The 57,671-nt window shown below is 35.6% G+C and carries 46 protein-coding genes (1 of these 46 running past the window's edge); 21 read left to right on the forward strand and 25 right to left on the reverse strand.

Annotated features, from left to right (window positions below; translation table 11 throughout):
• The first annotated feature begins 39 nt into the window (after positions 1–39).
• Positions 40–1,752, forward strand: coding sequence for a diflavin flavoprotein (locus IQ247_RS06675; RefSeq protein WP_193918283.1), 1,713 nt, complete (start codon positions 40–42; stop codon positions 1,750–1,752).
• A 128-nt stretch (positions 1,753–1,880) separates the two neighbouring features.
• Here IQ247_RS06675 and IQ247_RS06680 read toward each other — a convergent pair whose 3' ends face one another.
• Both IQ247_RS06680 and IQ247_RS06685 read right to left on the reverse strand, forming a co-directional pair.
• The gene (locus IQ247_RS06680; RefSeq protein ID WP_193918285.1) at positions 1,881–2,585 is read right to left on the reverse strand and encodes a response regulator transcription factor; all 705 of its coding nucleotides are present in this window, start codon (positions 2,583–2,585) and stop codon (positions 1,881–1,883) included.
• A 264-nt stretch (positions 2,586–2,849) separates the two neighbouring features.
• Complete coding sequence (locus tag IQ247_RS06685; RefSeq protein WP_193918287.1) at positions 2,850–3,089, reverse strand: hypothetical protein; 240 nt, start codon at positions 3,087–3,089, stop codon at positions 2,850–2,852.
• Positions 3,090–3,495: 406 nt separating this feature from the next.
• Between IQ247_RS06685 and IQ247_RS06690 the strand changes: the two genes are divergently transcribed.
• The 4 genes from IQ247_RS06690 (at position 3,496) to IQ247_RS06705 (ending at position 9,949) form a co-directional block, all read left to right on the forward strand.
• Positions 3,496–4,029, forward strand: a complete 534-nt coding sequence (locus IQ247_RS06690) for a universal stress protein (protein WP_193918290.1) — start codon at positions 3,496–3,498, stop codon at positions 4,027–4,029.
• Between the two features lie 507 nt (positions 4,030–4,536).
• The gene (locus IQ247_RS06695; protein ID WP_193918292.1) at positions 4,537–7,710 is read left to right on the forward strand and encodes a PAS domain S-box protein; all 3,174 of its coding nucleotides are present in this window, start codon (positions 4,537–4,539) and stop codon (positions 7,708–7,710) included.
• A 510-nt stretch (positions 7,711–8,220) separates the two neighbouring features.
• Positions 8,221–9,030: a hypothetical protein gene (locus tag IQ247_RS06700; RefSeq protein ID WP_193918295.1), complete on the forward strand. Its 810-nt coding sequence runs from the start codon at positions 8,221–8,223 to the stop codon at positions 9,028–9,030.
• Positions 9,031–9,388: 358 nt separating this feature from the next.
• Entirely contained in the window at positions 9,389–9,949 is a 561-nt protein-coding gene (locus IQ247_RS06705; protein ID WP_193918297.1) for a DUF3611 family protein, read from the forward strand.
• A 121-nt stretch (positions 9,950–10,070) separates the two neighbouring features.
• On the opposite strand, the gene IQ247_RS06710 is transcribed toward IQ247_RS06705, so the two are convergent.
• The 3 genes from IQ247_RS06710 to IQ247_RS06720 all read right to left on the reverse strand — a co-directional run bounded on the left by IQ247_RS06710 (position 10,071) and on the right by IQ247_RS06720 (position 14,950).
• Positions 10,071–11,198, reverse strand: a complete 1,128-nt coding sequence (locus tag IQ247_RS06710; RefSeq protein ID WP_193918298.1) for an FAD-dependent oxidoreductase — start codon at positions 11,196–11,198, stop codon at positions 10,071–10,073.
• 9 nt (positions 11,199–11,207) lie between these two features.
• Entirely contained in the window at positions 11,208–12,257 is a 1,050-nt protein-coding gene (gene tbcS / locus IQ247_RS06715; protein ID WP_193918301.1) for a tetraprenyl-beta-curcumene synthase, read from the reverse strand.
• Between the two features lie 671 nt (positions 12,258–12,928).
• Positions 12,929–14,950, reverse strand: coding sequence for a serine hydrolase (locus IQ247_RS06720; RefSeq protein WP_193918303.1), 2,022 nt, complete (start codon positions 14,948–14,950; stop codon positions 12,929–12,931).
• 261 nt (positions 14,951–15,211) lie between these two features.
• On the opposite strand from IQ247_RS06720, the gene IQ247_RS06725 reads away from it, so the two are divergent.
• Positions 15,212–16,327, forward strand: coding sequence for an AI-2E family transporter (locus IQ247_RS06725; RefSeq protein WP_193918305.1), 1,116 nt, complete (start codon positions 15,212–15,214; stop codon positions 16,325–16,327).
• 101 nt (positions 16,328–16,428) lie between these two features.
• Positions 16,429–16,863, forward strand: a complete 435-nt coding sequence (locus tag IQ247_RS06730) for an FxLYD domain-containing protein (RefSeq protein ID WP_193918308.1) — start codon at positions 16,429–16,431, stop codon at positions 16,861–16,863.
• Positions 16,864–17,046: 183 nt separating this feature from the next.
• On the opposite strand, the gene IQ247_RS06735 is transcribed toward IQ247_RS06730, so the two are convergent.
• The 3 genes from IQ247_RS06735 to upp form a co-directional block, all read right to left on the reverse strand.
• A complete protein-coding gene (locus IQ247_RS06735; RefSeq protein WP_193918310.1) occupies positions 17,047–17,322 on the reverse strand; it encodes a YggT family protein in 276 nt (91 codons plus the stop codon).
• Positions 17,323–17,493: 171 nt separating this feature from the next.
• Positions 17,494–17,853: a ssl2009 family thylakoid membrane protein gene (locus tag IQ247_RS06740; RefSeq protein ID WP_193918313.1), complete on the reverse strand. Its 360-nt coding sequence runs from the start codon at positions 17,851–17,853 to the stop codon at positions 17,494–17,496.
• An 80-nt stretch (positions 17,854–17,933) separates the two neighbouring features.
• A complete protein-coding gene (upp, locus tag IQ247_RS06745; protein ID WP_193918316.1) occupies positions 17,934–18,584 on the reverse strand; it encodes a uracil phosphoribosyltransferase in 651 nt (216 codons plus the stop codon).
• A gap of 373 nt (positions 18,585–18,957) precedes the next feature.
• On the opposite strand from upp, the gene crtH reads away from it, so the two are divergent.
• The gene (gene crtH, locus IQ247_RS06750; RefSeq protein WP_193918318.1) at positions 18,958–20,445 is read left to right on the forward strand and encodes a carotenoid isomerase; all 1,488 of its coding nucleotides are present in this window, start codon (positions 18,958–18,960) and stop codon (positions 20,443–20,445) included.
• A gap of 652 nt (positions 20,446–21,097) precedes the next feature.
• A complete protein-coding gene (locus tag IQ247_RS06760; RefSeq protein ID WP_193918323.1) occupies positions 21,098–21,649 on the forward strand; it encodes a CAP domain-containing protein in 552 nt (183 codons plus the stop codon).
• A 64-nt stretch (positions 21,650–21,713) separates the two neighbouring features.
• Here IQ247_RS06760 and IQ247_RS06765 read toward each other — a convergent pair whose 3' ends face one another.
• The 9 genes from IQ247_RS06765 to IQ247_RS06805 all read right to left on the reverse strand — a co-directional run bounded on the left by IQ247_RS06765 (position 21,714) and on the right by IQ247_RS06805 (position 29,817).
• Positions 21,714–22,535 carry an energy-coupling factor ABC transporter ATP-binding protein gene (locus IQ247_RS06765; protein ID WP_193918325.1) on the reverse strand — a complete coding sequence of 274 codons (822 nt, stop codon included), beginning with the start codon at positions 22,533–22,535 and terminating at the stop codon, positions 21,714–21,716.
• Positions 22,516–23,322 (reverse strand): cobalt ECF transporter T component CbiQ, encoded by an 807-nt coding sequence (cbiQ, locus tag IQ247_RS06770; protein ID WP_193918328.1) that lies wholly within the window; start codon positions 23,320–23,322, stop codon positions 22,516–22,518. The genes IQ247_RS06765 and cbiQ overlap by 20 nt, the downstream gene beginning before the upstream one ends.
• A complete protein-coding gene (locus IQ247_RS06775; protein ID WP_193918331.1) occupies positions 23,319–23,630 on the reverse strand; it encodes an energy-coupling factor ABC transporter substrate-binding protein in 312 nt (103 codons plus the stop codon). The genes cbiQ and IQ247_RS06775 overlap by 4 nt, the downstream gene beginning before the upstream one ends.
• On the reverse strand, positions 23,608–24,399 hold the full coding sequence (locus tag IQ247_RS06780; RefSeq protein ID WP_193918334.1) for an energy-coupling factor ABC transporter permease: 792 nt from the start codon (positions 24,397–24,399) through the stop codon (positions 23,608–23,610). Before IQ247_RS06780 ends, IQ247_RS06775 begins: the two co-directional genes overlap by 23 nt.
• Before the next feature lie 283 nt (positions 24,400–24,682).
• Positions 24,683–25,333 (reverse strand): leucine-rich repeat domain-containing protein, encoded by a 651-nt coding sequence (locus tag IQ247_RS06785; protein ID WP_193918336.1) that lies wholly within the window; start codon positions 25,331–25,333, stop codon positions 24,683–24,685.
• A gap of 18 nt (positions 25,334–25,351) precedes the next feature.
• On the reverse strand, positions 25,352–25,999 hold the full coding sequence (locus IQ247_RS06790; protein ID WP_228059530.1) for a leucine-rich repeat domain-containing protein: 648 nt from the start codon (positions 25,997–25,999) through the stop codon (positions 25,352–25,354).
• 218 nt (positions 26,000–26,217) lie between these two features.
• On the reverse strand, positions 26,218–28,149 hold the full coding sequence (locus tag IQ247_RS06795) for an ABC-F family ATP-binding cassette domain-containing protein (protein ID WP_193918339.1): 1,932 nt from the start codon (positions 28,147–28,149) through the stop codon (positions 26,218–26,220).
• Positions 28,150–28,480: 331 nt separating this feature from the next.
• The gene (locus IQ247_RS06800) at positions 28,481–28,897 is read right to left on the reverse strand and encodes a DUF1824 family protein (protein ID WP_193918342.1); all 417 of its coding nucleotides are present in this window, start codon (positions 28,895–28,897) and stop codon (positions 28,481–28,483) included.
• A gap of 77 nt (positions 28,898–28,974) precedes the next feature.
• A complete protein-coding gene (locus IQ247_RS06805) occupies positions 28,975–29,817 on the reverse strand; it encodes a prohibitin family protein (protein WP_193918344.1) in 843 nt (280 codons plus the stop codon).
• A 135-nt stretch (positions 29,818–29,952) separates the two neighbouring features.
• On the opposite strand from IQ247_RS06805, the gene IQ247_RS06810 reads away from it, so the two are divergent.
• From IQ247_RS06810 to IQ247_RS06840, 7 genes are all read left to right on the forward strand, one after another.
• Positions 29,953–31,773 (forward strand): ABC transporter ATP-binding protein, encoded by a 1,821-nt coding sequence (locus tag IQ247_RS06810; RefSeq protein ID WP_193918346.1) that lies wholly within the window; start codon positions 29,953–29,955, stop codon positions 31,771–31,773.
• 121 nt (positions 31,774–31,894) lie between these two features.
• The gene (locus IQ247_RS06815; protein ID WP_193918349.1) at positions 31,895–32,791 is read left to right on the forward strand and encodes a hypothetical protein; all 897 of its coding nucleotides are present in this window, start codon (positions 31,895–31,897) and stop codon (positions 32,789–32,791) included.
• 79 nt (positions 32,792–32,870) lie between these two features.
• Complete coding sequence (ccmS, locus tag IQ247_RS06820) at positions 32,871–33,305, forward strand: beta-carboxysome assembly chaperone CcmS (protein ID WP_193918352.1); 435 nt, start codon at positions 32,871–32,873, stop codon at positions 33,303–33,305.
• Positions 33,306–33,624: 319 nt separating this feature from the next.
• A complete protein-coding gene (locus IQ247_RS06825; protein ID WP_193918354.1) occupies positions 33,625–34,317 on the forward strand; it encodes a helix-turn-helix domain-containing protein in 693 nt (230 codons plus the stop codon).
• A complete protein-coding gene (locus IQ247_RS06830; RefSeq protein ID WP_193918357.1) occupies positions 34,317–35,231 on the forward strand; it encodes a DUF1822 family protein in 915 nt (304 codons plus the stop codon). The genes IQ247_RS06825 and IQ247_RS06830 overlap by 1 nt, the downstream gene beginning before the upstream one ends.
• 25 nt (positions 35,232–35,256) lie before the next feature.
• Positions 35,257–37,503: a substrate-binding domain-containing protein gene (locus tag IQ247_RS06835; RefSeq protein WP_193918360.1), complete on the forward strand. Its 2,247-nt coding sequence runs from the start codon at positions 35,257–35,259 to the stop codon at positions 37,501–37,503.
• A gap of 658 nt (positions 37,504–38,161) precedes the next feature.
• Complete coding sequence (locus IQ247_RS06840) at positions 38,162–38,968, forward strand: SDR family NAD(P)-dependent oxidoreductase (RefSeq protein ID WP_193918362.1); 807 nt, start codon at positions 38,162–38,164, stop codon at positions 38,966–38,968.
• A 49-nt stretch (positions 38,969–39,017) separates the two neighbouring features.
• On the opposite strand, the gene IQ247_RS06845 is transcribed toward IQ247_RS06840, so the two are convergent.
• The 4 genes from IQ247_RS06845 to IQ247_RS06860 all read right to left on the reverse strand — a co-directional run bounded on the left by IQ247_RS06845 (position 39,018) and on the right by IQ247_RS06860 (position 43,409).
• The gene (locus IQ247_RS06845; RefSeq protein ID WP_193918365.1) at positions 39,018–39,665 is read right to left on the reverse strand and encodes a hypothetical protein; all 648 of its coding nucleotides are present in this window, start codon (positions 39,663–39,665) and stop codon (positions 39,018–39,020) included.
• Positions 39,666–39,926: 261 nt separating this feature from the next.
• A complete protein-coding gene (locus IQ247_RS06850) occupies positions 39,927–40,592 on the reverse strand; it encodes a response regulator (protein ID WP_193918368.1) in 666 nt (221 codons plus the stop codon).
• 241 nt (positions 40,593–40,833) lie between these two features.
• Entirely contained in the window at positions 40,834–41,310 is a 477-nt protein-coding gene (locus IQ247_RS06855) for an outer membrane beta-barrel protein (protein WP_193918370.1), read from the reverse strand.
• A 677-nt stretch (positions 41,311–41,987) separates the two neighbouring features.
• Positions 41,988–43,409, reverse strand: coding sequence for a calcium-binding protein (locus IQ247_RS06860; protein WP_193918373.1), 1,422 nt, complete (start codon positions 43,407–43,409; stop codon positions 41,988–41,990).
• A 680-nt stretch (positions 43,410–44,089) separates the two neighbouring features.
• On the opposite strand from IQ247_RS06860, the gene IQ247_RS06865 reads away from it, so the two are divergent.
• Positions 44,090–46,366 carry an ATP-binding protein gene (locus tag IQ247_RS06865; protein WP_228059531.1) on the forward strand — a complete coding sequence of 759 codons (2,277 nt, stop codon included), beginning with the start codon at positions 44,090–44,092 and terminating at the stop codon, positions 46,364–46,366.
• A gap of 64 nt (positions 46,367–46,430) precedes the next feature.
• Here IQ247_RS06865 and IQ247_RS06870 read toward each other — a convergent pair whose 3' ends face one another.
• Complete coding sequence (locus tag IQ247_RS06870) at positions 46,431–46,910, reverse strand: glycine-rich domain-containing protein (protein ID WP_193918378.1); 480 nt, start codon at positions 46,908–46,910, stop codon at positions 46,431–46,433.
• A 698-nt stretch (positions 46,911–47,608) separates the two neighbouring features.
• Here IQ247_RS06870 and IQ247_RS06875 point away from each other — a divergent pair.
• The 3 genes from IQ247_RS06875 (at position 47,609) to IQ247_RS06885 (ending at position 51,476) form a co-directional block, all read left to right on the forward strand.
• Positions 47,609–49,336 carry a VWA domain-containing protein gene (locus tag IQ247_RS06875; protein ID WP_193918380.1) on the forward strand — a complete coding sequence of 576 codons (1,728 nt, stop codon included), beginning with the start codon at positions 47,609–47,611 and terminating at the stop codon, positions 49,334–49,336.
• A gap of 208 nt (positions 49,337–49,544) precedes the next feature.
• Positions 49,545–50,270, forward strand: coding sequence for a hypothetical protein (locus IQ247_RS06880; RefSeq protein ID WP_193918383.1), 726 nt, complete (start codon positions 49,545–49,547; stop codon positions 50,268–50,270).
• 87 nt (positions 50,271–50,357) lie between these two features.
• On the forward strand, positions 50,358–51,476 hold the full coding sequence (locus IQ247_RS06885) for a substrate-binding domain-containing protein (RefSeq protein ID WP_193918386.1): 1,119 nt from the start codon (positions 50,358–50,360) through the stop codon (positions 51,474–51,476).
• 351 nt (positions 51,477–51,827) lie between these two features.
• Here IQ247_RS06885 and IQ247_RS06890 read toward each other — a convergent pair whose 3' ends face one another.
• Positions 51,828–53,204 (reverse strand): cytochrome P450, encoded by a 1,377-nt coding sequence (locus tag IQ247_RS06890; RefSeq protein ID WP_193918388.1) that lies wholly within the window; start codon positions 53,202–53,204, stop codon positions 51,828–51,830.
• Positions 53,205–53,803: 599 nt separating this feature from the next.
• On the opposite strand from IQ247_RS06890, the gene IQ247_RS06895 reads away from it, so the two are divergent.
• On the forward strand, positions 53,804–55,792 hold the full coding sequence (locus tag IQ247_RS06895) for a hypothetical protein (protein WP_193918391.1): 1,989 nt from the start codon (positions 53,804–53,806) through the stop codon (positions 55,790–55,792).
• A 305-nt stretch (positions 55,793–56,097) separates the two neighbouring features.
• Here IQ247_RS06895 and rpsD read toward each other — a convergent pair whose 3' ends face one another.
• Both rpsD and IQ247_RS06905 read right to left on the reverse strand, forming a co-directional pair.
• Entirely contained in the window at positions 56,098–56,706 is a 609-nt protein-coding gene (gene rpsD / locus IQ247_RS06900; protein ID WP_193918394.1) for a 30S ribosomal protein S4, read from the reverse strand.
• A gap of 450 nt (positions 56,707–57,156) precedes the next feature.
• On the reverse strand, positions 57,157–57,671 hold the 3' portion of the coding sequence (locus tag IQ247_RS06905) for a manganese catalase (protein ID WP_193918395.1). The gene runs 346 nt beyond the window's last position; only the last 515 of its 861 coding nucleotides appear in the window; its start codon lies beyond the right edge, outside the window — the gene reads right to left on this strand; the stop codon is at positions 57,157–57,159.

Here is a 57,671-nt window from a genome sequence, read left to right on the forward strand (position 1 = left end):
CTCTTCCCCCTCTACCCCCTCTTCCCCTCGCATTCAGCCATGATAGAAAACAAGCCTCGTGACGTTCAAATTCTCCCGATTGCTACAGATACTACTATATTGCGATCGCGCAGTTGGACGCGGTTACGATTTGAGATCGAATACGCTTTGAGTAAAGGTACCACTGCTAATTCTTATTTAATTCAAGCCGATAAAATTGCACTGATTGATCCTCCGGGAGAAACTTTTACAGAAAAATACTTAGACGCTTTGCAGCAAAGGTTTGATGTTACTCAGATTGATTATATAATTATCGGTCATGTCAATCCCAACCGTGCGGCGACTTTGAAGGCTTTACTTGCAATTGCCCCCCAAGTAAAATTTGTATGTTCTAATCCTGGTGCCATCAATTTACGTAAAGCTTTAGAAAACGAAGATTTACCAGTTATAGTCATGCGGGGAGAAGAAAGCCTTGATTTAGGCAAAGGACATAATTTAGAATTTATTCCTACTCCCAACCCTCGTTATCCCGATCATCTTTGCACCTACGATCCCCAAACAGAAATTCTCTACACGGATAAATTATTTGGCGCACATATTTGCGGAGACCAAGTTTTTGATGAAGGTTGGAAAATTTTTGTCGAAGATAGACGTTATTATTATGACTGCTTGATGGCACCCCACGCCCGTCAAGTGGAAACTGCTTTAGATAAGATTTCCGATTTTTCTTTGAGGATGTATGCGCCGAATCATGGACCATTAGTACGTTACGGCTTAATCGATCTAACAGAAGCTTATCGCCAGTGGAGCAAACAGCAAACTACTCAAGATACTAGCGTTGCATTAATTTATGCTTCTGCCTACGGAAATACCGCAACATTAGCCCAGGCGATCGCCAGGGGAATAACCAAAGCCGGAGTGGCAGTAGAATCAATTAATTGCGAAGCTGTTGAACCAGAAGAAATTAAAACAGCAGTAGAAAAAGCATCCGGTTTTATAATTGGTTCTCCGACTCTGGGAGGTCATGCACCGACGCAAATTCAAACAGCTTTAGGTATTATCCTTTCTACGGCTACTAAAAGTAAACTTGCTGGTGTATTTGGTTCCTTTGGTTGGAGTGGGGAAGCAGTTGACATTTTAGAAGGAAAACTCAAAGATGCTGGATTCCGTTTTGGTTTCGATCCAATTAGAGTTAAGTTCAAACCCGATGAAAAAACCCTGCAAATGTGCGAAGAAGCGGGAGTTGATTTCGCTCAAGCATTGAAAAAAACCAAAAAAGTCAGGACACCAACTCAACCTTCCACAACTGTGGAACAAGCGGTGGGAAGAATTATTGGTTCTTTGTGTGTTGTTACAGCTAAACAAGGAGATATTTCTAGTGCGATGTTAGCTTCCTGGGTATCCCAAGCTAGCTTTAATCCACCCGGCTTAACCATTGCTGTAGCTAAAGATAGAGCCTTAGAATCTTTGATGTATTCGGGTAATTCTTTTGTACTTAATGTATTAAAAGAAGGTGGTCATTTAGGATTGATGAAACACTTTCTCAAACCCTTCAGTCCTGGTGAAGATAGATTTGCAGGGGTTGAAACTGAAGAAGCTGGTAACGGTTCACCTGCTCTTACTGATGCTTTAGCATATGTAGAATGTTCCGTTAAATCACGTATGGAATGCGGCGACCATTGGTTAGTTTATGCCACCGTAGATAACGGTAAAGTATTGAATAATGAAGCTGTGACAGCAGTACATTATCGGAAAACGGGAACGCATTATTAAATTTTGGATTTTAGATTTTAGATTTTGGATTGTAATTACCATAATCATTCGTCGGGTTTTTAGGATGATTATGTGATGTGACAAACAATTTAAGTTAAAAACCCGACTTCTCACTCCACTAGATGAATTTAAAATAAAGCTTCTGGAGTTTTTTCTTCAATTGGTTGATTCAAACGATAACCAATACCGTAAACTGTTTCGATTGTATTACTAGGTACACCAGCAGCTTTCAATTTCATTCGCAATCCTTTGATATGAGTGCGAACTGCTTCTTCTGTGGGAGCATCTTCATAAGACCACAAATGATCTAAAATCATGTTGCAATTAAATACAATATGAGTATTTCGCAAAAAAAGCTCTAATAAAGCGTATTCTTTGGGAGTTAAAGAAATCAGTTTTTGATTATAAGTTACTTCATAACGTTTGGGGTCAAGTTGTAAATTACCCCACTTTAAAACAGGTAAAGATTTTATTTTTCCTCTACGTAAAAGCGCTCTAACACGAGCAGTTAGCTCTTCTTGATCGAAAGGTTTAACTATGTAGTCATCTGCTCCAGCATCCAAACCGATGGCTTTTTCATGAGGACAATTTAATGCTGTTAATAACATGATTGGGGTTTGCAAACCGTCAGAGCGTACCAATCGGCAAAGACTAATACCATCTAATTTTGGTAAACTAATGTCCAGGATGATTAAATCATAATCAAAAAGTTTGATGAATCCCCAAGCCTCTTCTCCATCAGAAGCAATTTCAATCACATAATTGCAATTGCTCAGAATCAGACTCAAGGCTTTTGCTACATATTGGTCATCTTCTACAATTAAGATTTTCATCCCCATAGCTTTTTCAGCATCAAAGCAGTAAAAGATTAATATGACAAAACTTAATCTACTTAATCTAAATCTTAGAATACTGACTCAATGATGCTTTGCTTTACTTAACAAATATCAATTATTATTTATATATTTTAAATTTTTGAAATTGGGAAAATTTTCATCTTGAATAGAACAGCATTAAACCACCCCCTAATAATTAGAGAGCGGCCAAAATAGAATTATCAAAAAATGTTTCACTGTGGTGTTTTGTTGATTTAACTATTAAACTTGCATGAGAGCAAGCTCTGATGAAATCATCGAAGATTTAGAAGAACTTAAACTAGATTTGTCTATTTTTTGATGCATTTTAGACAATCTATTCGATATTACTTCTGTAAAGGAATGTGAATTTGGCAAAGCACATACAGGCATTTCTTGCCAGCAAGTCGGACAAAACCAGTAAGTATGGTTATTACTAATGTGAGATAAAAGTGTATCGTTACAGCAAGGACAGAAATTCATGGTTGTTGTTTTCCTCGATTAATTATTGACGATTATTTCAGAAATGCAAAAGTGCGAAAAAATCAGCAGATAAATATTAATACTTTAATCATAGAAAAAAAATATGAGGAAGTTGTGAGTAATATCAAAGATTTTTTATGACGAAAATAAGCTGATGAGAGACAGTAAAGGGTTTGTTTGTAATTAGGATTTAAGGGCTTAATATAAATTAATAAATCTCCAAAAATACTTGTTTTTCCATGGAAAAGTAGTATTCAATACATTTTGATCCCTCATGCTCTAGATGGGCTAAACAAAATTTAATCCTCACAAAATCCTCATATTGTTCAACTATAAAAAAGATAGAGGCCAGGAAGAATTTAATGGTTACGAATTACTAATTATTCAATAAAGAAGGATTAATATCATGTTTAATAGAATCCTTGTTGCAATCGATAATTCAGTTCAGAGTCAGCAAGTGCTTGATGAAGCTGTATCTCTAGCAAAAGTAACAGATGGACACTTAATGTTGCTACACGTTTTATCTCCATTTGATGAGCAATATACTGACCCTTTGTTTTTACAGCCAACAATTCTTTATCCCCAATTACAGCCAAATAATAGTAAGTATGCCAACGACTGGGAAAACTTGAAAAATAAGAGATTAGAATGGTTGCGATCGCTGGGCGAAGAAGTGAGTAAATTAGGAGTTGAAACCGAATTTTCTCAAAATATTGGTGAACCATCTCAAATGATTTGCGATATGGCTCGAAATTGGGAAGCTGATGTAATTGTAATCGGTCGTCGCGGTCGTCGGGGAATCAGTGAACTTCTGTTGGGTAGTGTGAGTAATTATGTGCTTCATCATGCTCCTTGTTCGGTGTTAACAGTACAAGGAATAATTGATCATCCTGACGAAACACCTTCAACAGCAAAGGTGCAGGCTACAAGTAGAAGTTGAATAAACAAACATCTTGCTAAATTCCCCTCAAATATAAATTATCTAAATTTATCGATGTAGAGACACAATACCCAAAGTGTTTCTACATTTTTTAACTGTTAAGTTTTGAAAAATTGCTAGAATACTAAGGTGACTTGTTTCTAAAATTGAAATAGATAATTAATTAATTAAATAAACATCTCCGATAAAGACGCGATATATCGCGTCTCTACAAGGGTTTCGGTTAACACATATTTCATTTCCGGAGATGTCTAATAAATAAATAATTAATGTCAGTTGGTGTTGAAAATAGTGATTAGGATTGAGGAGTAGTTACTTGGGGAATAACAAGTAGTGGTAAGGCTTTGTAAACCTGTGCTATTTGTGTTTATTTTCACCGAGTTAGTTAATTAATTTGATTATATTCTAAAGCATTATTCTGTAAAACAGATTTTTTTCGCAAAAATTGAGTTAAATTGACGATATATATAACCTAATTGCCTTGATTGTTTACAAGGCATTTGTACTATGTCATATATTACCGAGTTTAATAATTTACTTACTTTAAATCGCGTTATTGATACTTATTGTTTAACAGTTACACCAGAAACATTGGTCAGCGATGCAATTAGTTTGATGTTGAATATCAGTTATGGAGATGAAGACAAGGCAAGCTGTGTTTTAATTGTTCAAGAATGTTGTTTGATGGGGATATTTACTCAAGCAGATGCACTCAGACTGGCTGCTTCTGGTAGAGATTTATCATCGATAAAAATAGGTGAGGTGATGAGACGAGAAATCATCAGCTTAAAAAAATCACCAAACCAAGATGTTTTTACAGTATTACGAGTAATGGGTGAGCATCGAATATCCCATTTACCTGTTGTGGATGAAAAAGATAATTTTATCGGAATTATTGAAGAAAAAAAATTATTACGAATGCTTGTAGATGAAGATGATGGTATTATCGACATTTTGCAAAAACAAGTTGAATTAGAAACAAAAATTAGCGAGCTAAACTATGCAAATGCTGATTGCAACCAGGCAATTATAGATATTTCAGCAGCAGAAGCGCAAATTAAATTCGATGCGAATATTTTAGCTCATGTCAGTGATGCAGTTATTGCTATTGATAACGAACAGAAAATTATTTATTTAAATAAACGAGCCGAAGAGCAATATAATATTAATGCTGCGGAATTTATTGGACAAAATTTATCATCCGTTTATGAATATAGTTGGCTAAATTTACAGGATAAGCAAACTGCTAAAGAAAGTTTATCAGCAACAGGTTGGTGGCAGGGAGAAAACATTCATATTAAAAAGAATGGAGAGCAAATTTACGTTGAGTTATCAGTTTGTTTTCTGAATAATAATAACGGCGAAAAGATTGGCTTATTAGCTGTAATTAGAGATATTACTCAACGCAAACAAGCCGAAGAAAAGTTACGTCAAACAGAAGCTTTGCTGCAAGAAGCGCAAAGAATTGCTAAAATTGGCAGTTGGTCATGGGATTTAACAACAGATGAAACTTGGTGGTCAGAAGAATTTTATCGATTTTTTAATCGCAATCAAGATAATATTAATCCTGATATTCAAGCTATCAATCAATTTATTTATGAAGAGGATAGAGAACGAGTAAATCAGCTAATTAAAAATGCTATCGAGCAAGGTATTCCTTATGAAACAGAATTTCGATTTATCCATTCTGATGGAACTCTTGGTTACGCATTTTCTTGTGGAAAAGTAGAACGAGATGAAACAGGAAAAATTGTGCGTTTTTATGGTATTTCTAAAGATATCAGCGAATATAAACAAGCAGAAGTAGCATTACGAGAAAGTGAAGAACGATTCCGTACAATGGCAGATACAGCCCCTGTATTGATTTGGATGGCTGGATGTGACAAATCTTGTAATTATTTTAATGCTAACTGGTTGGAATTTACCGGACGAACTTTAGAGGAAGAAATTGGTAACGGTTGGATAGAAGGAGTTCATCCCGATGATAGAGAAAGCTGTGTAGAAATTTATTTTAATGCTTTTGATGCTCGTCAAGGGTTTTCCATGGAATACCGTCTACAAAATCGAAATCACGAATATCGCTGGATTTTGGATAAGGGTAGTCCTAGATTTAATGCTGATGGAAGTTTTGCTGGCTATATTGGTTCTTGCATAGATATAACCGAGCGTAAACAAGCGGAAGAGAAAATTGCTGAGCAAGCAGCTTTACTTGATGTTGCGACAGATGCAATCTTATTAATCAGTTTAGAAGGAAAAATTTTATACTGCAACCAAGGTGCAGAGCGGATGTACGGTTGGACAGCAGAAGAAATTTTAGGAAAAAGTGCCAACGAGCTTTTGTATGAAGATTTTTCTTTAGAATTACTCGAAGCACTCCAAGGAGTAAAACGCAGTGGTTCTTGGCAAGGTGAGTTAAGAAAAATTACTAAACAAGGTAGAGAAATTACTGTTGCGAGCCGTTGGACTTCAGTGCGCGATCGAGCCGGCAACCCAAAATCAATTTTGAGCGTAGATACCGACATCACCGAGAAAAAACAGCTTGAAAACCAATTTCTCCGTGTTCAACGCTTAGAAAGTTTGGGTACATTAGCAAGCGGTATCGCTCACGATTTAAATAATATGCTCACACCAATTTTGGCGATCGCGCAGTTACTGCCGCTCAAACTTGGGAATGTAGATGAAACTTCCCAGGGAATGCTGGTAATGCTGGAAGCAAATGCCAAACGAGGGGCTAATTTAGTCAAGCAAGTGCTTTCATTTGCTCGTGGTGATGAAGGTAAGCATACTGTGGTACAAGTCAAGCATCTTTTGAAAGATATTGAAGACTTTGTAAGAGGAACATTTCCCAAAAACATTGAAATTGACAGAGATTTACCAGCAGAATTGTGGACAGTTTCAGCAGATACGACTCAACTGCATCAGGTGTTGATGAATTTAGTAGTAAATGCTCGCGATGCAATGCCAGATGGAGGGATTTTGACAATAGCAGCTCGGAACAAATTTGTCGATGAAAGCTATGCCAAAATGAATATTGAAGCAAAAGTAGGTGCTTATGTTGTAATTACCATTGCTGATACTGGAATTGGTATTTCTCCACAAATTATAGATAGAATTTTTGACCCATTTTTTACTACTAAAGAAATTGGTAAAGGTACAGGATTAGGTTTATCAACGGTATTGGGTATTGTCAAAAACCACGGTGGTTTTATTGAAGTATCGAGCAAAATAGGACAAGGTACTCAATTCAAAATTTATCTCCCAACCATAGAAGGAGATGTTTCATCAATACCAGAAAACAAGCAGTTACCCAGAGGAAATCAAGAATTAATTTTAGTTGTAGATGATGAAACTGGGATTTGTGAAATTATTAAATCCACCCTTGAGAGCTATAATTTTCGCGTAGTTACAGCCAAAGATGGTATTGAAGCAATTGCATTTTACGTACAGCATAAAAAAGAAATTAATGTTGTTTTAATGGATATAATGATGCCATCAATGGACGGTGTAACAGCTATCCGCACTTTGCAACAAATGAATCCCAAAATCAAAATTATTGCGATGAGTGGATTAGTTTCTACTGAAGCTTTAGCCCAAGCATCAGGTACTAGCATTCAAGGATTTTTAGCTAAACCTTTTGGTGCAGATGAATTATTAAGTATTTTAGAAAAAGTGACAGGGTAGCAATTGTAAAGACATTTTTATCAGCTTCTTCTGTATAAGAATTTCCAGTTGCAAATTATATCTTAAGAGGTATTTAAATAATGATTGAAATTATGTCTTTAAACTCTTGACAATTTTGCAAAAATAATATTTGAATAAACAGAAGTCTGTAAATTTTTAATTTTTCGCATTGTTTTAAATTGGTCTAAATAATAAAAATATATATCTCAACTTAAATTCTCATATTTTTTCTGTCTGAACTCTTTCTTGAGATAGAAGCGAATACTTTGTTTATGTTTTATTCTTGACAGAGTTAAATATCTGAAATTCTGCGACCTATAGCCTATCTAATAAAAAATTAGTAATTATATATAGCTGTAAATCCAAAGAAAAAATAGTGATAAGCAGTGTGAGGAGGATAGGTAAAATTTTAAATAATAATCCTTAACAGACATTTCAGATAATTAATTTGAGTAGTTTTTTCTAACTACGATTATTTAGTAGATACAAACATTTGGAGGACAGTTTTTCATGTTAAATAAATTTCGTTCAAAGGCTTTAGCTTTAGCATTAGCTGCTGTAATTCTTCCAGCTTGTGCAGAAACAGCAGACAACGTTACACAACAAGAAAGAGAAAATGTGACAGCTGAGGAAGTTGCTGATAACACCAATAAATATATCGGTCAAACTGTAACTATCAGAAGCAACGCTATAAATAAAATTAGTCCTGCGACATTTGCTGTTACTGATGATGACTTTTTTGGTGGTGATACCATTTTAGTCGTGAATGCAACGGGAGAAACTCAACCGCTTCCTGAAGGTACAGAATTGCAAATTACGGGTGAAGTTCAGAACTTTGCGACTGCTGATATTAATCAAAAGTATAAGTTAGAACTAGACTCGAAAGATTATCAAACATTTGAAGGTAAACCAGCAATGATTGCTCAGTCAATTGCGCCAGCACCAAAACCAGGTCAAATTACCACAAATCCCGACCAATATTACAATCAAGTGATTGCGGTACCTGGTGAAATCAAAGATGTAACTGGTAATAATGTATTTGTTCTTGAAGATCAGGCATTAATCGGTGCTAACGACTTATTAGTTTTAGTACCAAATGATCCAGATGTGGTTCCATATCAACAGAATGTTAAATTAGGTGAAACCGTTGTTGCTACAGGTACTTTGGAACAGTTTGTAATTGTTGATTTGGAGAGAGAATATAACTTTGCTTGGGATAATAATGTGCGGACACAATTGGAAGCAGACTACAAAGAAAAACCAGTTTTGATCGTAAAAACTATCTATCCTTCAGCATTACCTAATTCGTTAGAAAAGTAGGTTGATATTTCCACATAGTTGAACAGTCATATGTTTTGAGAAATGGGGGTTTTCATAAAAATGAAAATCTCCTCTTTTATATATACTTACAAAGCAAGTTAGAACTTCATCTTGTTGAACTAAGCAAAATTAATCTTAAATTGTGATACTATCTATCTTTTGAAAGAAGAATAACTTAAATAAGAATAGATAAACTAATACTAAATTTAGGGCGTTGCTGATTGAAAGTATGGAGTTTTCTCTAGAGCCGTAAAAATCTCAAAAATTGTTGTTAAATCATGCCGAAAATTAAAATTCATACTCCTATTTAGCAACGTCAAATTTAGTCTAGTTAGTTTATCACACAGCAAAAATATCCATGCAATCAAAAACATCTTTATCTTCCCCCAGCAAACAAGAATTTGCCGGAACCTTTCGTCTTCTTGGTAGAATTAGCTTTTGGATTCATTTAGTTTTAGGTGCTGTTGCTGGAATTATCTTGCTATTAGTTATGTTCAGCCGTAATTTTAGCGATATAAATAGTCCTTTTATTGGATTAGGAATATTTTTAGGAGTATGTGGTGTAATTGCGGTAGCTTTCCGAATATTTTGGGCTTATCGTTATACTCGTTTAGCCAAACGTTTACAGTTAGCTGATACTAATTTACACCCTAAGAAAGAAGATATTATTAGAGTTTTGCGTGTTGGTTTAATTATTAGTTTGATAGGAATTGGCTTAGGTTTTTTAGCCACTGAAGAAACTGTAATTGCCGTTTTAGCAAAAACTCTGGCTCAACCCCAGGGAGTAGCAGTTTATAATCCTGAAACAGTAGTACGTTCTGTTGATTTACTTCTGATACTTGCAGATGTGACTATTATTGGCGCTCATTTTTTGGGTAGTGTTAATTCTTTGGGATTAGTTGAATGGTTGGATAATTAATGGAAGTCAGTGATAGGGTAAGCGCATCTAAATTTTGTGCTTCAGGATACAGAATATTTTCCTAAAGTATAGAGTGATGTATGTAACTTGATTGAAATAATAGATTGAAGAGCAAATCGGGCTAATATCTAAGAGATGCTATAACCTCGTGATAAGGGACGACACCAGCGACTGCATGACTGATTTGTTGAGCAACGCGAGGGTTTTGTTTCATCAGCCAGATCAGTAGGTAATTCATAAATGACAATTTTCTGAACGCTTTGATGCGTAGACCCGCACGGAGATCGGCTTCAAAATGAGATTCGTAGAGATACTGCCAATTGTCTGCTGCGGCATCGGGACTGTTGCCCATGTTAATGGCTTGTGCAACATGGAAACCACTTTTGAGTGCATTCGCAATTCCCTCACCTGTTAACGGATCGGTTAGATTTGCTGCATCTCCAATCCTAAGAATTTTTCCATCAGCAACCTTATTTCCTTTCTTAGCAGTTGCCAGAGGGAATACCTTTGGAGGTTGTTGGCTCACCACCTTACTTTGCATCTGTCGTACAATTTCGTTGCTCTGGATAAATTGCTTAAAAAGTTGAATAATATTGGTGTTTATTTTCTGGTATTCATCTAACCAAACTCCAACCCCAACATTGAATTTAATAGAGTTCTGCTGCGTAGAAACTGGAAAAATCCAGCCATAGCCATTTACTCCCAAGCTGCGGTCAAAGTGAATTTGGGCTTCAGTTAACTCCTTTTCGGAGAAATCTTGCCGATTAAGAGTCCAATAAGCACGAATAGCGATCGCATTCACCTCGCCTGCATAAACGCCACGTGCATCAATAATAGTGTCAAATGCATCATACAACCCCTGATGATGCCAATTATTTTTGTTAATAGTCTGAGTCAGAAAATTACATCCTGCATCAATTGCTTTCTCATAAAGTAATTGATCGAACACAAGTCGAGGAATACAATAAGCTTCAAGTTTTGTCGTTTCACTATGATAAATTTGATTAGAAACTCCCAAAAAAAAACGGTGAATGGGGGCATAGTCCGAAGCCAATTTTCTGATATCCTGCGGGTAAATTCCCATCATCGATACTGCTTGGATGGATTCAATGCTAATACCATCGCCACATATTTTGTCTTTAGGAAAACATTTTTTGTCGAGTAGGGTAACATCATGCCCACTTCTTGCTAAGTGATATCCAGCTGAACATCCTGCTGGGCCTGCACCAACAACCGCAATTTTAGACATAGTTGAACCTCAATGAGACATAAGTAAACGACTCCGGAAGAAAAAGGATGCTGGATTACCACCCAAATGAATCAATTGTTTTGCTATATTCTGAACTTCCTGTTGCTTTTTGACTTTCTTGTTCGAGAGGTAAACTCCTAATAGCGCTTGATTGATCAATTGATGAAACCGAGTATGAGGTAATTGAGAAACGCTTCGCATTGCATTTTCAATAAAATACTCGAATCGTTCGACTATTTCATCGTTGTTTTTGTAATAAAAGCAAAAGTTTAAATCTCCATTAATGCGATCCTCCTCCTGGTCAATTAAATAATCTAGTAAGATATGTAATCCTTGAACCCACGGAAAGTAACTATTCTTAACCTGAAGAGTCAGCTCATCGGATAAATTCCGGTCGAATGCATAAGCCACCAAACAAAAAATTCCCAGGGTTGATCCAGCACAAGCAGAAAATTCATACCAGCGAAGCGGAGGAAGATTTTCCTGGTGCGAACAAAACCAAGTCTTTAATCGTGGAACCCGCTCATCAAGCTTGACATGCTTATGGACTTGCAAATCGCAGTAATAATTTGCTAGTTCATGCAGTGTCGGCGCAATTTTTGAATAATTCGATAGTTTACGCAATACTAACTGGCAAGTTCTAACCAATTTTTGTAGATAACCACCATCTGCTTGATCGCCCCGAGCCCAATAATAATTTGTGTCTTGTGAATCTAGCATAAGCGCATGAACCATCGATTCATGTAAGGCGCGGAAATCTTCGGGATCGAGCGAGTTACTGCGATCGCACAAATTATCTAAATAATCACTAATGGTTTGATAAGCAACGATAAATTCGACCGCTTCGTGCCAATGGCTCATGGCAAGTAATCCGTAGATTGAGCCACCTTCACAGTGAAATTGTTTGTCTTCAATACTTGTACAGGCTTGCTTGCGAAGTTCTAAATTTGGAATTTGCTGCGCTTGAATCTTCCAGTGATTTAAGTAATTCCGAACTGCTGGAAATACCTTGAAGTAAGTTTCTGACATCAACCCCCAGGGAGAAACTGGAATATCCATAAGTAGTTAGTTATAATAAATTTCTTATATAAATATTCTTGTATATTGGCATTTAATGCTAAATTTTATACTGCCAATTTAGTGTTATATTTATGTTTTCAAGGAAGCTTAAGTACTCTTCCATAGCTTCTCGCTCCTGGCAACAAATTTTAGGTTAAAATTTAATAATTGCGGTTACGAAAATAATATCCTATCCAATAATCACTACTTATAACTCTCTCTTTGGAGTTATGTAAATGTTTTACATAATCATACATAAGCTAGAATAGCTATAAGATTTTTTGTGGTAATCAAATCAGGGTAAGCGCATTTAATTTTGTAACTAAAAGTACAGATAGTTTTCCTGAAGTATGTATAGGTGTATACAATTTGAGCATGAAATGTGTTAAGTACTACGCTAATGAGCAAAGCATAAGAACGCATATTAGGGACAGTCTTATGTCATCACGATTTAAATCTCCTCGCATAAAAACTAAAAGCTCAAAGTAAATCAAAGTATGAGTCAAATTTGACCTCTATTCCCAACTTTGAATCTAAGTATTTTTTCACATCTCAATTCGGATTGCTATAAGAGCTTCAAGCTCGGAATTCCCAGTCGGAGAGAGACTGGGAACTAGTTATTTAATCAGTTATTTATAAATTGCACCGTAATACATCTTACATTAAAACTATTAAAATTTAAATCCTAAAAGATTCCAATAACCTAAGAAAAGAATAAAAAATAATCCAGCTAAAGTTATTAAAGAATAGTGTATTCTCGCAAATATTGACCAGTATTTATATTTCCAAATTACTATAGCAAAAGTTATTAATGCCACAGTTAAAGCAGTGGTAATTAATGGCAGTATTAATAAAGCAACTACTATAGTTGGTACGCCATAAACTAATTTCCAAAAACCGATAAGCCATAGCGATAAAGGTAAACCAATTAAGAAGATTAAATTTAAAGTAGCAGCGAAACCAGCTATCATCCAAGCACTATTAAATTGAGTTTCAAATTGAGCAGATTTACCTCGGAAATTGCGAATAATTGGACGTATCGGATACATAATAAACGCTGAGAAAAACACAATGGAACAGAAAGCTAAAATACCCAGTTGCACCCAAATACTTTCATACCAGGCAATTTTATGATACGCTCCTATTTTTGCGAAAAGAGGATTAAACGCAAATTCTATTTCTCCGTTGCTATTTTCACCAAATGCTGTAAAGGCATTATCTGATGGTCTTCTAAATAATAGTTTATCAATCGGCACTAATTCTTTATCTGGCATTTTACCGACAAAAAGTAAATTGGGAGTATTTATTATTAGGTTCCCAGTATCAGTTTTTTTAATATTAATATCTTTAAAAGGCGCAGTTACTTTTGCTAAAGTGTTGTGGGGATATTCAACATCACGGTAATTACCTGTAAATCTTTCAAGTTGCTCTTGATTTAAAGGAAGAGTTTTGGCGTATACAGGTGGTTTGGTAACGGGAAAATATCGGTCAAAAAATTGATTTAAGAATTGATTACTTAATCCAGCAAAACTATTAGTAGCAATAAAAATACCAATATTTTGGTCTGGCATTAAAGTAAGAGAAGCAGAATATCCACGCAAACTTCCTAAATGTCCCCAGGTACGAAGATTATTTACCCACCGCTCGCGGAAACTGTAACCAGTACCTGGTAACAATGGATGGTGAGCAAAGTGTCTTGTAAGCATTTCGCGCACAGTAGCTTCTTTGAGAATGCGCGTATCTTGATAACGTCCGTATTGCAAATATGCATTCATAAAGTGAGTCATATCTGTAGCCGTTGTACTTAATGCTGCTGCTGGTGCAATATTTAGATACAAGTAAGGAACGGCTTGATATTTACCTTGACGATATTGATAACCTGTAGCTAAATTGTCCGCTAATTCTGGTGGTGGTGGCTGTAGAAAGGTGGTGTGACGCATCGACAGCGGTTGCAAAATATTTTTGTCAATGTACTCAACAAAAGGGGTTTGAGAAATTGTTTCGACTAAATAACCTAATAAAGCAGTACTATGACTGGAATAACTATAAAGAGTACCAGGTTGCCATTCAATTATGGGCATATACTTAGCTAAATAATCGCCCAGTGGTAACATTTTTTCAGGTGTGTCAGCTGCAAGTCCGATGCGTCGTTTGGTAGTACCATCGGTATGCATCATCATTTGGGCTGCCGTTACTGGTTGAGGAAAAGGATTTTTGATTTGAAACTTTTTCAGATATTTATTTGCATCAGTATTTATATCTAGTTTTTCTTGTTCCGATAGCTGCATTGCTGCTGTTGCTGTAAATAATTTGGAGAGAGAAGCAACCCGAAACAGTGTAGAGTCAGCATCTACCGGAATCTTTTTTTCTACATTTGCATAACCATAACCCTGAGTAAAAAATACTTTTCCATCCTTAACTACAGAAATAACTGCTCCAGGTATGTGAGATTTTGACATCTCCTGATTCATGAATTTATTTACCCATGCTGAAAATTCCTGAGAGTTACTTAAACCGGGTGCGGAGTTAGATGGTTTTACTGGTGGTTGCGGTTGTGTCGGTTGCGGTTGCTGAGAATCGATTGGTGGAGCAAATTGTGGAATATTTCTAGCCATTGTAAAGCCAGAAAGAGATAAAAATAGAATAAATCCCATGAATCCAATGTATACGCGCTTTGTCCACTTGTTAATCATGGTTCTCCAAATCATCTTTTAATTCAAAAAACATCGCAATTCTGTTAAAATTCTAAATATTCATTCATATTTATTTAACAGCTTTTAAAATTTAGATTAATTAAATTAACCAGTTATTTTTATCCTTCTCTAGATGGATATTATTTATAAGAGTCTCTATTTTGGATAGAAAGTAACTTACTTCAGGAAGAAGACAAAGGTAAATGAAAAGAATATTCTACACATACGCTATTCAAATCTGGAAAACTACGGAGGCGTTTTGTGCGTTTAGGAAAATGGATTGGCTTGTTTGCTTTAGTCGTATCTATATATATATTGTGGCAAATTAGACAAGTTTTATTAATAGTGTTTGCCGCTGTAGTGTTAGCAACGGCTTTAAATCAGATTGTTAAAATTTTAGAAAAAATACGTATAAAACGAGGTTTTGCTGTTGGAATATCAGTTCTTTTGTTACTTGTAATTATATCGGGTTTCTTCGCACTAATCGCACCGAGAATTATTGAACAATTGCGCGAATTGACTTTTATCGTGCCAAAATTTTTAGACCAAATGCGATTGTGGAATGATTGGCTTTTGAAAGTAATTCCGGAACAAGTTTTAGATGAAATTCAAGGTTTAAGATATTTAACACAAGGTTTACAAACTTGGTTGGATAGAATTTTAGGAAACTTCTTTTTAATTTTAAGTCAATCTCTCAATGTTGTTTTAAGTTTACTGCTTTTTTTCGTTTTAACTATAATGCTTTTGATAGACCCTAAACCTTATCGTAGCGGTTTTATCATGCTTTTTCCAGCCTTTTATCGTCGCCGTATGGATGAAATTCTTCACAAGTGTGAAAACTATTTAGTGGGTTGGATCAAAGGTACGCTATTGACGATGTTTCTGATTGGTACTTTAAGCTATATCAGTTTATTAATTTTGGGAGTAAGACTACCTTTAATTAATGCAATTATCGCTGGATTATTAGAATTTATCCCTAATGTAGGTCCGACATTAAGTTTGATTCCACCGCTATTATTAGCATTACTTGATGCTCCTTGGAAAGCTTTTGCTGTAATTGCGTTATATTTCGGAATTCAACAGGTAGAAAGCTTAATTGTTGTACCTTTAATAATGAAGTCGCAAGTTTCTTTATTACCAGTAATAACTCTATTGGCTGTAGTAATTTTTGGTAGTTTTTTCGGTTTTTTAGGTGTATTTCTGGCGATTCCTTTGGTAATTGTAGTTCAAGTATTTATTCAAGAAATTTTAGTTAAAGATGTTTTGAATAACTGGCACTCAGCTAATGGTAACAATCAAACAGAAACTAATATTGCTTTTGTAGATATAAATCTGAAAAATCCAGATTTGACAGATGATTCGGTAATAAATAAATAGAGTTTAGAGGTTAACTGGTATCTTACACGCGACGCATGATTAACTGATAAGCTGGAATTTAAGCGTATTCTATAATTCTATTTAACTGGGGGGTGTATTTTATGTTGTTGCGATCGCTAACAATTTTTTGTATTTCTTGGGTGATTGGGGTATTCTCCTGGATTTATTCTCCCTCTGCTTTGGCTACAACCCAAATTCCTTTATCTGATATCTCTTACCAAGAATGTCCGCCAGAATTAGCCCAAGGGAATGTAACTAGTGGTGGTGCTAGTCGGGCTGCAAACTGCTTTATTGTCACGGGAACAGCTAAAAACATGACCAATAAAACTGTATATGATGCAGATATTTTTGGACGAATTTACGATGCAAATAATAATTCAGTAATGCAAAACCGGACTCGTTTGGGTTCTATTAGCGAAGTTCCACCAGGAGAAAGCAATTTTGAAATGAGAATTACCGTTCCAGCAAATCAACCTACACCATTAAAGTTGAAACAGTTTAAAGCATCGGGATTTACTTCTAAGGTTCGTTATTAATATTGCTGCTTTTGCTGTTCCCTATTCCCTAATCCCTCATCCCTGCTCCCACAATAATTAATGAAGATGAAGCGTGAAAAATAAAAATATGACTTACTTACTAATTTATTCATTAATTGATAATTAATAGCTGTAAGGCTGAATATTTCAGATTTCATGCTTCATACTTCAATCACTTTGAGTTTAAAAACTCGAACTCATCGGACCTGCTAAACTTGCGAGAAGTCCACTAGCTAAATTTAGTGCTAAGAAAGCCAGAATTGGGGATAAATCAATTCCTCCTAAAGGGGGAATTATATTGCGGAAAAGATTAAGATAAGGGTCGGTTATCTGGCTGAGTGCTGCAAATGGTTGGTTATACCACTCAATTTGTGGGAACCAAGTTAACAGAACCCGAGCAATCAATAGAAAACTGTAAATCTGGATGAATGTGAGTAGTGTGCTGATCAATAAATACATAAATGTTTGGTGTTTTGAGTTTAGGTAAAAGCCGTCTTATTATCGATTTTAATTTAGTTAGTACTGTTATTGCCGAGAAGACGGTTTCGGTCTTTATCTTTTGTCAGATAGATTTTGAGCGGCTATAAAACAAGTTATTGTTCAAATTCCGCTCAATTTATGAATATTTCTCTAAGACTGTAATTCTTCGCTACGCCCTGAAAGTTGATTTACCTCACCAGAATTATTGTTTACATTGCCTAATTGGTCGCGTACTTCATCAATCGTGGCGTTTAATTGAGCAATTTTATCTTCTAGTGAGCGTCGTGCTACTTCCATTTCAATAGCTGAAGATGGCGCACCTCGCATCTGTCTTTTGGTAGATTTATCATTTAAATCTCCCGTACTTGTCATTTGCTGTTCTCGTTCATCTTCTGTTAATTCTGCTCCATCGCGTCTTTGTGCTACTAGAGTGCCGATAACACCGCCAACGATGCTACCAAAAATCGCTCCAGCAAAAAAACCGCTTGCAAAACCATCGCGTTGACTCATAATATTTACCGTCCATCTCTATTGCTACTTCCTACTTTAATCATCACTTTTTTTGTAGTAAGTCCTAGAGAAATACTAACTTAAGTCCCAAAAGTGCGATCGCCAGCATCTCCTAATCCCGGTACAATAAATCCTCGCTCGTTAACAACTTCGTCAATTGCTGCGGTATAGATATTTAAACTCGGATAAGCTGTACTCAATTGCTGTAAGGCCGGAGGAGATGCAACGACGCAGACAATCCGCGTTAAAGCCGGGTCTACACCCCGTTGAGTTAATTCCGACATAGCGGCCATTATAGAGCCTCCCGTAGCCAGCATAGGGTCGGTAATTAACACTCTGGTTTGGGGGTCAATTTTTTCTGGTAGCTTGTTGAGATAACATCGGGGTTGCAAAGTTTCCTCGTTTCGCACCAAACCCAAATGATAAATAGATGCCAGAGGTAGCAAAGTTTGCGCTCCTTCAAGCAATCCCAATCCCGCTCGTAAAATCGGCACCACCGCTACAGGAATTTCAGGATTAATGAATGTTGCAGGACATACTTCCAATGGAGTTTGAACAGTTGATTCTAAAGTTGGTAGCCATTCCCTAGCAGCTTCATAAGTTAGCCAACGTCCCAACTCAGTCATCGCAGAACGAAACAATACAGAAGGTGTAGCAGCATCGCGAGCAACTGCTAACCAGTGCTTGATTAAAGGATGAGGTGGAACGTAAACGCGCAGTTGTAGCGTCATAATAAATGTAAAAGATTCAATATATAAGGTATAACAACGCCAAACATCATAATACTGTTTTAAGCTGCTCGCTAATACCAAACATAAACCCTTACAAAATTTATTGAAATTTTATTGAGAATTTTTCTAATTAATAGTTGACATTTATTCTCAATCAACGCTATATTATTTCTCAGTGTTCTCCTCTCTTTAAGGAACGGCAGACGGGATTGGTCGGCATTGCAGACTTGTCCCTCTTTTTTTTATTTTGGATTTTAGATTTTGGATTTTGGATTATCCTAAGTTAGGAGTTAGTACCACCGGAGTTAGGAGTTGTTGCATCTTTAACCTTTGACCTTTGACCTTTAACCTTTAACTAAGTTATTTACAAATTATGTATGACGTGATTGTAATTGGGTCTGGTATTGGTGGTTTAGTAACTGCGACTCAATTAGTGGCTAAGGGTGCAAAAGTACTAGTTTTGGAGGGATATACTATTCCTGGTGGTAGTGCTGGCTATTTTAGTCGGGAAGGTTATCGCTTTGATGTCGGTGCTTCGATGATTTTTGGGTTTGGGGAAAAAGGAACTACTAATTTACTTACCCGTGCTTTGCAAGCTGTAGATGTTAGCTTGGAAACAATTCCTGATCATGTACAAATTCACTATCATTTACCCAACTCGTTAGATTTGAAAGTCGAACGAAATTATGAAGATTTTTTACAAAATTTAATTGCATATTTCCCTCACGAAAGTAAAGGAATTCGTTGTTTTTATGACGAGTGTTGGCAAGTTTTTAATTGTTTAAATCAAATGGAGTTGCTGTCTTTAGAAGAACCTCGATATTTAATCCGAACCTTTTTTAAACATCCATTAGCTTGTTTGGGATTAGCGAAGTATCTACCGCAAAACGTAGGAGACATCGCACGAAGATATATTAAAGACCCAGAATTATTAAAGTTTATTGATGTAGAATGTTATTGCTGGTCGGTAGTACCTGCCGACATGACACCAATGATTAACGCCGGAATGGTATTTTCTGACAGACATTATGGTGGAGTTAATTATCCTAAAGGTGGTGTAGGACAAATTGCTCAAAAGCTCGTAGAAGGATTAATTAAAAAAGGAGGAGAAATTCAATATCAAGCTAGAGTCACCCAAATTCTTGAAGAGAAAAAACGTGTTATAGGCGTAAAACTAGCAAATAATCAAGTATATCGTGCTAAACGTGTCGTTTCTAATGCTACCCGCTGGAATACATTTGAGAAACTACTTTCAACTGTAGAAATACCATTAAATGAAAAAAATTGGCAACAGCGATACAAAAAGTCGCCAAGTTTTTTCAGCTTACATATGGGAGTAAAAGCAGAATTGGTATCTCCCGAAACAGAGTGTCATCATATTTTATTGTCCGAGTGGGAAAAAATGACAGCTTCTGAAGGGACAATTTTTGTTTCCATCCCGACATTACTCGATCAACAATTAGCCCCAAAAGGATATCATGTCATTCATGCGTTCGCGACACACTCGATTGATGAGTGGCAGAATTTATCTGAGAAAGCATACGAAGCCAAGAAAGAAGCTACAGCTTGGCGAATTGTGGACAGATTAAAAAAGATATTTCCACAGATAGATGCGAATTTAGATTATTTAGAAGCCGGAACACCAAGAACCCATCGGCGATTTTTGGGAAGAGTAGATGGTACATATGGGCCAATACCCAGACGGAAGTTACGGGGATTATTGGGGATGCCGTTTAATCGGACAGCAATTGAAGGATTATATATTGTAGGAGATAGTACCTTTCCCGGACAAGGATTGAATGCGGTAGCCTTTTCCGGGTTTGCTTGCGCTCATCGGGTAGCAGTGGATTTGGGGTTGTAGGTATATGCAGGAGTCGGGTTTTTAGGATATAAATATCGGTAATATCAGAAAATCTTCATAAAAACCCGACTTCTTACACCAAGATCCAACTGGCGCTGATTTAGTGCAAACAAGTGATGTTAAACTACATTATGGAAAATTAATAGCTTGTCTTGAAAACCCTCGACTTCCTGATGCTGATCAAGAAAATGTAGAAGAGACCATAAAAAAATATCAGCTGTATTTATACAATACATTTAATTCGCGGTGCTATAGTATTACCGCAGAAGCAAAAATAGACGGGAATATCTTCTTGATTGCAATCAAGGTAAAGTCTCTATATTATTTATTTGAAAAATATTCATATTTACCTAACCAAGTATATATTAAGTATTTTAAATTACAATAGTCTTAACTATTTCATAACCCAAAGTGGAGAAAACTTAGTTACAATCACAGAGAAAGTTTGCAAAGGTGAGTGATAAATTAACTTTACTTTTGTAAGGAATTCTGGTGACAGGGTGAATAAAGTAAGCAGAATTACATACTTTCAATCATGCTTCTACCAAATCGCGAATAAATCTACCGGAATCAAAGTGCAAAAAGTTATTTTTCTCTCAATGAAGGGAATTATAAGTAGAGGTTTATTCAGTTGTTTTTGGAGTAAATAGAAATGTTGAAGAATACTCGGCTAAAGTCTGATTTGAAAAAAGTGTTCCCATTGCTTGGAGTTGTTTTAGGAACAGCAATGATGGTAGGTGGAGGGGAAATAACCCAGTTTTTTAGTAATCCCGAAATTGGATTAGGTGCAAAATCAGTTAATGCAGCTTCGGATGTTGCTGCTATGGAAAAATCGGTTCACGAACAAATTAATCAATACCGTAGTAGCAAAGGTTTAGCACCACTAAAACTGAACGGTGAAATAAGTAAAATTGCCAGAGAGCATAGTCAACAAATGGCATCTAAGCAGGTTGCTTTTGGACATAGTGGTTCAAATTCTCGCTATCAAAAGATTTCTAAGTTAATTGCCTGGAATGGTGTAGCGGAAAATGTTGCTTACAATCAGGGTTATAAAAATCCTGGAAAATTGGCTGTTGAAGGTTGGATTAAAAGTCCTGGTCATCAGCGAAATATGGTAGGCAAGTATCAGGTAACTGGTATTGGGGTTGCGAAAAATTCCAAAGATGAATATTATTTTACGCAGCTTTTTGTTAGTCAGCGGTAGTTAATTCATAGTTGTATTATTTGAAATAAATCGAAATCTAAGGAGACGTAGCAGTGCTACGTCTCTACATTTTTAATATTCTTTCTCGTATTTTTTCTAAAACAGCTTTCTCTTCAGCAGATAAACTATCGTCACATAGAAGTTGATATATTAATGGTAATCCTAAATCTAACTGTTCTAAAAGTTCCCCTTGAGCAAATATATCTTCGGGTTCACCTTCTATAATTAATTGTCCTTTATCCATGACAAATATCCAATCAGCCCAGCGATAAACTAAATCTAAATCGTGGGTGGACATTAATAATGTTGTACCATCTTGATGAATCTTATCGAGGGTTTTGATTAGTTGACGAGTATGTTTAATATCTAAATAGGCTGTTGGTTCATCTAATAATAACAATTTGGGTCGCAATACCATTACGTCTGCAATAGAAACTCGTTTTTTTTGACCCAAGCTAAGATGATGTACTGGTCTTTGAGCTAATTCTTCTAATTCCAGTTCTATTAATATTTTCTCTACTCTTGCTTGAATTTCTTGGTCAGGTAAATTCAAATTACATAAGCCGTAGGAAATATCTTCTTCAATTGTAGATGCTACTAATTGTTGTTCTGGGTCTTGAAATATTAACCCGACTTCTTCTCGTAAATGACTCAAATATTTGCGGTCATAACGTAATGGTTTACCGTGCCAACGGACAATTCCACTATTTGGTTTATACAAGCCATTTGCTAATAAAAATAATGTCGTTTTACCGCAACCATTTTGACCGATAAGCGCAGATTTTTTACCAGATGGAATATTTAATGTCAAACCATTAAGAGAAGATTCTTGAGCGCCGGGATAAGTGTAATGAATCTGCTCAAATTCAAGTAAATATTCTTGCATTCAACCACCATTCTAATACTATTAAAATTATCCAACCGATAATTGCTTCGCTGATATACCGCTTTGATGAATGATAGCGACGGGGAGCATAAACTCGAAATTCTCCGCTCATAACCCGTGCTTCTAATCCTAAAGAAAATTGACTGTATTTTTGCAAAGTTAGCTTCAAAAGTTGTCCAACTAATAGCGCCAAACTTTTGATACTTGTGCGAAAATTACGGTAGCCAAGACGAGATTTTTGAGCAATTGATAAATCGGTGGCTGTATTCCACAAAATGAAAATAAACCGATACATTAATAATAATAATTCAATTAACAGTGTAGGAAATTTCAAACGACGTAGAGTTTGCAATATTTCCGTAAACGGAACAGTTAACATTAAAAAATATAAACAAGAAACAGAAGCAAAGGCTCTGGTAAATATATTAACTGCTTGATAGAAACCACTACGACTAATATATATATAGTAAGAACTTAAAGTGAAACCTTGCCAAGCATCATTTCGCACTTTCAAAATATCGCTGATCGCAATACCGTTGATAATTAAAGCCGGTAAACTAGTCAACCAAAAAAAACTAGCAACAGCTAATATTTTGAAATAAATACCAGCAGGAATTTTAGCATAAACAACCGTCCAAATACCCATCCACAAAGCGATTAAAATTTGGATTGGTGGATGGGTAGATAGGGAAATTAACAAAGTTATCAAAGCGAAAATTAATTTGTGTTCTGGTGGTAATCCTCTGAGTTTGTTCGTATATGCTAGAGTATCAAGTTTTAAGCTCATTCTTCAGGTTTTTGCTTTTCACTGCGTCCCCGATACAAACCTATTGCATAACCAATTAATCCCGCACCTAAAGCAGCTTGAGAAGAAAATAATAAACTTTCAATTTCACCGCTGGGGGGTTCAAATACAGGTTGAAACCAAGGTTTATAATCTGGCTTTACTTCCGTAATCGCTTCTTCAGCTTCTCCATCTGCACCACCAAATTCTGCATTACGTAAAAATATGATTGGTGCAACAGCTAAAGCAACAACTGTTAATACCAACAGCCAATTATTCCATCCATTATTAGACTGACTTGATTGTTTCATTTGTATGAGATTCCTGCTTAATTAAATTCAATAATTCTAATTCCTGTGGATTATAAGATTGCAGCCAATTCCACACTAATACTGTTAATAAACCTTCACTAATAGCTAAAGGAATTTGAGTAATCGCAAAAATTCCGGCAAATTTTGTAAACGAAGCCATCACACCACCAACTTCTGCCGGAAAAGCCAAAGCAAGCTGTCCAGAAGTAATAATATACGTTAATAAATCGGCTATTGCTGCGGCTAAAAATATCGCTAACCTTTGTTTCCCAGACAGCTTCATCGTTAATTTATATATCCAAAAAGCTGCAAAAGGTCCGGCGATCGCCATCGAGAATGCATTAGCTCCCAATGTTGTCAAGCCACCGTGTGCCAGTAATAAAGCTTGAAACAGCAGTACCAAAGTTCCCAAAACTGACATAGCTAAAGGACCAAATAACACCGCACCCAACCCTGTACCCGTGGGGTGAGAAGCGCTACCCGTAACCGAAGGAATTTTTAAAGCCGAAAGTACGAAAGCAAAAGCACCAGCTAAACCCAAAAGCAGCTTCAATTGAGGTTTTTCTTTGGTGATACGAGTTAAGGATATAAATCCTAAAATCATGAAAGGTAAAGAGACAACCCACCAAAAAGCAGCCCAATAAAATGGTAGAAAACCTTCCATAATATGCATTGCATAAGCTGGTTTCGGTACACCAATTACCAAATACAAACTTATCAATGTCATTCCCAATAAATTCAGTCTGAGTCGATTTTTTTTGATTCCCATAAAATAACTAATTAGTAATTCAATCACTAACAAACAACAATATTCTCTACTTACAATCAATAACAGCAAAATATTAATAAACAAATGATAAACTTACCTGATATTCAGCTAAATTTAAAATTAGTTTAAAATTTTATCTATACTAACACGGTAATTTAGTTTTAAATATTAACAGAGAGATAATTTATTAGACAGGTATATCTATAAATCAAATTAATCGAAAAAACGGCTTAAAACCCTAACAAAAACATTAACAATAACACTGACATTGACATTAACATTGTCATTCTTTATTAAAAAATGATTCATCTAAATCAGTTATGTTAGAGATACAATCGGGTATTGTTATAAGAGGATTTTCATATAGATTGATACATTCCAAATTAGTCAACTTGCAAACAGAATTAGAAATTTCCTGTAATTGATTATCTTCTAAGAATAAGTCTTCCAAGTTACTCAGTTCAAAAAGTTCTTCTGGTAGCTCTTTTAATTTATTATCGGCTAAACCAAGTGTTTCTAATTTTTTAAGTTGAGATATATCTTTTGGAAGCTCGTGTATCTCATTAAAGCTCAAATCCAAGTCAGTTAAATTTTTAAGTTTAAATATTGCTGAAGGAATAGACGTAAATTCGTTCCTTGTTAAATAAAGTTCTTTTAAATTAGTTAGTTCCGCAAAACTTTCAGGAAGAGTTTCTAATTGATTAGAATCCATTTCTAAATAGCGTAAATTAGTTAGCCAGGATATTTTTGTTGAGATGTTTTTAAGGCGATTATATTTTAAATTTAAGAAACTTAAGGATTCTATTTCAAAAATCTCGGCTGGTATTTCTGTTAAACCACGACCAAGTAAGCTAAAACTACTCCAATTCTCTTCTTTTGCTTGTTTAACATCTTTTTGAAACTCATCCCAGTCTATTTCACCGTAATTACTCATAATATAAATAGTGTGTTATTAATTAAAAAACGATTTACCTAAATCAACTATCTGAGAGATACAATTGGGTATTTGTTTGATTGGATTATTATATAAAGTAAGTTTTTCCAAATTAGTCAGCTTACAAATGGAATGAGAAATCTCTTCTAATTGATTATCTTCCAAAAAGAGATATTTTAGATTAGTCAGTTCAAAAAGCTGCTCTGGTAGCTTTGTTAATTGATTTCCTCTTAAATCAAGTGATTCCAGATTTTTAAGTTGAGATATATCTGCTGGAAGCTTATTTATTCGATTAAAGCTTAAAACTAGCTTGGTTAAATTTGTCAGTTGAAAAATAACTGAAGGAATAGATTCTAATTCGTTTTTTTCTAAGTAAAGTTCGTAGAGATTACTAAGTTGAGTTAAATTTTTGGGAAGAGTTTCGATTTTGTTATTGTCTAAAATTAAATAGCTTAAATTAGTTAATTGAAATATATTTGTGGGAATATATTTCAAGAGATTATAGCTTAAGTCTAATTCACATAAAGAATCTATCTCAAAAATTTCGTTGGGTATTTCTGTTAAAGCATAGTTACCAAAATCAAAACAACCCCAGTATTCTTCTTTTGCTAACTTAATCTGTTTGTTAATCCAATCCCAGTTTATTTGACGGTAATTAGTCATCATTTATGTTTTATCTGGAAATCTTGAATAATAAAGTATTTCAAAATTCGTTTTCATCCTACATATTTTTATTCGTGTAAGTTGTAAAAGATCAATTATATAGTCCTGCTGAATCAAAATATAAAGTGATGATTTCAAATTGCTGAAGACGTAGCACTGCTACGTCTCTACAATAATTTCGCGTTTAATGCGAGCATCTTGCTAAAAACCCAATTACCAATTCACTCATCAATTTCCGCTAATTCCATCCATCTTTCTGTAGCTTTATCAATATCTTGCTTGAGATTCTCTACCTTTTCAAAAAGCTTTTGAACTTCCGCATAATTTCCCGCAGCCTTTGTTAAAGCCATTTCTGTTTTCACTTTTTCATCTTCCAATTGAGCAATTTTCCCTTCTAACTGCTCGAATTCTTTCTTTTCCCAATTCGATAACCGACGCTTCTTTTTATTATCTTCTTTTATAACTTTAGTTTCTACTTTCTGCGTATCGAATTTCGGTTTTTCTTTCTCTAACTCCGCTTGTAATTGCTTTTCTTTGGCTTCTTCTGCTCTTTTAAAATCAAGATAAACGGAATAATTACCAGGAAATTCGCGAATTTTTCCTTCTTCAAAAGCAAAGATTTTGTCAATAGTACGGTCTAAAAAGTAGCGGTCGTGGGATACTACGATTACACAACCATTAAAGTCTTCTAAGTAATCTTCCAATACCGCTAAAGTTTGCACATCTAAATCGTTTGTAGGCTCGTCCAAGATTAAAACATTCGGCGCACTCATTAAAATTCTTAATAAAAATAAACGCCGTTTTTCACCACCTGAAAGTTTATTAATTGGTGCATATTGCTGAATCGGGGGAAACAAAAACCTTTCCAACATTTGAGAAGCACTAATTCTAGTTCCATCGGCGGTTTCAATAAATTCTGCTCCCTCTTGTTTGATATAATCAATTACTCGTTGTGAATCATTAGAAGCACCAATCAATTCTTCTGAATGCTGGTCAAAATAACCAATATAAATCGTAGTCCCGATATCAACTTCACCCGTATCCGGTTGTTCGCGTCCAGTGATAATATTGATTAAAGTGGATTTACCTGCACCATTTTCACCAATAATTCCCACTCTATCTTCCGGGCTAAATTCGTAGGTAAAATCTTTAAATAAAATCCGGTTATCAAAAGATTTCGAGATATTATTAACTTCAATAACTTTCTTGCCAATACGACGACTAGCAGTAGAGATATCAACTTTTCCTTGAGTTTGTTTAAACTCAGTTCCTCGCATTTCTCTAATTCGATCTATTCTGGCTTTTTGTTTGGTACTTCTGGCTTTTGGCCCTCTTTTTAACCATTCTAATTCTCGTCGCAGTACTCCTTTAAACTTGCGCTGACTGCTGGCTGCTGATTCTTCTGCTGCGGCTTTCTTTTCCAGGAAATATGAATAGTTACCAGAGTAAGTGTAAAGGTCGCCTCGGTCAATTTCAATGATACGATTTGTAACTTTATCCAAAAAATAACGGTCGTGAGTTATTAATAAAAGAGCGCCATTTCGACGATTCAAATAACTTTGTAACCACTCCACAGAATCAGCATCTAAATGGTTTGTCGGCTCATCCATTAATAACAAATCTGGTTCGGATAACAAAGCTGTCGCTAAAGCAATTCGCTTGCGATAACCGCCAGATAAAGTACCAATGACAGCATCAAAATCGGTAATTCCTAACTGGGAAAGAATTATTTTAGCATTGGTTTCTACTTCCCAAGCACCAATCATATCCATCCGTTGCGTCACTTCACCCAACCGTGATAACAATTGATTATCTTGGGGATTTTTAGCTAATTTATCAGAAATTTCTTCATATTCGCGCACTAGTTTCATTTGTTCGCCACTATCGGCAAATATCTGTTCTAAAACTGTATGACTTTCATCTAAATCTGGCTGCTGAGGTAAATATATAACCTTAGCACCGGGATTGACAATAATCTCACCACCATCAATTGGTTCCATTCCAGCAATCATTTTTAATAATGTAGATTTACCAGAACCGTTAGTACCAATTAAGCCGACTTTCTCGTCAGCATCCAAGCTAAAAGTAGCATCTTTAAGAATTTCTTTGATGCCAAAATCTTTTTTGACAGATTGTAATGTAATAACACCCATAGGATTTTAGATTTTAGATTTTTTAGAATGAGTTATAACTTTAATTAACAACAATCAAAAGTCGGATTTTGAGGTTAAATATCTATTCGACAAGATAATCATCATAAACACTTATTGACTTGTAAGTGAGTAGTGAGTAGTGAGAAAAACCCTTACATTCATGGCGATGAAAAAAAAATTCATGTTGAGTGCCTACTGCTTAAAAAATCATATTAAAAGCCGTAATACACCGATTAAAAATCGTGCGTTACGGCTATTTTAAATTTCAAGGTGCAATTAAATTATAAACAACAATACACCTGAATTTGCCATGCCCAATTACCAATATCATTTAATCAAATAAATCCAAAGGTAAATGTCCGTACATATGATTCATTCCACCTTCCGAAGAAGACTGACAAGAAACTAAAACCCCACGATGATGTCCCAAATAGGAATCAATGTAACACAATCCATTTTTACCATTTAACTTGATATAAACTGGACCATCAATTAACGGTAAATTACTCGGAGGCTGATATCCCAAAGCTTGAGAATAACTTTCCATTGCTTTGATTCCTTGTTCAGTAGTATCAGCAGAAATACCTAATATTTGATAATCGCAGAGGCTTGCAAGTAAAGTCAAAGCTCGACGGACTAAAATTTTTTCCGATGGCTTTAGTTTTGCTGCAATATCAACGAAGTCGTATTTGCTCAAGATTTTCTTGGCTTCTTCAACCGTGATTTGGGTTTGGGGTTTGCTTGTCATAAGCCTAAAAAAGAATCTACTAGGTTTTTACTTCGTATGATGTAGAGCCTATACTCTACCAAAAATCTACAGTGGGATTAATCTTGTATGTTACTTAAATTAAACAAAAATGGCACACCACCTTTGGACTCATTCCCCATGACTAAAACTTTCGGCATTTGAGCACCTCCACTTTTCCAGGCTTCAATAGCTTCTTTTTGTAACACTAATTGTCCACCTTGAGCTTTTAAAGTTTCAGCTAATAGTTTTTGTGCTTCTGCTCTACCTCTAGCACGATTAATATCCGCAAATGCTTCTTGTTCAGCTTCTGCTGCTACATAAACCGCTCTTTGGGAACGCTGTTCAGCAATTTGCTTTTCTTCAACAGCTTTGGCAAATTCGGGGGAAAAAGTTAAGTCAATGACGCTGGTATCTAAGACAATTATTCCATATTTTTCCAAACGCTGCCCTAGGGCATTATCAAAGTCATTTTTCAACTCGTCTCTTTTGGTAATTGCTTCTTCTACAGTTCTTCTTGCTGCTGCAACTTTGAAAGATTCCTGAGTTTGCGGGGCAATAATTTTCGAGACGATATTTTCTAAACTTCCCTGTTTTCTTCTAATATCAACAACTTCTATGGAATCTATACGAAAGTTAATTGCAAATTTTGCCGTTAATTCCTGCAAATCTTTGGTAGAACTTTGGGCGGGTATTTCGTATTTTTGGATTGTGACATCATATACATCTACATTAGAAATTACTGGTGGTTTGAAATGAATACCTTCGAGTAAAGCACCATCTTGAGCTTTTCCTAATATACTCAAAACTCCGGCTTGGCCGGGATTAATAATTACAAATGAATTTAGGCTAAAAACAACAACTATTGCTACCAAAATTCCTGCAACTGCGGATTGCCAACTGCCTAATTGTTGACTTTTCAATTTAATGCTCCTTTTATATGATGAATTATTTCGGTCAAATTTAATCTACAAATCAATTATCTATCAATTGATTTCAGGGATACTTAAACTATCACAAACGTGATAAAATAAATTTCACGCATTTACCCTCATATTGTGGCTCAAGTACTTAAATCCAGTCGCTCGCAAAAACAGCTTCGGAATTCAGCGCATCCGTTGAAACGCTTGCTTGACTACGGACAAGATTATCGCAAAAAAATCCGGCTGGCGGTGGTTTGTTCTATTCTCAATAAGTTATTTGACTTGGCACCTCCAGTGTTAATCGGTTTTGCTGTTGATGTTGTTGTCAAACAGGAAAATTCTACCATTGCCAGTTGGGGAATCACAGATATTTTTTGGCAATTTTTAATACTTTCTTTCCTCACGGTGGTTATTTGGGTACTGGAGTCAATTTTTGAGTACGCTTTGGAAACTTTATGGCGTAATTTAGCCCAGAGTATTCAGCATGATTTGCGTTTGGATGCCTATAAGCATTTACAAAATTTGGAATTAGCTTACTTTGAAGAACGTAGTACCGGAGGTTTAATGTCTATCCTCAGCGATGATATCAACCAATTGGAGCGTTTTTTAGATGTGGGAGCTAATGATATATTGCAAACTGCCACGACTATTATAATTCTTGGCGGCGCATTCTTTATTTTAGCTCCAAATGTCGCTTGGATGACGATTTTGCCGATTCCGTTTATTCTCTGGGGAACCTTTGCTTTCCAAGATTTGCTCGAACCCCGTTACGCTGATGTCCGCGAAAAGTTGAGTTTTCTTAATTCTCGTTTATCTAATAATTTAAGCGGTATTACTACTATTAAAAGTTTTACTGCCGAAGATTACGAAAGCCAACGTTTAGCATCAGATAGTGATGCTTACCGTCGCAGTAATCGTCAAGCAATTAAACTTTCTGCTGCTTTTGTACCTTTAATTAGAATGTTAATTTTAATCGGGTTTACATCGCTGTTACTATTCGGCGGAATGTCGGCAGTTAACGGTAATATGACTGTAGGAACTTACAGCGTTTTAGTCTTTTTAACTCAACGGTTACTTTGGCCTTTAACTAGATTAGGACAAACTTTTGATTTATATCAACGGGCAATGGCTTCTACTAATCGCGTGATGAATTTGTTGGATACTAAAATTACAATTTATCCAGGAGATGTCGATTTACCCATTGAAAAAGTACGCGGTGAAATTGCATTTAATCATGTTACCTTTGCTTATAAAGATAGGCAGCCGGTAATTAAAAATTTATCTTTGAAAATACCCGCAGGAACAACTATTGCTATTGTCGGCTCTACAGGTTCTGGTAAAAGCACTTTAGTTAAATTATTGCTACGATTTTATGAAATAACTTCCGGAACAATTACTTTAGATAATATTAATTTACAAGATATCAATCTTCAAGATTTACGTCGCTGTATCGGCTTAGTCAGTCAAGATGTATTTTTGTTTCATGGTACGGTAGCCGAAAATATTGCTTACGGAACCTTCAACGCTAACGATAAAGAAATTATCACAGCGGCTAAAGTTTCTGAAGCTCACGAATTTATCATGCAACTACCCCAAGGTTATCAAACAATTGTCGGTGAACGCGGACAAAAATTATCCGGGGGACAAAGACAACGAATTGCGATCGCCAGAGCAATATTGAAAAATCCCCCCATATTAATCTTAGACGAAGCCACCTCAGCGGTAGATAATGAGACAGAAGCCGCTATCGCTCGCTCTTTAGAACGAATTACCGTCGATAGGACAACTATTGCGATCGCCCATCGTTTATCCACAATTCGCAATGCAGACCGCATATATGTTGTAGAATACGGTGAAATCGTAGAATCTGGAACTCACGAAGAATTATTAGAACATAACGGAATTTATGCAAGTTTATGGCGCGTACAGTCTGGTTTAAAATCAGTTTACAGTTAGTAGCCATGATGGTACATTATGCTCCGCGATAACTGATAATTTTTTCCGGAGATAATCCAACTTGATAGAAACACTATTAGTAGTTATAACAGTGTTTTGAATTAAATAGTTATTTCTACTGATGAAGAATAATAATCATCCCAAATCATTTTGGATTATAGTAACCTTTTTACTTACTTTTGGTAGTAGTATTTTCGTTGGATTTTTAGCTTCTATCTCTATTTCTAAGTATTATTGGGGATATTATTTCAATCCTCCGGAATTACCTAATAAAGTTGAAGAATTTGATAAAATTCGTTCAATTACTCCCGTTTCTAGCATTAAAAGAAATGATGGGAGCAGAATTTTTAAAATTGATACTTCAAATTCCTGTATAGAAGAAATACAATCGGGTATTGAAAATCCTCAAAGTAATTGCGGTACGGGAAAATGCAATACAGAATATTGCGATAATACTCGGATTCTTTTATCTTTAAATAAACAAGGAAAGTTGCCTAAAAAAACTCCTTATATTTCTCCCGATAAATTAAATTCTTTATATAATTATTTGGAAGAAACTAGAATTTTATATCAAGGAGAAGCGGGATACAACGGTGAATTACTTTCGGATAAAGATAGCGGCGATTTAATCTCAAAAGGTGATGGTAAGCGGCTTGAAGGTATAGTTGTTGAAGCTGAAGATAATCAGAACCAGTCATTATTATTTATAGCAGCAAATGGCGGACAAGTTAGTAATGACCATTATCCATATTACGAATTCTTGTTTAAGTTTTACGACAACAAATCAACTCCAGAATTAATCGCAAATAATCGCTTCTTTTACAAAATTGCAGGATTTGAAGAATTTTTTGTCTGGTATTTTATCTGGATGTTTTTGATTGTAATTGGTTTTATATTGAGTATTCCCATGACATTTTTACTGATTCGGTTCAAAGTATATATCAAACCGCAAGCTATTAGTTTATCAGGTGAAGATTATTTATTAAATAACCGCAGAGACGCAGAGAACACAAAGTAATAACAAAAGAAGAGATTTATTTTTTGTTATCTATTCCCTGCTCCCTATTCCTTGCTATAATTAGTTATTTAGAAATGTGATGATGTTTGGTAGCGCTCAAGCCGATATACCCCAACCCAAATGGTTGCACAGGTTAGATAAATTTGTCAAAGCACATCAACAGGAATTAGCAGCACTTTCCTGGGGACTTTGGCAGGAAAATGGTCATAGTAAAGGTACTCTTGGTATTGATTTACAACCGAAGCCGCATTTTGTATATTGTCCCTCAGAAGCAATTCAGAAATTTAACAATAATGTTGATAATAAGCTACAAGAACTTTTGGGTTTGATAGATAATTATAAACCTGAAACAGAAGTTTTAATGATAGCTATCGGCAAAGAACAGATTAAGTTAATTTATTTTGAACCAGAAATTTCACCATCTGTTTGTTTTACACAACTTAATTCTGATGTTGATGGTTTATTGGATTTGTTGGAACTAGGGATGAGTGAACAGGTGGTTGATAATTCTTAATTTATAACAGTTTTAGGGGTATATGTCGGGTTTTTATTACTGTGAAAGCGGGTGTTACGAACAGAAGCTGCGAAAAACCCGATTTCTGTAATTACGTTATATTTGCACCTTTACGATTAATCGTAGCACGCTTAACCTTACATTAACCATTCCTAAACAAAAAAATATTAGTATATATAATACAATTTTTCATCAAAAAACTACTTAAAACTGAACTATCTAAGTAATTTATACAACAATTGATTTATCGATATTTCAGGTAGGATACAGCAGTGAAAGCAAGCTTTTTAATTAATAAAAGATTTGGGAGTAAATAGGAGTGGATGAACGACTTGAGAAACTTATTCAGGAAGTGTGTTGTTATGAAGAAGGTACCCCACAAAGGCAAAAAGCTTTAAATAACTTGCTGATAATTGTTCAACAACTTCCTGGTATCTATAAATCTTACCATCCAGATTATTTAGAAGCATTAAATCAAACATGGGAATGGTTTTGTCGGAATATTGATAAATTTCAACTAAATCCCGATCAACCTTTACAAAACAGTTTAGTTAAATGGATTAACGGTTATCTGAAATGGCGAGTTAAAGATTTATTTATTGCCGACGGTAATTATACAATTAGTTTAGATAAACCAATAGGGAAGGATGAAGGTAAAGAAGTAACCGGATTGGATATGCTTCCAGATCCACAGTTTTCTAGTATAACTTTAGACCTGCTCGATATCAAAATTGCCGAAATTCAACAGCGCGATCGCGAAACTTGGGGAAAAAGAATCATCCAGTTTATCGAAAAAGACGAAAACCAGCAGTTGAGACGCTGTTTTACCAGAGTCAATACAGATTGTCACTGTCAATTGTTAGCAAAACGGTTATTGCTCGCAAATCCGTCTCATAAAATTGCCGATATTGCCAGAGAATTTAATGTAAGCAATCAAACTCTATATTCTCATTGGAAAAAAAAATGCTTACCTTTACTTAAAGAAATTGGTGTAAATTTAAGGATTGATTAATGAACAGCACGCAACCAAATTATTTACGGGTTCCTTTGGGGAAAGATGCTCATCGTTATGCAGAAAAATTCGCTGGGGAACAAGATTCTCTAGAAAAGGGCAAACAAGTCTATTTAAATACTTTAGCAGTTTATGCTGTTCATAATTATTTGAAATGGCTAAATATAGAAACAGCTTTGCATCAAAGCGATAGTTGGAATTGGAGCATCAGGACATTTTTTGATATTGCCGATTTAATGTTACCCAATGTTGGCAGAATAGAATGTCGTCCGATATTACCAGGTGAAAATGCTGTAATTCTACCCCAAGAAGTAACCCAAGAAAGAATTGGTTATGTTGCGGTTAGGCTCACAAAACAATTAGATTTTGTGGAAATATTAGGATTTGTTCCAGCAGCAATCATTGGACAGTCGGAAATAATTGAAGTTAGTCGATTGCATTCCTTAACTGTCTTAATTGACACTATAAATCAACGCAAAAATCTGGTAAATTTATGTCAATGGTTGGAAGGAATATTTAATCAAGATTGGCAATCTCCGGAGTTAGTCTTAGCTGGTAATTTCCGGAATTCTGCGACTATTACCCGTCAAAATACAGATTCTCAAACAAATTCTATTAGTCGCGCTAAAGTAATTAATCTTGGGAAACAGATAGTTTCATTAATGGAATTAACGCCAACAAATAGTGATTTTTTTGATATTCGTTTGCGGGTTTATCCAGCAGAGAATGCCGTTCATTTACCTCAAAATTTGCAACTGACTATTTTGGATGAATCGGGAAATGCTTGTATGAAAACTCAAGCAGAAACTGCTAATGATTGGATACAGCTTGAATTTAGCTGTCAACATGAAGAAAAATTTAGCGTAGAATTTAAGTTAGGAGAAACAACTATTACCGAAGAGTTTGTTGTGTAAATGCATCGAATAATAGGTAAAAATTATGGCGATTATCAAAGTAAAAATTCGGGAAAGTAAACAAGGATTTCAAGTAGATTTAACCGCGCAGCAATTAAACATTGAAGCCGAAGGATTTTTACCTGCACTTCCAGCAGAATTGGAATCATCTTTTAATAATTGGCAATTAGCTTATCGTCAAATTGATGCAGTGCGTTCTTATATTGCACCATCACCGGGGATGCGTATTACTCCCAAAACGATGACAAAATATTCCAGTACTGATTGTGTAAAATCGGTTAAAGAAAGTCTCAATCAATGGCTTAATTCCGGTGATAGCAGATGGCTTCCCGTGCGGGATAGATTAATTGCGATCGCCCAACTTCTTCATCATACAAATGAAGAAGTTCGCGTCATAATTGATGCTAAAGATGTTAATTTACGTCGTCTTCCTTGGCAAGAGTGGAATTTATTTGAGGAACACTATCCGCAAGTTGAAATTGCTTTAAATGCTGGTAAAAGTACATCTAGAAAGACAAATGATGTACTGCCAACAAGTTCAAAAATTAGAGTCTTAGTTACGGTTGGTAGAAGCGATGGTATTAATACGAAAGATGATTTGGAAGTCATCAAAGAGTTAGAAAAACATGGTGCAGAAGTTATTTGTTTAATGCAACCCAATCGTCAAGAATTATGTAATGCCTTGTGGGATGAACAAGGATATCATATTTTTATTTTTACGGGACACAGTGGAAGTCGAGAAGATGGCTGTATTGGGTGGATTGAACTCAATGATAATGATAGTTTGAGTATTGAAGAATTCAAAGAAGCTTTAAAACAAGCTATTGATCGAGGGTTGCAGTTAGCAATTTTTAATTCCTGCGATGGTTTGGGTTTAGCGAATCAACTCGCAGAGTTGTATCTACCCCGATGTATTGTAATGCGTGAACCTGTACCCGATAAAGTAGCAATAGAATTTTTAAAATACTTTTTTGCAGAATTTACCCGCAATCAATCTCTTTCCAAAGCTTTAAATAAAGCCCGCAAACGTCTAGAACATTTCAATTTAGATTATCCTGGTGCAATTTGGCTACCGACAATTTGTGTGGCATCTAACTTAAAATCCTTAACTTGGGAATCACTGAATCCAGCTAAAGTTATTAATCAAGAAAAAGCAGATAATTCCGATAATTTAAATAAAAATAATTTAAATAAAAATAATTTAAGTAATTTACAATCTGATAAAAAAGAAAAGCCAAATATCAAACCATTAATATTAACAGGTTTAATTGGTTTAGTTATCGGTGGTATAGCTATTTTAGCTGGGAATTTATTTTCAAAACAACAACAACCACAACCAATAACAGGAACAACATTTAGTTCAGTAAAAGTTCCTTCTGGAACATTTCGTTATGGAGGTAGCACTACTGCTGAAGCATTTCGGCAACTTATAGAACCAGAAATTCGTAAAACCCATGCCAATTTTAAATTAACTCATCAAGGTGCTATCGGTTCTGGAGAAGGTATAAACATATTGTTAAATGATAAACTTGTATCTGGAAAGCTGGATTTTTCCTTGTCTTCTCGACATTTGACAGAAGCAGAAACAAAATCAAAACAAGACAATTTTGAATTGCGGAATATAGCGGTAGCGATAGATGGAATCGCGATCGCAGTTAATCACCAACTTCAGATCAGAGGTTTAACTATTCCCAATCTCAAAGATATTTATACCGGCAAAATTACTAATTGGAAAGAACTTGGAGGACCAGATTTACCAATCATAGCTTATTCCCGCAATCCAAGTAGAGGAGGTACACCTGAATTTTTTGTGAATGAAATTTTAGGGAATGAACAACTTGGTAAAAATATCCAGCTTGTTAACGAGACAACAGATGGTTTACGACAAGTAGAGAAAAATCTAGGTGGTATTTATTATGCATCCGCACCAGAAGTAATACCACAATGTAGTGTTAAAGCATTACCCATAGGAGAAACATCAAATAATTTTGCTTCTCTTTACCAAGAACCAATTATTCCTGCTGATAAATGTAAAGAAGAGAAAAAACGAAATAATTCTAACCAAATAAATATAGAAGAGTTGAAAAATAATTATCCTAGATATTTAACTCGCAAAATTTACGTGATTTACAAACATACAGATTTAACAAGTAAAGAACCAGATTTAAGAAAAGAACCAATTGCAGAACAAGCAGGGTTAGCTTATGCAAATCTCCTAAAAACAGATGAAGGTAAAGAATTAATCAAAAAAACCGGGTTTATTCCTATTTAGTTGATTTCTTTTGCATATAAAAACAATTTATTTTACCCACAGCCCGGTTTTTAAAAACTACCGGGTTTGTGAATATCTCAAATTTCTAGAGTGATAGAAAATAGAAGTCGAGCGTAGAAGATGTTTTAAAAGTATTTACCTGGCTACACAAACCGGCACCCGAACTAAGGCGGGTTATGAATTAACTAAGTCCACGCAGGTGGACTTTGCTTGTGTAGTAGCGGTTTAAACCGCCGGATTTCTTTCTTTAATTATAATTTGTAACATCTTACAATTTCTCAAAAAAATAACTCTATCATACTATACAGTCTACTTTAAAAATAGAACTTATCATACATTACAGCAGACCTAATAAATAGACTTACTTTTCTGATTTTTTCATTTACATTTTACTGGATTTATCAATGACAGTCTTAGATGGTTATAATACAGCAAAAAAACAAATGAAACTAAGTTGATTAGGGGAAGCTTTTGAGTACACAAATTATCTACTGTTATCTAGTAAAGATTGTTTTTTTAAATAGAATCCTGAAACATGATTCTTACAAAAGATTGAAATTTTACATCGGTAGTATAATATTTTGCCATAAAATTAATAATTTAATATTAATATTTTGAGCAAAATCAACGAAAATAATTATTAATTAAGAACCATAAGATGAACTCTGACTTTGAAATACAGCATAGAGAAACTGCTTTAATTACTGGAGCAGCTAGTGGAATTGGCTATGAACTAATGCAGATATTTGCTCAAAATCAATATAATCTTGTATTGGTAGATAGAAATCAACAAACGCTTTCCAAAATAGCAGATGAATTACCCAATAAATTCGGTATTTCAGTCAAAACTATTGTGAAAGATTTATCAGTTCCTTTGGCAGCAAAAGAAATTTTTACAGAAGTTAATCAGTCATCAATCAAAATTGATGTACTAGTAAATAATGCTGGATTTGGTAATTATGGATTATTTAACGAAACAGATTTGAATGCTGAATTAGAAATGATGCAGGTTAACATGGTATCTCTTACACATTTAACCAAATTGTTTCTCAAACAGATGGTAAAGCAAGGTAAAGGAAAAATATTAAATGTTGCTTCTACCGCTGCTTTTCAACCGGGACCCTTAATGGCGGTATACTTTGCAACTAAAGCATATATCTTTTCATTTTCTCAGGCGATCGCCAATGAATTAGAGGGTACGGGTGTGACTGTAACAGTTCTTTGTCCTGGTCCAACAGCATCTGCTTTTCACCACAGAACTGGAATGTCGGACTCGAAGTTAGTCAAAAGTAAGAATATGATGGATGCTCAAACTGTAGCAGAAATTGGCTATCGTGGTTTAATGGCAAACAAAACTACTGTTATTCCTGGATTACAAAATAGAATACTAGCTGAAAGTGTCAGATTCATCCCCAGAGATTTATTAACCAAAATAGTTAGAACTACCCAGGAAGTAAAAGAATAACTATCAGAGTAGAGAAGTCGGGTTTCTAAAAGAAACCCGACTTCTAGGTCTACAGAAACATTTTTATAGCAATTTTAGTTGGATTATCTTTTATCTTATTTTCTAACTTAAAAGAATTAAAAAATTGTGTCGCATCTCCAGACTTAGAGTTAGAAACATCAAGCACATACAGCCTTTTCCCAACTAAAAATAAACGAATATTCGCAATTATATCTTGATTTTCATTTCGATATTCTGCTTCGATACCCGAATATTGACCTAATTGAATATTTTGCTGTTTCAATAACTTTACTTCATTCCCTAAAAATTCTTTTAAGAAATTATCATAAACTTCGCTCAACGGTAACTTATTTAAATCTATTTTATAATCAACATAACCAACTATATAGGAACTTTTCTTAGTATCCGCATAATAAATACTGATCGAATATTCTTCACTTTGAGAATTTAAATTAGTTACAGATGTATCAGGTACAAAAATGGAAAAATTACCTTCATTGGAATAAAACTTTTTCCATCCAGAAGTTGCAATCGCGGAAATACCAGAATCAACTTCGGTTAAAAGCGATAAAATTTCTGCTTGTAATGGTGTTGCAAATAATTGCTTAGGAGAAAGGGCAATTGTTGCGTCAACTTTTGGAATATAGGTCATTACTCCTAATCCAAATATGACAACCTTTACCGATAATCTATTCATTTTCATCTCGAACTGTTGAGTACAAATCTTAATACAGTCAAAATCAATTCAAATCACTACGATTATTTAAACTCACCTGTAGAATTTTTTTTAATATCTCGGTATCATGTAAAATTTATACGAAAATTATTTAATAATTTAGGTGTTTATTGTAGCCTTTGATCATACTACCTCCCTACTCTAAAATTACCTTTTACCCGTAGAGTGCGGTTCATCTCTATCTATGTCTTTGCTTTGGGCTACAGCAAAATTTGCGAAATATTAATCAATCCAACCTTCTTCTCTAGCTCGAATATGAGTTATGACTCGAAGATTTTTTCCTTGATGTTTTAGTTCTTCAACATTAATATTTAAAACTTCCTGTAGTTTATACCAATAGTGACGTACCATCCGCTCAGATACACAGATATGTGCAGCAATTGCTTTATCTTGGAATCCTTCTTCAAATGCTAGATTAAGCAGCCTTAACCATTCTGGTTTTAACTCTAATTCAGAATTAATTCCTTTAATATCCTTTGTATGAGTCAATTTCTGTAAAGCCCAATTTACTCTATCTAATGTTTCCTGAGATGAAAGTGATTTATCAGCAACTACAAATCCCGATGGATGAAGATCAATTTCTGACTTTATCCTTACTAAAGTCTTGATATAGCTACTTTGCACGAGAATATTAATTTCAGGATAGTTAATTAATAACTTCTTAAGTAGTTGTATCCCATGATTAATTCGGGCTGCTTCTCCAACATTTTGTGCAACGCAAATATCTGTAATCACTAATTCTGGTTGAAACATCGCAACTTGATGTAAAGCACTTTCTACAGTTGTAGCAGTATTAATTACAGCATCAGGATAACAAAAACTTAATAACTTGATTGTGCCACTCAAAAATATCTCGTAACTATCAATTAACAATATTTTAGGCGACATTATTTACATCCTCTCTTAGACTCTGTTTATTTTACACTATAACTCCGTAAATGCGCGGTGACTAGCTATATAAAACACATTCAATCTTTAATTTCATAAAAGCTCTTAAAAGCTCCTTTAATTTCCTTTAAACTCAAAAACGCGGAGAAAAGTTTAAGCTCTTCCCCGCGTAATTATTTATGTTTTACCTTATTTGATTGTTGGAACACACTAATAGCCTTGCTCTTAAAGCAAAGTCCATTTAGAAACGATAGCCGAGTCCAATACTGAAAGTTGGATCGACATTATCATCTAAAGGAGCATTTAAATCACCGAAAACCACTACATTTTTGACAATTTCTGTTTCTGCACCAGCATTCAGAAATGCTGTAGAATCACCTTCACCGAAAACCAAACCAGCACCAGCGTAAGCATTTGCTTTCTTACCGATAGGTAAATCATAAGTAACTGCTGGTGCAAATTGAGTAACAGTATCATCACTAACATCTATTATGCTTACACTACCTCTCACGGAGATTGGTAACTGACGGATGTCATATCGTCCGTAAATGTTAAGCCCAGTTACTCCATTTCCAGTTTGGAAACTACCACCAACGTAACTTCCTTGCAAACCTTTTTCAGATTGAGCGTTTGCAGGCAATGTAGATACGAAACTCAAAGCACAAGCAATTGCGGATACAGCAGAAACTTTTACAGCGGATTTGAGAAACTGTCGCATAATATTGCTCAGGTATATAACTACAATGAAAAGTTATTCGGAATAAAAAATATTTAGGTAATATATTTTCCTTAAATGTTTTATTCCGAGTGTTTAGAATATTAACTCAGTAGTTTAAATAATACGAGTATATAAACTAACTTATAGTAAATTTCTTTTTAACTCTGAATAACTCCCATTAATATTTAGGTAAAATCTCTGGCGTTTGTGTATAAATATGTATTAGACATCTTCGGATACAAGTCTGTAAAATTACAAATTTCAGAAAAACTCTGAATTAAGTATAAATATCAGTCTCCCCTGATGACAATAGACATCTCCGAAAAAGAATGTAGAGACGCGAAATTTCGCGTCTCTACAAGGTTTCTGGATGACGCATAATTAATTTCCACCAGATGTCTAATAATCTTAAAAAAGAAACAGCACTAAGCCAAAAGATATTTGTTCTCATGACTTAGTGCTATTTGCTTTTTATTTAACGTGAATTCGATTATCTTTTGAAGACTGAAACTATTGCCCCGTATACTTATCAGAAATACCCGTCTTATTTTTAAAACGTGAAGGAAAACTTTATTTTCCGTGGGGTGAAAAGTCGGGTTTTTACAATGATTGTCTTTTCTGACAGGTATTTAACCTAAAAACCCGACTTCTATTTAATTAAATTGGGAGTGGATGAATTATGCAAAAATAAAGTCGCTAGTAGTATCAAAGCTAGCATTTACAGATGCAATAATATCGTCAATTCCAGTAAATACTCCATCACCATCATCTAAAGCAATGAAGTTTGTTGAGCCTAGATTGAAGAAAGAATAGTCACTCAGGCTACCAGTTAGTTGAATTTTATCTTCACCGGATAGAAAGTCTTCTATGCTTGCAATGTCACCAAAACCAGCATCGCTATAGAAAATATTACCGTTTTCTCCTAAGACAAATATATCTTTTCCGGCTCCTCCTGCTAAGATGTCTTGTCCGTCAACACCATTGATAATATTATCTTCAGCGTTTCCGCTAATCTTGTCATTTTGAGTGGTACCGATAACATTGACAAAGTTAACAACGGTACGATTGAGATTACCAACTCCAGGAATGTTATTCACCTGTAAACTTTGTGCAGATAAATCCACATTTATCGAAACTGGGCTTGCTGCACTCGAAGCATCAATAGTATTAGAGAAACCTGCATCACCGATAATTGTCTCGACTCTGACAAGTTCATCTGTACCTAAACCACCATCTTTTTCTACTATTCCGGTAGGTAAAAGGGTAATTGCTTGACCTAAACCAGTGTAATCAACAGTATCATTACCACCGTTGTCACCGTTGATGATGTCATTACCAGCGCTACCACCAAAAAAGTCGTTACCACCACCACCAATCAGGATATTATTTTCAGCATTGCCGATAATCCTGTCATCTTGATTCGTACCAGTGACATTGACAAAGTTCTTGACACTGAAAGTTACATTACCCAAACCAGGAATATTTTGAACGGTTAATCTATTTTGTGACAAATCAACATCGAAAGATGTAACTCCACTCGTACCAGTGGAACCATCTATTGTATTAGCCTTTCCGGTTGCACCAACGATAGTTTCGATATTTAAAATCTGGTCTGTACCTAAACTACCTTTGTTAACGATACCAACAGCTTCAAGAGTAATCGCTTCGCTGAGGTCACTGTAATCTGCTGTATCGTCACCTTTCCCACCATCTAGAACATCGTTACCCTGACTACCTTTAAGAATATCTTTACCCTTTCCACCGTCGAGGGTATCATTACCCTTTCCACCATCTAAGGTGTCTTTACCTTCTCCACCCTGGAGGATATCATCACCCTCACCACCATCTAGAACATCATCACCCTTACCACCCTCAAGTAGGTCATCACCCTTACCACCTTTGAGGGTATCATTACCTTGACCACCATTAAGAATATCTCTACCCTCACCACCCTCAAGTAGGTCATTACCTTGACCACCTTCTATACTGTCATTCCCTTTTCCACCTTTGAGGGTATCATTACCACCTTTACCAAAGATAAAATCTGCATCATCGGTACCAATCAAATTATCGCTTTTTGGTCCACCATTAATTATCATAGTTATGTCAATCCTTATAAACTAGGTTGGCTGAACGATTCGCTCGATTTCTCAGGTCTTAGCGAATCGTTCTTTATTTATGGAAATCCAGTATATGTTGGCTATTCAATTAATACTTGAAACGCTTCAGCTAAAATAGAATGCAGTATGAAAAACCAAGATTCCGCAATTTACGCAACATATTTTATATTTTCATGAAATGTTGTTGCGTAAATTCATCACAACAATAAAATACAATAAGACAAAATCATTACTATTTCTATTGCTTGCATCCTTTAGATATAGCATCCAATTACTTGTATTTTAAATCACAAAATAATAGTGAAGCCATTACATATTCCGAATTCAAAACTATTAATTGCCAATAGAACATAGTAGTCCACCAAGCCAGCTTTGCTTGAGGTTTATGCAATTTACTACTCCCTACTCCCTTACCCCACCCGGCATTTTTGGTTTGATCGAGTAATAGGTTTCTCAAAAGACTTGCTAACTTCTAGGTTCTACTGTTATTTGCATACTAACCGATAAAGATTAGATGGCGATGTATTATCTAGAACCTTCATTATCTCTTTAAACTCCGAATAACTCCGAACACCACGTAAACTAGAAATAAAAAGGTAGAATATATTCAGATAACATAATTTTGAGCAAAAATGTTCCCAATTAATTTTTTGACTGAAATGGCTCACAAACATGAACTTTCTCAGGAACAAGAGGAGGTTTTTTTGATGCGGATGGGAAATGGTCAAAGCTACGAAGAAATAGCCTCCGAATTAAGTACTTCTGCGGATGCTTGTCTGAAAAGAATGGGTCAAGTTTATAAAAAGTTCAATGTTAGCGGTAGTAGTAGAGGTAAAGAGAACCGTCTGCGAATTTTTCTATCGAGCCAGTGGGAGCAATTTAAAGCTAATAAAATAGATAACTGCGAAAACTTACCAGACAATAGACAGCAACCGGAGACTGTGAATTCTAATTTGCTAGAAAGCCAACCATCTCAAATTAAACAAAACTTACCAGCACGGGAATATACAACTTTTATCGGACGCGATCGCGAAATTGCTCGATTGATAGAATTGTTAGATTACGGACATTCTGCTCATTTAATTAGTGTAGATGGGATTGGTGGAGTAGGTAAAACTACTTTAGTAGTAGAAGTAGCTTACCGTTGTTTACACAAAAATTCACCTAAATATATCTTCAATTTGCCTGACTTTGAAGCGATAATTTTTACCTCCGCCAAACAAAATCATTTGACTTCCATGGGATTTTTACCCCGATTAGTTTATCAGCGGACTTTACGGGATATCTGTCGAGAAATTCAGAAAGTTTTAGAATTTTCAGAAATTAATCATATATCTTTGCAAGAACAAATCGAGGTAATTCGTGACAAGCTCTCGGAAATTAAAACTTTATTAATTGTTGACAATTTAGAAACCATTGAAGACAAGCAGGAAGTTTTGTCCTTTCTCTACGACTTACCACCAACAGTTAAAGTAATTATTACTACTCGCGAACAAATATTATTTGTGCCGATTCGTCTAACTTGTCTACCTCAAGAACATAGTTTGCGACTGATTCAACAGGAAGCCAAAGAAAAAGGAGTTAACTTAACTACCACAGAATCACAGCAACTTTACGAAGCGGTAAGTGGAGTACCAGCAGCGATGATTTACGCTATCGGACAGATGGCATCTGGTTACTTATTTGCAGATGTATTGGTATTAATTAAACATCCTCAAGGCGATATTGCCCGTTTTTGCTTTACCACTTCAGTAAATCCGTTAAAAAATTCACCTCCTTATTATCTGTTAATGGCACTGACTCTTTTTGTCAAACCAGTAACCAAAGAAACCATTACTAGTATCGCTTTGGAAAAACCAGACCCGATTATCATATCTCAAGGATTGGTAAAGTTACAGCAACTTTCCTTGATTTATCAACAGCAAGGACGTTATAGTTTAACAGCCTTGACCCGTGAATATGCTTGGGCTCAATTAGTTGAAAATCCCGAATTTGAACAACAATTACAAAAGCGTTGGATTAACTGGTACTTGAAATTTTCCGAATCATTTGGGGATAAAGACTCGAAAGAATGGCATTTGAGCTATGAATATTTAGAACCCGAATGGGAAAATCTGCAAGCAGTATTGGAATGGTGCATTTCACAAGGTCGATATTCCGAAGTAAAAATTTTATGGCAACGTATCAAAGGATATACTCATATCCGTGGATATTGGGATGAGCGTTTAGAATGGAGTGCTTGGTTGATTGAAGCCGCAAAGCAAGCAGGCGATTTGGTAACAGCTTTAGAAGCAATGTGCGATCGCGCTTGGACTTTAGTAAGAATGCGTCAAATAGCTAACTTACAAGAAGCCCAAGTATTATTACAAGAAGCTTGGGATTTACGTCAACATCAAACAGTAAATTTTCAGTTAGAGTTGGCTGCAAACATGGTGATTTTGCACGTTCATCTTGCACAATTGCAGCAAGCACAAGAATGGTTGACAGTAAAACAACAGCTTTTGGAAAAAATTAAACTTAATGAATCCGAATATGAGGAACAGCAAGTTCAGATTTTGTATTACCAAGGACAGATATTTTATCGAGAAAGTAATTATCAGCAAGCACAAAAAATATTTGAAGAAGCATTGTTGAAAGCACAACAGATAAAATGGCAGAAAGCAACAGCAGCGATTACTAATTGGTTAGCAGATATTGCATTGTTCAATGGTGATTTAGTAGAAACAAGAAGACTATTAGAATTTAGTTTACCAATGGCAGAAAAGCATAAAGACAAGCGGATTATTGCTTTCCATAAAGCAACATTTGCTAAATTAGAAAAAATTTGTGGAAATGAATTTGAAGCTCACAATTTAGCAAAAGAAGCAGCAGAAAGTTTTGAAGGGCTAAAAATGAGTGCAGAAGCCGAAGAAATGTATGCTTTACTTGATAATTGAAAATTCCTGAACAGGGATTGGAAGGGATTTCACGGATTTCACGAATTTAATTACCAATTACCCATTACCAATTACCAATTGGAATAATCGGTAAATCAGCACAAGCCGCAGGATTTGTATTAAGAGGTAAATCAGCACAAGCCGCAACATGAATTGATGTGTTTTCCAAAACTCCTACTCCGAATATATTTTCAAACAAAGCTTTAGTAGTGTTAAAAGCTTGTTTATGAATTTGATGTATTTCTTGATTTATTTCGTTATCAACCGCAGAACAATGATTTAAAAGATAACCAAATAAATAATCACAATCTTGAATATACTTGAGTAAATTAACTTCCATATGAGCGTGCCAAACTGCATCAATTTCTTGAGTAGGAACTAATCCCGCAGCCGGATAAATTGACTTGAGATACAAAAACAATTTGTAGTGATTAATTACTGCTTGTGTTTTTTCGGCAGTCCATTCATACTCAAACATCAGCTTATTTTGAATTGCCTGTAAATCCAAGTTATTCACCTTATCAAAAAAAGTGATAATTCTCATTGATTTAATCACTCCAATAAAAGTATGAGAAAAGATGATTTAGACTTAATAATCTCTCCTATTGATTTATCAGGATACTTCCAGCTTTTTACGAAAAACTTAACTATTATTTTTACTTTTATAGCGAAAAAATATTTATAATATTTATACAAAGAAAACATCTAGGAACCCTGTTTGATTTTTAAATAAGTTTTAAAGCTTAGGAAACTCTTGACAGGGAACAGTTAAGTGTACAGCCTTCATTTCAATTTTCAATTAGGATTCCGATCATTTTTAGGTATTCTTTCCTATTAATTTATTCAAGTCTCTCAACTAAAGCCATTCTTTTTGAGGCGATTCGGCTGCTTGTTTCTAGGACTAAATTTCTCAGCACAAAAATTAAACTTTTGTTAAAAAGAGACTAAATTTATTAAATAGCTAAGAACAACCCTTTTATTTAACAGAGTTTTTTCATAAATTTGCAGTGACAGACTGATTAAGTAGTATACAAACTACTACAACATCTGACTTTATCTTTTTCCTGGGTCTTGGAGCAATCGAAAGAACGTTGTTAATAACAATAAGTTGAATAATTCATCTTACAGATTATATTTCTTCTATCAACCTTGTTATTTTTTTGAGATTCTGAGGGAAATCTATTACTAAACGCTTTCTTTTTCAACGAATCGCTAAGTAAATTCACTACCACGATTAATTTTATGAATAATAAAATATTGAAAAATTGCTGGAATCTTTCTATTTGCATTTCCGCTTTAGGTGCTTTATTTCTTAGTGCTTGTACGAATGGAGTCGATTCCGAGCAAGCAAAATCCTATGAAGGGTTTGAAGTCAAATTTTTAGTTGGAAGCGCTTTAAAAGAATTCTGCGAGCAATCCGCTGAGCAATTTAACGCTACAAAACCCAAACTAGATAACGGTAAAGCTTTCTATCTGAACTGTGAAGCTAAAGGTAGCGGGGATGTAGTAACACAAGTAACTTCCCTAGCTCAGCAACTTAAAGCGGGAACTCTCCAAGCGGATGATGCGAAATTTCCCACATTAATTTCCGTAGATGGAGAAATTTACCATTCTCAACTACTTTATCAATTTAATCAAATCTTCCCCGGACAAAATTATATTCCTGAAATTACCGATGCACCATTAATTGCAAATAGTCCGATGGTATTTATGGCACCTGCCGACGTTGCCGTAGGATTACGTAAGCAAGAAGATTTATATAAAATATTGATAACAGCAAAAAACCATAAAGAAATTGATTCTACTAGTCCGCAATTACCGATTAACTACGTTCATACAGCACCTACTCGCTCCAACTCCGGATTGCAAACACTGATAGCACAATTTGCCAGCGTATCAGGGAAAAGACCGGAAGAATTGACAACAGCAGAGGTGCAACAATACCAAACTCAAATTCAGAGTATTCAAAGTAAAGTCACCCGTTACGGAGTCTCTACCAATGCTTTGGCTACCGACATGGTGAAAAACGGTCCATTTTGGGCTTCCATCGGTTCGGTGTATGAATCATCAGTAATTCAAGCCAACTCAAACTTACAACCCGGTCAAACTCGTTACGAAGCAATTTATCCCAAAGCGACATTTACATCAAATATGCGGGCAATTTTACCTAGTGCAACTTGGGTAAATGCAGATGAAAAAGCCGCTGCTGAAAAAATTATTGAATATTTAAAGACTCCTCAAATTCAAAAAATTGCCACAGAATTAGGTTTAAGACCAGGTGTACCCGGAGTAGAATTAGGTGGGAAATTTACCCCAGAATTTGGTGTTCAAGCAGATGTCAAATATGATTCCCTGCGTCCTCCGCAACCAGAAGTAGTTGCAGCGATGCTCAAATCTTGGCAAGAGTTTGCGAAGAAGCCTTCACAAGTCGTTGTAGTTGTAGATTCTTCCGGTTCTATGTCAGGTAACAAATTACCCGCAGTACAAAATACTTTACGTAATTATATACAAAGCTTGGGACCGAAAGAAGAAATAGCACTAATTGACTTTGATGATCAAATAGGCAACCCAATCAAAGTTAATGGTACTCCAGAAGGACAAGCCAAAGGAATGGAATTTATCGGTAACTTAAGGGCTGATGGTGGAACCCGATTATTTGATTCAGCATTAGAAGCACGTAACTGGTTACAGCAAAATCTTCGTAAAGATGCAATTAACGCTGTAGTTATACTCACAGATGGCGATGATTCTGGTTCCAATATTAATCTGGAAAAACTACGTCAAGAATTGGAAAAAAGTAATTTTAACAGCGATAAACGTATAGCCTTTTTCACAGTAGGTTACGGAAAGGAAGGAGAATTCAACCCTGAAGTACTTAAACAAATAGCCGAACTCAATGGAGGTTATTATCGCAAAGGAGATCCTGAAAGTATTTCTACATTAATGGCAGATTTACAAGTTGAATTTTAAAAAAAAGTTAGTGGTTAGTTGTTAGTGGTTAGTGGTTAGTTGTTAGTTGTTAATTGCTACTTGGTTAAAAGTCTATATGTGTAACAACTCCTAACTCCTAACTCCTCACTCCTAACTCCTAACTCCTAACTCCTAACTCCTAACTCCTAACTCCTAACTCCTAACTCCTAACTCCTAACTCCTAACTCCTAACTCCTAACTATTAATTATGAAACTAGCAAACCCTCTTTATTATCCGATTGCAGTATTAGCTGGTGGTGTTGTTCTTGTCGCTGGTGTTCGCTTGGTTGGATTACCTAATTTTATTATTTTACCAGCATCCGTAGTAGTAGCTACAGGTGGTGCTGCTGCGATGAAATCGAGAGAACCTGATGCTCAGAAAATTGCTGAGCAGCAAATACAAAAAGAATTACAACTACTGCAAACCTCCGCTAAAAATTTAGCAGAAAAAGCCGAAACATTACGTCAAGAAGCTAATCAATTATTAAGTCGCGGGACTTTTGAAATGAACTTATTAGTAGCCGTACAAGAAGCTTGTCAAAGAGCAATTGAACTACCAATAAAAATTGAAGAATTAGGTAGAAGAATTCATGGAGCTAATTCTTTATTATCAGTCAATGACTTACAACAACAATTACAAGAAGTCGAAAATAAACGTTCCTCATCTTCAGGTATTGCACGTCAACATTTAGACCAACTTGCCAACAGTTTACAACGCAATATTCAGCTAGCAAAAGAAGGACAAAACGCCCGTACCGCACAAATTACGAGCCTTTATACTTTAATTCAAAATTCCGCTGGGATATTGCAACAAATCCAAAATAAATTGCGTACCGCTGATTTAACAGATTATCAGCAAATTAGTGAACTACAAGCATCCACCGATGAACTTACTAGTTTACAAGATAACTTTGCTTTTCTGGTTCGGAAGTAAAAACAGAACAATATGCTCCCACTAAATAGTATATCTGAATCAAAAATCTTTTCTCAGCGTACTCTGCGTCTCTGCGGTTATTAAAAAATGAAAAAAACTCACTCCAAACCCACAAATCCCGTCTTGACTTCTGCTGGTATTATCATCGCAGCATTAGGTTTAGCTTACATTCCCATTCCTGGATTGCAGCGAACCGTTATCATCGTTAGCGGCACAGAATTACAAGCACCACTAGAACAACTAGAAGCTAAATTTGAACAAGAAAACCCCGATATAAAAATAGAACTTAAATTCCAAGGTTCTCAAGATGCCGTTAGTAAATTTATCGACCAAAAAAACGACTTTAACCCCACAGTTTTAATCCCAGCTTCCGGGGAATTAATTGATGAATTAAGTCAGCGTTATCAAGCACAAAATAATAGTGAACCCTTTTATAATCAACCCCAACCTATTGCTAAAACCTTACTTGTGGCAATCGCTTGGTCGGAAAGAGGTAACGCTCTTTTTCCCAACAATTCCTTTTCTTGGCAGCGAGTAGAACAAGCAATGCAAACAAATAATTGGGAAGCCGTGGGAGGTCAAAAAAATTGGGGTAGCTTCGATTTTTTACTTACAGATCCGACTCGTTCTAATAGCGGTCAAGCAACCTTAAGTTTGTGGGCAATGTCAAAACTGAATACTAACAATATCAATAATATTGATTACAATAATCCTGCTATTTCATCGTTATTTAGTACAATTAAAAAATCAGTTTATCAACCACCACGTTCTACCGACATTCTTCTGCAAGAGTTTATTGCTCGCGGTCCCAATGACGCTGATGTCGCAACAGTATACGAAAGTATTGCTCTTTCTCGCTGGCAGCAATCCGGTAAAAATCAAGGTAAACCCTATCAAATTTACTACTTAAATCCCACAGTAGAAACAGTCGCAACCGCTGCAATCGTTCGTCAAAATGTTGATAGTGGAACCGCAAATGCAGCGAAAAAATTTGTTGATTTCCTAACTCAACCAGAGCAACAAAAAGTATTCGTACAGTACGGTTTTCGACCTACAGATAATAACATTAATTTGCAATCAGTTCCTAATAGTCCTTGGAGTCAGAACATTCCCGGAGCAGAAGTAAATCCATCCGCAAAAACATTACCAGCACCAAATCAAAAAGAAATTGGAGAAATTAAGCGGTTATGGCAAAGAGTCAATTAATTTTGGATTTTAGATTTTAGATTTTAGATTTTGGATTTATTTCTAAGGTGCGTTATTGCAGAGGGGGTAACGCCTCATAAAGGGAGTAGGGAGCAGGGAGTAGGCAATAATAACTAATTATTCGCACTTGATATAACTCCTAACTCTACCCCTGTTAAGGTGTACTAATCTAGTACTAGTCGAAACCCCTATTTTTACGTTAAAGCCCTAATTTTTAAACCCAAAATTTGAGCGTAAAAATTATTTTAGCTTTCAATTTTTAATGGGTGCGAAGCCCAAACCCTGATTAATACGTGGGAAAAAACTTCACCTTAACAGGGGTACTCCTAACTCCTAACCCTTAACTTATAACTACACTCCAACGGCAGTTTTCACAACCTTCTTTACAGGTGTGGCAATCATCTTCATTCCTGCGGGTGTCGCTAAAGTCAAACCACGACGTACAGGTTTAACGGGACGTTTATCAATTCTTGATAATTCATATTGCGATAAAATTGTTGCTAATACCAGCTTCATTTCATACATTGCAAATGCTGAACCGATACAGCGACGATTTCCACCACCAAAGGGGAAAAATTCATAGGGGCTAAATTGTCTTTCTATAAATCTCTCTGGTTTAAACTGCTTGGATTCCGGGTAAACTTCTTCCCGATGGTGTGCTAAATAAATAGCGGGAATTATCCAGGTATGTTTCGGTAATTTATAACCGCCTATTTCAATCGGATTTACTACAATTCTCGGAAAAGCATTCATAGCAATGGGATAGATACGGAGAGTTTCTTGACAAACTGCTGTTAAATAAGGCAACTTCGCAACTAAACTTGGTTCCGGATTTTCACTTAAATTATTTAATTCTTTTAGTAATTTTTCTCGTACTTCGGGCAAATAATCAACCCAGTAAAAAGCCCAGGTTAATGCAGAAGCAGTTGTTTCATGTCCCGCAAATAGCAGCGTCATCAATTCATCGCGTAATTCTTCATTTGACATCGCTCCACCATCTTCATAACGTGCAGACATCATCAAACTCAAGATATCTTCGCGATTTTTATCCGATTCGGCACGACGTTCTTCAATCAAATCATAAATTAAATCATCAATTGAGGAGCGTAAATACAAAACTCTACCCCAAGGACTCCAACTACCCCAATCCTTTTGTAAGAAGCTAAAAAACAAACTAGCTGATAACAAAGGGGAACTAATAAAATCTAGTAGCAAAGAAATTCGTAGACGAAGTTCATCCAAGCGGTTTCCTTCATCCAAACCAAATACAGCTCGTAAAATTACGCTCAAAGTAATTTCCTGCATCGATTCTCGGATATTGAACGGTTTACCACTCCCCCATTTATCGCTTACCCGCTCAGCGATTTCCCAGATAGTCATACCATAAGTTCGCATTCTATCTCCGTGAAAAGGAGGAGTCAATAACTTACGCTGACGTTGATGGCGATCGCCATTTAGTAGAATCAAAGAATTATCCCCAACCAGAAATTTTAATATCGAGTTTCCACCAGTTTTTAAAAAATTAGTATCCGCTGTAAAAATCTGTTCTAGTGCTTCGGGTTGACTGAAATAAACCGTATTATTACCATCTTTAGTGGGAAGACTAAAACTATCACCGTAAGCTTGAGCAAAATCCTCCAGGTATTCCAAAGGTTGGAATACAAACTTCATCCGTCTAAGAAATATCGGCATTTTCCCGCTGGGAGGCAGATTGTAACTCGATGTCATATTTATTTGCGATTTTTGACAGGTTAATTTATATTGTGACGAAAAAAATCTCAACTTGACTGGAAAAGGAGTATGGAGGAGTTAGTAGATAGTGGTTAGTGGTTAGTAGATAGTGGTTAATTATTCTCAAACATCAACTAACAACTGTCAACTAACTTCTTCACATGATTTTAGAAATTAAAAAATAAAACTTAAAAAAATGCATATCAAGCAAATAACTGCATTTTATTTTTAACTCATTAATATTACTGATATTAGATAAAGATTTGACAAAATTATCTGATTTGATGAGCGAAATTAAGTATTTATTTGTATTTTTAATTACTTGTAAAATATGAAATAAATATTACTAGATTAACTGAAACCCGACAAAAAAGGTCTATTAAAATATCAAACATAGTCGCAAATAGCAAGAAAAAAACGGTTATTTTGAGGATAATGTGGCAACTTTTTAAACTGTACTAAGGGCTAACAAATCAGTGCAGATTCACTGTACGGTAATCGTATATACCCCTAGTGACAAAGTAAAAAAATTAAAAAGAGGGAGTTAGTTATTCAGAGTTATCTACTGATAAAAGTTCATTTAAATGGAGTGAAAAATGGATACTAAAATCAACCAGTTAGATAATAGTAATCTTCACCAAAATTCCATCTCGTCGGTACCGAACAACCCTCTACCTCAGTCTCCTACAAATAATAATTTAGATATTTCCGCTGCTACCTATTTGGGTGGAAAAGAGGATGATTTTACCAATGCGGTAGATATTTCCCTTGATGGTAATTTTGTAATTGTGGGAGGTTCCTTAAAAAACTCGAACCTAGGAGGGAAAGAGACTAAGCTCCTTGGTGGTGGAGACGGAAGCATTATCCGTTACGACTCTCGAACTAATCAAGCCGTTACTACAACTCTTTTACCAGGAAAAGTACTAGATTTAGAAGTCTCCAAAAATGGAGAGATTGCTGTCGCTTATCAGGGTGGAATAGCTGTACTAAATGCTGATGCGACAAAGGTAAAATGGAGCAAATCTCTGAGTAATGTTTCTCGGATAGCGATTTCCGATGGTGGTAAAGTCGGTGTTGTTAGAGATATCCAAGGTGCAGACAGAGCTTATCTATTCGACGGTAAAGGACAGCAACTCAAAGAATGGAGTACCAACAGCAGCAAACGCCAGTTTAATGATATAGCTGTTACCGACCAAAATGGAGGTATGGTAATTGCAACGGGGTTCGAGCAAAAAACCAAGATTTTACAAGTTGCATTTACTCAAGCATGGTCATACAACGGAGCAAATCTCTGGAAAAACTATGACTTTGACAATAAAGACATTTACAAAGAAAAATTGATGGCTGATACACGAGGACAGCGTGTAGCTATCGGACGTGATGGACAGCTATATTCTTCATATTACGTCAATGGTGGTACTGGTTTTTCTATTTTCTATCGCGATCCTTTGGATTTATCAGAAAAACTGACCAAGGATAGAAAAATCGAAACAGATAAATATAACAGTCCTACCAACGTCAGTTCAGTAAAAATGACTTGGTACGGTCGTTACGACCTCAAAACTGGTGATTTAGTTAAAGGTCAATCTTTATTAAGTCGTCTGAACAGTGGTAAAGGTAATTCAGTCGATGTAAATTCAATTACAGCCACAGAAGATGGTACCGTAATTCTGGCTGGAGGTGCAGGAGCTAGGATTGCCAATCGAGACCAACAGACTATTGAAGGAAAACCAGTAAGTGATTATGCTGGTTTTGAGGGATATATTGCCATCATTAGTCCAGATTTGCAAAAAAGACTTTCATGGACACCAATTACAGATAGTGATGGAGCTGTAGCCGCATTTCGTAATGGTAAAACAGCAGTTGTGACAACTACTGACTTTAAAGGAGGTCAAATTACTCACAACGCTATCCAAGATAAAGCAGGTGGTAAAAATGACTGGTATCTGGTGGTAATTGGTGGAAATGATGCACCTCCGAAGACAACATCACCTACCCCACAAAATAGTCCCTTAACCCCTCCAGAAAATCAAATTCCCCTATTTGGAGATGATACTAATAATGGGACTGTTGATACATCTTCAGACTTAGAGAATACTCCCGATTCCCTTAATATTTCCATCAATGGAATAACTCAAAGTGAAAAAGTTTTATCCTACGGTGGTGCAAGTCAAAACCCAAACTTAATTGCAACTATTAGCAACAAGAATGAATTGCAGTTAGAAAAAAACGGTTGGAGACGCTTGGATATTACCGGGTATGAAATCACTGAGAATACTTTACTCAAATTTGAATTTGCGGGTAATGGCAAAGCTGAAATTCAGGGTATCGGCTTCGATAATGATAATCGGATTAAATCCAAACCAGATAGTGGAAATTTCTTCCAAATTGATGGCAGCCAAAGCTGGGGTATCGAAGATTTAGACGACTATATTGTTGGTTCCGACAACGGATTCACACAGTATTCCATTGCTGTAGGGGATTTCTTTACTGGTCAATTTGACTTCTTAACTATCGCTAACGACCATGATGTAGCAACTCCAACAGCAGTTGGACAATTCAAAAATATTGAACTTATTGGTTAACTGATCGGAATATACCCAAACTAAAAACCGGGTTTCTAAAGTAAAAATCAAGTTTTTGAAACTTAAATTTTGCAAGAAACCCGGTTTTTTTGGTGTTTTTAAGAATTGACAAAGGTTTAGAGAACAATTCAAATTACTAACTCCTAACTCCTAACTCCTAACTCCTAACTTTTAACTCCTAACTCCTAACTCCTAACTCCTAACTCCTAACTCCTAACTCCTAACTCCTAACTTTGAAACTTTCAGATTTTGGATTAGATTCTAAGATGCAAAATCTAAAATCTAAAATCCAAAATCTAAAATTGTTAAGCTTTTCGTGAGTAGTATTCAACTACTAACAGTTCATTAACGCTCAAAGCAATCCATTCCCGTTCGCAAACACCATTAACTTTTCCAACCATTGTGTTTTTATCAAACTCTAAATGGCTGGGAAGGTTTGCTAAACCAGGATATTGCAAATTGGTTTCCACCAACTGGCGAGAATTGTCTTTATTTCTAACGCTAATTACTTCTCCAGGACGACACTGGTAGCTAGCAATATTTACTTCACGACCGTTCACGGTAACGTGTCCATGATTCACCAATTGACGCGCTGCGGGGATGGTAGGAGCCATTCCCAAACGGAAAACAGTGTTATCCAAACGCATTTCAAGCAACTGTAATAAAACTTGTCCGGTAGAACCAGTTACTCGTCTTGCTTTGCGGACGTAACGTACCAATTGTTTTTCAGTTAAACCGTAATTGAACTTAAGTTTTTGCTTTTCTTCCAATCGAATAGCATACTCAGAGCGCTTTTTACGGTTTTGACCGTGCTGTCCAGGGGGATAAGCACGTCTAGCGCTTTTACGAGTTAATCCTGGTAATTCACCAAGACGACGTGTAATTCTTAATCGAGGTCCTCTGTATCGGGACATTATCGCTTCCTTAATCTAATCCTTTTAATTTTACTCACAGACATATCATTATAGAGGTGGAACGAAGAATAGGGAATGGGGGATGAGGCGCACAAGGGAGATTGCTAATCAGAGGACAACTTCAGAAAAACGTAATTTAGCAAATCATTGCTGCAATAATAGTACTAAAGACAAAAATCATATCTAAATGCGTGACGCTAATATTTGCGATCGCACTTAGAGTTTACCATTTGTAAATCAAAATTAAATTAAAATTAAATAATAAATAAATTAAATAATAAATAAAAAATCAAATATTTTGATGCAACCAAGAACCGTGATTTGAGTCTAAACCCCCAATCCTTAAAAAAAACTGAAGGTGAGTAAGGTTTAAAACCTCTCCCCTCCCTGCTTAAAGAGATTTAGAGAGAGGTTAAAAATGTGTTGCGTTCAACTGAGAACCGCTATAATTTACCTACTTTTAGGGGTACCATGCAGTCTTGGGTCGGGTTGAGGTGCTTCAGCTACTGGTCCTTGGGGTTGAGGATTTTCAATATACTTGAACTCCCCTTTACCATCCATTGATGAACCTTTAGCCCAGCGACCTTCTGCACTTTCGTTCCCTTCCGATAAGTTCCAGAATTCGTAGGAAGCTTCCTGCTTTTCCAACTCTTGGGGGAAAGAACTGGGAATAGGAAAGCTTTCTAATCCAGAGTCTTTTAAATCCTCTATTGCAGCCAGCCACTGGTTTTGATGCATGGTGTCGCGGGCTATCATGTAGCTAAGGGTATCTTTAACACCGGGGTCGTTGGACATTTCATACAACCGCACGGCTTGTAAGCGTCCTTGTGACTCGGCTTGAACGTTAGACATGAAGTCTGCCATTAAGTTGCCACTGGCAATGATGAAGCGACCGTTCCATGGATAGCCCACGCTGTCAGATGGCATTGCACCCAAACCTGATACAATAGCGTGCTGTGGGTTCA

Origin of the sequence: Plectonema cf. radiosum LEGE 06105, assembly GCF_015207665.1 — a bacterium.
Taxonomy (GTDB): domain Bacteria; phylum Cyanobacteriota; class Cyanobacteriia; order Cyanobacteriales; family Nostocaceae; genus Rivularia; species Rivularia radiosa_A.

Excerpts from the sequence above, each read along its gene's own strand:
- IQ247_RS06705 (WP_193918297.1), top strand. The coding sequence starts at position 9,389 with ATGCAATCAAAAACATCTTTATCTTCCCCCAGCAAACAAGAATTTGCC.
- IQ247_RS06780 (WP_193918334.1), bottom strand. The coding sequence starts at position 24,399 with ATGGGAATCAAAAAAAATCGACTCAGACTGAATTTATTGGGAATGACA.
- IQ247_RS06785 (WP_193918336.1), bottom strand. The coding sequence starts at position 25,333 with ATGAGTAATTACGGTGAAATAGACTGGGATGAGTTTCAAAAAGATGTT.
- IQ247_RS06860 (WP_193918373.1), bottom strand. The coding sequence starts at position 43,409 with ATGATAATTAATGGTGGACCAAAAAGCGATAATTTGATTGGTACCGAT.
- IQ247_RS06870 (WP_193918378.1), bottom strand. The coding sequence starts at position 46,910 with ATGAGAATTATCACTTTTTTTGATAAGGTGAATAACTTGGATTTACAG.
- IQ247_RS06695 (WP_193918292.1), top strand. The coding sequence starts at position 4,537 with ATGTCATATATTACCGAGTTTAATAATTTACTTACTTTAAATCGCGTT.
- IQ247_RS06685 (WP_193918287.1), bottom strand. The coding sequence starts at position 3,089 with ATGAATTTCTGTCCTTGCTGTAACGATACACTTTTATCTCACATTAGT.
- tbcS (WP_193918301.1), bottom strand. The coding sequence starts at position 12,257 with ATGGATATTCCAGTTTCTCCCTGGGGGTTGATGTCAGAAACTTACTTC.
- IQ247_RS06890 (WP_193918388.1), bottom strand. The coding sequence starts at position 53,204 with ATGACATCGAGTTACAATCTGCCTCCCAGCGGGAAAATGCCGATATTT.
- IQ247_RS06775 (WP_193918331.1), bottom strand. The coding sequence starts at position 23,630 with ATGAAACAATCAAGTCAGTCTAATAATGGATGGAATAATTGGCTGTTG.
- cbiQ (WP_193918328.1), bottom strand. The coding sequence starts at position 23,322 with ATGAGCTTAAAACTTGATACTCTAGCATATACGAACAAACTCAGAGGA.
- IQ247_RS06875 (WP_193918380.1), top strand. The coding sequence starts at position 47,609 with ATGAATAATAAAATATTGAAAAATTGCTGGAATCTTTCTATTTGCATT.
- IQ247_RS06690 (WP_193918290.1), top strand. The coding sequence starts at position 3,496 with ATGTTTAATAGAATCCTTGTTGCAATCGATAATTCAGTTCAGAGTCAG.
- IQ247_RS06680 (WP_193918285.1), bottom strand. The coding sequence starts at position 2,585 with ATGAAAATCTTAATTGTAGAAGATGACCAATATGTAGCAAAAGCCTTG.
- IQ247_RS06850 (WP_193918368.1), bottom strand. The coding sequence starts at position 40,592 with ATGTCGCCTAAAATATTGTTAATTGATAGTTACGAGATATTTTTGAGT.
- IQ247_RS06885 (WP_193918386.1), top strand. The coding sequence starts at position 50,358 with ATGAAAAAAACTCACTCCAAACCCACAAATCCCGTCTTGACTTCTGCT.
- IQ247_RS06840 (WP_193918362.1), top strand. The coding sequence starts at position 38,162 with ATGAACTCTGACTTTGAAATACAGCATAGAGAAACTGCTTTAATTACT.
- IQ247_RS06710 (WP_193918298.1), bottom strand. The coding sequence starts at position 11,198 with ATGTCTAAAATTGCGGTTGTTGGTGCAGGCCCAGCAGGATGTTCAGCT.
- IQ247_RS06895 (WP_193918391.1), top strand. The coding sequence starts at position 53,804 with ATGGATACTAAAATCAACCAGTTAGATAATAGTAATCTTCACCAAAAT.
- IQ247_RS06880 (WP_193918383.1), top strand. The coding sequence starts at position 49,545 with ATGAAACTAGCAAACCCTCTTTATTATCCGATTGCAGTATTAGCTGGT.
- IQ247_RS06845 (WP_193918365.1), bottom strand. The coding sequence starts at position 39,665 with ATGAATAGATTATCGGTAAAGGTTGTCATATTTGGATTAGGAGTAATG.
- IQ247_RS06720 (WP_193918303.1), bottom strand. The coding sequence starts at position 14,950 with ATGATTAACAAGTGGACAAAGCGCGTATACATTGGATTCATGGGATTT.
- IQ247_RS06830 (WP_193918357.1), top strand. The coding sequence starts at position 34,317 with ATGAACAGCACGCAACCAAATTATTTACGGGTTCCTTTGGGGAAAGAT.
- IQ247_RS06675 (WP_193918283.1), top strand. The coding sequence starts at position 40 with ATGATAGAAAACAAGCCTCGTGACGTTCAAATTCTCCCGATTGCTACA.
- IQ247_RS06790 (WP_228059530.1), bottom strand. The coding sequence starts at position 25,999 with ATGATGACTAATTACCGTCAAATAAACTGGGATTGGATTAACAAACAG.
- IQ247_RS06800 (WP_193918342.1), bottom strand. The coding sequence starts at position 28,897 with ATGACAAGCAAACCCCAAACCCAAATCACGGTTGAAGAAGCCAAGAAA.
- ccmS (WP_193918352.1), top strand. The coding sequence starts at position 32,871 with ATGATGTTTGGTAGCGCTCAAGCCGATATACCCCAACCCAAATGGTTG.
- crtH (WP_193918318.1), top strand. The coding sequence starts at position 18,958 with ATGTATGACGTGATTGTAATTGGGTCTGGTATTGGTGGTTTAGTAACT.
- IQ247_RS06765 (WP_193918325.1), bottom strand. The coding sequence starts at position 22,535 with ATGCAAGAATATTTACTTGAATTTGAGCAGATTCATTACACTTATCCC.
- IQ247_RS06735 (WP_193918310.1), bottom strand. The coding sequence starts at position 17,322 with ATGTATTTATTGATCAGCACACTACTCACATTCATCCAGATTTACAGT.
- IQ247_RS06835 (WP_193918360.1), top strand. The coding sequence starts at position 35,257 with ATGGCGATTATCAAAGTAAAAATTCGGGAAAGTAAACAAGGATTTCAA.
- IQ247_RS06740 (WP_193918313.1), bottom strand. The coding sequence starts at position 17,853 with ATGAGTCAACGCGATGGTTTTGCAAGCGGTTTTTTTGCTGGAGCGATT.
- rpsD (WP_193918394.1), bottom strand. The coding sequence starts at position 56,706 with ATGTCCCGATACAGAGGACCTCGATTAAGAATTACACGTCGTCTTGGT.
- IQ247_RS06865 (WP_228059531.1), top strand. The coding sequence starts at position 44,090 with ATGGCTCACAAACATGAACTTTCTCAGGAACAAGAGGAGGTTTTTTTG.
- IQ247_RS06700 (WP_193918295.1), top strand. The coding sequence starts at position 8,221 with ATGTTAAATAAATTTCGTTCAAAGGCTTTAGCTTTAGCATTAGCTGCT.
- upp (WP_193918316.1), bottom strand. The coding sequence starts at position 18,584 with ATGACGCTACAACTGCGCGTTTACGTTCCACCTCATCCTTTAATCAAG.
- IQ247_RS06815 (WP_193918349.1), top strand. The coding sequence starts at position 31,895 with ATGAAGAATAATAATCATCCCAAATCATTTTGGATTATAGTAACCTTT.
- IQ247_RS06760 (WP_193918323.1), top strand. The coding sequence starts at position 21,098 with ATGTTGAAGAATACTCGGCTAAAGTCTGATTTGAAAAAAGTGTTCCCA.
- IQ247_RS06855 (WP_193918370.1), bottom strand. The coding sequence starts at position 41,310 with ATGCGACAGTTTCTCAAATCCGCTGTAAAAGTTTCTGCTGTATCCGCA.
- IQ247_RS06795 (WP_193918339.1), bottom strand. The coding sequence starts at position 28,149 with ATGGGTGTTATTACATTACAATCTGTCAAAAAAGATTTTGGCATCAAA.
- IQ247_RS06730 (WP_193918308.1), top strand. The coding sequence starts at position 16,429 with ATGTTGTTGCGATCGCTAACAATTTTTTGTATTTCTTGGGTGATTGGG.